Source organism: Reichenbachiella agariperforans, assembly GCF_900142205.1.
In the GTDB taxonomy this organism is placed as follows: domain Bacteria; phylum Bacteroidota; class Bacteroidia; order Cytophagales; family Cyclobacteriaceae; genus Reichenbachiella; species Reichenbachiella agariperforans.
This window is the reverse complement of the sequence record NZ_FRAA01000013.1, coordinates 1-50,628: the sequence shown is the minus strand read 5'-3', so window position 1 is coordinate 50,628 and position 50,628 is coordinate 1. Positions and strand designations below refer to the sequence as shown.

Sequence of the window (50,628 nt, the reverse complement as noted above, 5' to 3'; positions counted from 1 at the left end):
CAATAGTTATGCAGATGTTACTTTTAGCGAAGGCGTTTATAATACAAATGGAGGTAGTGGTGCTTTAGAGTTAGGAGATTTTTCACCGAGTCTAAGTGGAGGAGTGGCTGTGAGTCCTGTAATATCTTCTGTGACACAAAATGATAATGTTGTAGAAGGAAGTGCGAGTTCCTTAGTAGGAGGAGAGAGTGTCGTACGTATATTTTTCAGTTATACGAATACAGCAGATGGATCAGAGACATTAGAGATTGATTTGACAGATGGGAGTAGTGTCTATGATGTGAGTGGCAATGCCGCTGTTGCGGATCAGAGTGGCTTTAACACTGCAAGTCTCAATGACAATACCAGTCCAGCTGTTAGCTCAGTGACCACTGGTGATGACGATGGCGATGGACAGATTGATCGATTGATTGTCGTATTTGATGATCCTATTGATGGCAGTTCGATTGATGTAGACAATACAGGAGGATTTGATGATTTTACCAATTCGGGGGAGTCATACAGTATTGATGCTGTAACGGTAGATAATTCTACTCAGGTTACTCTAACGATCAGTGAGAGTGGTAGTGCTGATACGGACGCTACGCCAGATTTAGACATTGTAGCTTCCCAAATCACAGATGCTGCTGGCAATGTAGTCGCCGCTTCTACAGAAACTTCCGTAGATGGAGCTGCTCCTGTTTTTTCTGCACTATTACCGAGTGCTTCTTCAACTGTTTCGACCTCAGCAGTAGGCTACACGCTTTCGGAAACGATCACTGCAGGTACCGTAACTTTTGAAAGAACAGGAGGGACTGCAGATGGAAGTAGCCCTCATACAGCGAACCTCTCAGGGACTGAGCTTAACGGAGGGACTCGGGCAATTGATTTACTGACCGATTTACCAACATTGGTAGATGGTACGACTTACCGAATAGACTTTGATGGAACTGATGGAACGAATGTAGCTACCACAGTGAGTATTACGGATGTCACTATTGATTTCCCAGATATAGAGATCAGTAGTGCTACATGGAATGATACGGATAACAATGGTGAAATTGATCAAGTAATTGTTGCCTTTAACGTAGAGGTACATATTAGTGATCCTAGTGGAGGAGGAGATGGACTACCTAGTCTTGTGATAGCTGATAATGGCACTCCAATCAACCAGACCAATGCGGACTGGGATGATACAAGTGGACCGGCATTTGATTCGCCCATTACCATTGATCTTGCTACAGAAATCGAAAGAACAGATATCACTAATCTAACGGTAACCTATGATCAAGCAGCGAGTGGATATATTCGGTCACGGTCTGGGAGTATTGAACTTGCTGACGATGATGTAGCACAGAGTTATATAGATAATGCAGCTCCAGTAGTGATTAGTGCGGCATATTTAGATGTCAATGAAGATGGTACGGTTGATAGAGTGGATGCTACTTTCTCTGAAGATATTACAGGTTCGACGTATGAGTCTAATGATTGGAGTTTTGACACGAATGACGAGGGGTTATCTATCACTGGCGGATCTGTGTCAGGTACTGATGTGCAACTGACTGTGTCAGGAGCGACATCCAATAGCACGTCCATTGCTACTACAACTATACGGTATAGTAATTTAAATACCACAGGTAGTGTGACAGATGGTACCAATGCTTCGATTACTGGGACAGCAGTCAATGTGGATGATGCTGCGGCTCCTATGATTATAGCTGCTGAGACAGCAGATGAAGATACTAACGGGTTGATTGATCATCTGTATTTGACATTTTCTGAAGCGGTGGATGGTTCAGAAATCGTACTTGCTGATTTTGGAAATATAGACGGAGGAGGCATATTTGGTATTTATACCAAGTCTGCTATCAAAATTCAAAATGTTAGTTTTGGTGATGCTAATGATGACAATGAATTAGTATCTATAGAACTCACAGAAAATCCAGATGCAAATTCTTCTGCTTGGAATGAATATGATACAGAAGTGTCACCTTCTGTTGTATTAAATGCTACTTCGGTACCTGATGTCACGGGTAACACACTTTCGTCATTACAGACATTTATAGGAACAATTGATGGTGCAGGACCTGGTTTGTTAGAAGCGCTCACTTATGATAGCGATGCGGATGGGAAATCTGATAAAATGGAGCTTAGGTTTTCTGAGTCTATTAGTGATCTCAGTATGATTGATGCGTTTGGAGGATTTTCTGTAACGGATATGCTTGGAACAGATGTAGTCACTGGTTTTGCATCTAGTGTAGCTAATATCGCTACGGATACTGATAACAACGATGAGTTTGTCACGTTGACATGGACGCCTGTCAATACAGGCAGCTCTGGTGTATTTGAGTTAGACTTTACTGCTGGGGGTGATGACGTACAGGATTTGTCAACACAGTCCAATGTATTGGAAGATGTTACAGATTTTGAAGCAATGGATGGTGCTCAACCTATCATCCTTTCTGCCACTTGGAAGGATACGGATGTCAATGGATCTATTGATCAGGTAGAATTGGTGTTTGGTGAATCAGTATCGCTGACTGATGGTAGCACGGATGATTATTTTGTAATCGAAGATGCTAGTAATGTACCACACATGATTGATGCAGCAGTATATACTTTTAGTGGGACTACACTCTCTTTGAATTTTTTATCCGACGAAATAGTGGGAACTGGAATCTCTGGACTGGAGGTTTATTATAATGATGGAGGAACTAGTTCCATTTTGGAAACCAGTGGCAGTTTGAATGAAATGTCAGATGCAGAAGCACCAAAGCAATACATAGATGGGGCTGCTCCGGTTTTTACTGCAGTAGATGACAATGGTGGGGATAATTTATATGGGATTGGAGAAACGGTAATCTTAAATGTGGTGGTCTCAGAAGATGTAACTGTAACTGCCGATCTGACTACTTTGAATTCAGGGTTTTCTAATATCGCTCCTCTGAGTGGTGGTTCTGGAGCGTATAATCTGTCTAGGCTCAGTAATAATATGGATGAAGTGAACAATGCTTCCATTGTGTTTACTGCGAATGATGGTGTCAATGGGGATGTAACTAATACTGATTTTAGTCTTCCACTTACTATCTCTGTGGACAAACAAGCGGCAATTACGGTTAGCACTGTTGAAGGTGATGATTATGTTAATGGTACAGAAGACGATGCGAATATTACGATTCAGGGTACAGCAGTTGGTGTCAATGATGGCGCTTCAGTTACTTTGGAGCTATCTGATGGGACGAATGATTACACACCAGCAGGTGTGGTGGTCGCAAGTGAGGCTTGGAGTCATGCTTTTGATATCACAGGAACTTCACTGACCGAATCAGAAATAACAGTTACAGCAGATGTAACAGATGCTGCTGGTAATGTAGCGACTACTGCGACTCGGAACTTTGTGTATGATGTAACGGCATCCATTGCAATCAATGCGACGCTCGAAGGAGATAACGGAATCAATACAGGGGAAATAGCGGATGTTTTGATTAGAGGGACGAGTACAGGTCTGCCTGTAGGGACAACGATTACGCTGACGGTGAGGGATAAAGACAATGCAAACCCAATTTTACCAGCACCAACAGCAACTGTAGGAATTGGAGGCATTTGGGTGTCAGAAGAAATCGACTTAAGTGCTTATCCAGAAGGAACAGTCAACATACAAGCCAGTGCGACCGACGATGCGGGTAACAGTGCTACCATTAGCTCTACTCAACTTACCATCGACAACCTAGCCAGTATTACGATCAACACTGTAGAATCAGATGATATTGTAAATGGTGCCGAGGATGAGGATGTTTTAGTCACAGGAACTACCTCAGATGTCAATACCGTCGCAGATGATATTACGGTAAAGATTTCTGATGGGTCTACCACAGTAACGGCGTATGCAGATGCTACAGCTGGTTCGGGAGCAGGATGGACTATTTTGGGAGAAGAGCTTAATATTACAACGTTGCTCGAAGGGTTAATTACTGTATCGGTATCGATCACCGATGATGCTGGTAATACCGCTACTGCGAGTAAGCAACTGACCTATGACAAGAGTGCTACTGTTAGTATTGCGACACCTATCGAAGGAGATGGTTACATCAATAATGCCGAATCTGATGATGTCATTGTGAGTGGCTTTACTACGGGAGTAGAAAATGGAAATACAGTAGAGGTATACTTCAATGATACTGGTACGGGCCAAGTTGGACCTATTAATGCGACTGTAGCTAGCAATGCTTGGAGTATAGCCGCTACGGATATTAGTACTTTGGCTGTTGGTACCATTACGATTACGGCAGATGTGAGTGACAATGCAGGAAATGCTGCAACTCAGGCTACTCAAAGTGCTGAACTAGATAAGAGTGTAGCTTTGGCTATTGTGACTTTCGAGGCGAATGTGAGTGCTGCAGAAAGCGGAGCTATTGATGTATCTGGAACAACAGACGCTGAAGTAGGTCAAATCGTAGAAGTGACATTTTCTGATGTAGGGGATGCTAATTCAATTACCAAGAATGCGACTGTCGTGGCTGGAACGCCAAATATTTGGGCTTTAACGGATGTAAATGTCAGTGGATTAAATGATGGGCAAATAGATATCGATGCATCAGTATCTGATGTGTCAGGAAATACGAATACGGCTAATGTTAATTTTGATCTTGATAAAACGGCGACCATTGCCATTACGACTAGTCCGTCTATAGAAGGGGATGCTGTAGTGAATGCTACCGAATCTACCGATGTGGTGGTATCAGGTACGACGACTGAGGTCGAAGATGGAAATACCGTGACGGTTACTTTTTCCGATGGGACTAATAGTTTTGATGAAACAGTCAATGTAAATGCTAATGCTTGGTCGGTTACTGCTAATTTTAGCACGTCAGCGTTGGTAGAAGGGACGATCAACATCACGGCCAATGTCAGTGACGATGCAGGCAATGCAGCATCTGAGGCGAGTACGGCGGTTAGTTATGACAAGACAGCGACTGTGTCGATTAGTACAACTATTTCTACGGACAATTATATTAATTCTTCTGAAGATGGTGCCTTGGTTATTTCAGGAACAACTGGAAATGTCGAGACTGGCCAGACTGTGAGTATTACCTATGATGATGCCAATGTGGGTACTGCTCAGGTGACTTCTAGTGCTGTAGTGATCAGCAATGCATGGACATCTACAGATGCTGATATCAGTGGACTGGACGAAGGAACGATTACCATCAATGTGTCAGTCTCTGATCAAGCAGGGAATAATGCCACTGATGCTCATTCGACTGCTGTTTTGGATCAATCAGGAGATCTCCAAATTTCATCTCCATCGACTGTCGCAGAAAAAACAATCAACAATAGTGAAGTAGCCAGCTTCATGATTAGTGGTACAGCAACAGATATCGAGAATGGTCGTACAGTGACGATTACATTGACTGATGGAACAAATACGATCACGGAGACACCTACTGTGTTATCCGAAGCATGGTCTGCAACAGGGATTGATTTGTCCACTTTGGACGAAGGAGGAGTGGATGTTTCGGTAAGTGTATCAGATGTAGCAGGCAATAGTTATTCGGCTACCACTGCCTTGACTATTGACAAATCTATAAGTCTTGCCATTACCACACCAATAGAAAGTGATGATGTCGTTTCTCTATCAGAGTCTGAAACCGTTGTAGTTTCAGGGACTACCTCAGATGTAGAATCAGGTCGAACCGTAACTGTTACTTTTGATGACGGTACTAACCCAGTAGTGACTGCATTGCCGAATATATCAGGTAGTGCTTGGAGCACAGGTGATGTTGATATATCGGGATTGGACGAAGGAACCATCACAGTAACAGCCTCTGTGAGTGATGTAGCAGGTAATTCTACCAGTGACAATGAGACAGTTACCCTCGATAAATCAGCAAATATAACAGTTGGGACACCTATAGAAATAGATGATGTTGTCAATGGAGCGGAGGATCAAGATGTGGTAGTATCAGGAACAGTTACGGGTATAGAAGATGGACGAACAGTTTCGCTCAGCTTTGATGATACTAATCCAGCAACTACAGCAGTGAGTGCGAGTGCTACGATAGCTTCTGGAGCATGGACGAGTTCTGCTGCGGATATTTCTTCATTGCAAGACGGTACGATTACGATAAGTATTACTGCATCAGATGCTGCGGGCAATAGTTTCACGACTAGTGTTGATGTAGAGTTGGATAATCAAAACCCTTCTGTTTCATTCTCAGATGCACTGTCTGATCCTGAAAATGGAGATCCATTTGATGTCGTTGCTACTTTTAATGAGGCATTGACAGCAGCGCCAGTTATTGGAGACTTTACAGTGACCAATGGAGTAGTTGCCAGTGTGACTGCAGGACCAGGTACGAATAAGTATACTCTATCCATTAATCCTACGGATGCTTTTGATGGCAATGTGTTGATTAGTTTAAATGCTGCTACTGTGACAGATGTAGCAGGCAATACCAATGATGCTTCGGCAGATTATAGTATTGATTTTGACAGTATAGAACCTACAATCCAAAGTGCAAATACAGTGAGTGGGGCAGTATCCATCACGTTAACTTTGAATGAGAATATTTCGATTGACACGAATGAGCCTAGTGAGTTTACTGTCACAGATGAGGCGGGTACATCATATGCCGTTACAGGGGTTTCTGCTTCTAGTGAAAAACTAACATTGACCGTAGCGAGTTATCTCAACTCTATTGGGGATTTGACTGTTGCTTATGCTAAGTCGTCGAGTGTATATGAAGATGTAGCAAGTAATGCATTACAGTCAACAAGTGTAGTGATAGAAAGAGATATGACAGGTGAGGTTACTATAGTGGAGAATTCAACTGGAGTTGTTGGTGACAATGATGACGATGTTGCACTTTATAGATCAACGACTGATCCAAGTGCGTCAGTTCCCTTGACAATTAAGCCATCTATAGTTGGGAGTACAATCACCATTTATAGAGACGCGTCTTTGACTGATGATGTGTATCAAGCAACTGCAGTACCTTCTACAGGTATTTCACCTACGGTTGGAGATTTTATGTCCGAAGACATTACAGACTGGACGGGTTCTGATGACAATGGGGTGTACACGTTCTATATCACAGAGACATCTGTCAATGGTGTTAGTTCTAGAGGTCCTTCTATTGTGTATTCATTGGCTTTTCTTGATGATGTCACTAACTCGGAAGGACAGTCGGTATTTGCTGGAGAGAATAATGTAGGAACAGAGTTATCCGTCGTGCATCCCTCTGGTCAAAACGTTTCTTTTAATGGAAATGGCTTAAGTGGTTTTGAAAGTACTGCAGGTACGGCATCCATAGATTTTATTCCGAGTGTTGCCTCAGGTGGCACACACACGATAGATATCAATTGGGAAAATGTGACATCTGGAGTTGATGCGACATTCGAAGAGGTTCTTGAGTTTACAGTCAACGAAACAATTAACGTTTTTGAGTTAGGTCAATCAACCAATCTTTGTAAAACAGATACTGAAGCAGAATTGCAAGTGATCTTTAACCCATCGGGTATAGATGTAAATGGAACAGATACGGCTAACCCTGATTTTTATGGGCTAGAGGTGTATTATATTAAAGATGGTAGTATTGATACCAGTATAGGTGCTGTAGGGGGAGTCTCATCATCTACTGGTGGTAATATAGCGTCCACATTGTTGTCTTATGATGGGGCTTCTAGTTCAGGAGGGGATAATAGACCAAGTATTGTAGCAGGAACACCTTCATATTCGAATGGAGAATGGAGATTGAATCCTTCTTCTTTCACCAATTCAAGTACCGAGGTAGATACTTTACGGTTTGTATATATAGTATCTGCTGATGACGGTTCATCTCGATCTGTTGCGGCTGAAAAAGATATTTATTTGTATCCAGATCCTACATTGAGTATGGAAGGGGTAGATGCATACTATTGTGAGGATGATGAAAGTGAAATCACTGTTCAAGTAGATGTAGATGTTTATACAGGTAGTCCTGCCAATGGAGTTTCTACGGTAAATAATGGGTTTTGGATCATTAAATATACCGATAGCGGTAGGTCGACAGAATCTACTACCTATAATTATTCTAGTAGAGTGATTAATGGAACTGCTGCTCATTCTAGTACGAACAACCAGACGTTCTTTAAGCCAGTGAATTTGGGAGGGGATGGTTACTATACGTTGTTTTACGAATCGGCAGGAATAACACCTGGAGGATGTACATCTAGTGCGTCGGCTGATTTTGAGGTGCTTTCTACACCAGAGTTGCCTGTTTTGTTGAATGACCTGTCAGGTATTGGAGGATTAGACAGTGATGATGCCTACTATCTACAATATAATGCTGGAGATACGATTTCTGATTTTAGAGCGAAGGTAACGGGAGACAAAGTCGCTTGGTACAACAACCCTGACAAGTCTGGAGAAATAAGTAGTGTCACAGGAACAGATGGGTATACACTCGATTCATTAACGCTATTCAATACCTCTACTCCGAATGGAGGTATTAGCAAGGTGTTTTACTTGACAGAGTATGACTACATTGATATCAACTCATCTGGATTCACAGGCTGTGAGTCTGATGTAAGAAAAATCACAACTGTTGTTCATAACACTACTCCTGCCCCAGCATTGAATTTGTCTGGAGCTGGATCTAGTGGGGCTGCATTGGGCAATAATCAATATGTGTTTGAGTATTGTCAAGATGGTTCATTGAGTATAGACAATATTGTTTTGACAAATGATATATCAGCGACGAGATCTTATTTCTTTCTCATGGATGAAGATCAAACTGATACGATTCGAATCACCACGAATACAATTACACCAGCCTATTTAGGTTTTGATGGTGATGTAGGTAGTGATACATTGGTCTATATTGTTCATGTACAAAATGATAGTACTTACCTAGATAGTAATGCGGAATTTGCTGGTAGCTATAGTGATACGACCAAGGTTGAGTTCTTTTCTTATATAGTTCCGAGCAAGCCAGATACTACAGAGTTTACCAATGGACGGACTGAGTACTATCTATGTAATGGAGATAATTTGGGTACTATAGCTGCTCCAGGCTTAGATGATACCAAATATAACTGGTACACAGATGATGGTACAGGTTCTGGCCCTAGTTCTACATTGATCACGGTAGGGTCATTTAATGACGTGACGGTCAAAGAATCGGAGTTAATTGCTGAAGGAGGTTTTAGTAATACAACAGCTGCTACAGATACTACAGTGTATACTTATTGGGTCACTCAAACTACTAATGTCAATCAAACTTCTGGTTATTCAGGATGTGAAAGTGAGCCAGTGAAAGTAACCATTACAGTATTCCCTGACCCAGCAGCGCCAGTGCTAGTAGCAACAGCCAATGATCAAGATGCGACGGACGATATGGAGTTGAGTGTTTGTGAGGGAGATCTCAATGCCCTCTCGATTTCATTTACCGGGAGCCCAAATGCTGAATTTTTATGGTATTTGTTAGATGGATCTATGAATAAACCTACCAACCCACGATATAGGACGAGTTCGAACACTGTGACGGGTTCACAGTTGGGTATATCAGATGCTACACAAGCCAGTGATGGTAGTATTTATTTCCTTGTTTCGCAACTAATAGATACAGTGAAGGTTGGTTCCGAATTTATCCATGATGGATGTGAGACTTTAGAAGCAGATATGGTCACCGTGAAGATTAATGTGTTTGATGTGCCCAGCAAGCCTGTAGAAGCTTCTTCTGCTATTACTGATTTTTACTATTGTACGGGGACAACTGTATCTGACTTGAGGGTAACTGGAGAGGATATTTCGGGAGAATTATTTTTTTGGTACGAAAATTTATCAGACATAGGTGTAGCTAGTGCTCGTATAGATACCACAGACAATGACGCAACTACGGCTACAATATTAGATGCTGTACCAACGAATGTATTAGGTTTAGATGGTAGTCCGAGTGCTGGGGATTATACCTTTTATGTCACACAGGCACAGGATATTAATAACCCGCACTTTACAGGGTGTGAGAGTGAACCATTGACTATCTCAATACATATTCTGTCAAATCCTGCTGCTCCAGTCTTGAACTTGACATCTGTCGCACTATGCGACAATGGAGCTAGTACTATTGTTCCTAATTTTCAGGTTCTTAATTCCGCGGGAGGAACATACAATTGGATTCAAGAGGATGTAAATAGTATCAATGATGATTTTGATGGAGCGGATGTGTATCGCTCTGAAAAGTCTTTAAGCAATGTCTTTACGCCTTTGTATGCTAATATGAGGGTTGCCAATGTTAATACTGATCAAAATCACTATTTAGTGTCTCAACTGACTAACGAGAATATCAATTCCTCTGGGTTTGCAGGATGCGAAAGCTCTTATACGTCGTTTGAAGTTGTGGTTAATGATATACCAACTACACCAGTAGTCGCGGGTACAGATGCTGATGGTAACTTTTCCTATTGTTCTGGAGAGACTATCACTACACTGGTTATTGAAAATACATCGGATTACAACGGTGCGACATATAGTTGGTATTCAAATACGGGGCTGACGGCTTTAATATCTAGTTCTCAAAGCACAGATGGCTCGGAGATTTTAGCTGATGATCATCCGTCATTCCCTACTATTGATGACAATACAGATGTAGACTTGAATTACTTCATTATCGCTACTGAAGATGGGTGTAAGAGTAGTGAGTATGATACAGACTTGAGGACTGAACTTACCCTAAGTGTCAATCCATTGCCTGCATTAAGTCTCAATATCCCTAACATAGAATCAGGATCAAGAAGTGAGGCAGGAGAGTATTGTGTGAGTACTGATGAGGTAGAGTTAATTGGTGTAATAGGTCTTAACCCTGCAAATTCTGGCGTCTTCTCACTGAGTACGGATAATACAGCTATCACGAATTATAATGATGGTACTGCAGGCTTTTTGCCAGGTGTAGCGCATTTTGCCACTGATGACAATGGTGTCATTGGAGTAGAGGAAGGGGGGAGTTCTACCACACACACTGTAACTTTTACTTATACGGATCCAGGGACAGGGTGTACTAATGATGTTAGTGAAATGGTTGTGGTCAATCCACTTACAGAACTGAGCCTGAGCAGTGTTCAAACGACAGGTTTTGACTCTTCGAGTGAATTTGCTATTTGTGATTCTTTTGGAGATTTTATTGTTGATGGTACCGCGGTAGATATTGGAGGTGATGATGGTAAATTTTTCGTCAATGATATTATTATACCAAATTTATCAGGGAGTATTTCTAAGGCTACATTTGAACCTTCTAGATGGGGGAATCATGATACCGAAGGTATTAAAGTAACTTCGACCGGTGTAAGTGCTGAATATGTTTTGAGATATGAGTATGCAGATCAGCGTGGATGCTCCAATTCTGTAGAAAAAGTAATAACACTTTATGATCAGCCAGAAGTTGAATTTATTGTAGACGGAGGGTGTGTTAATCCTAGTATTGATTTTTCAGCTTCTGTCTCTACGAATTCACGTTATGATGAAGGAGAGTTGTCTTATTATTGGGCTTGGGAGACCGAGGGGGGAGCCGATGTGCCCTTGTATGACGAGTATAATGAAACTGATGAGGGACAAAATGTATCAAAGAAGTTTGAGTTAGTAGGGGTTAGAAATGCACAGTTTGTTGCCAAATTATATGCTGACTACACCAATTTTGTGACGGCTAGTAGTATGGACTATTGTCGATCTGAGTTGAGCACAGCGCAAGTGGATGTTAAAATTAGTCCTACTGTAGCTTTTGTTTGGGAGTCTGTGACTGCTGGACAACCTACGACATTCGTTATTGATGAATTACTTTTAGACAATGCTGATATTGATCGAATAGGTTTGAGGTTTGAATCAGGAGCGGATACTGTTTGGACAGACGCAACATTTAGCAATGAAGCTAATTTTACACCTGTGGAGCATCAATATGATACCCCAGGCAATTATGAAGTGTCTGTTACATTGGCTACTGACGCTAACTGTGCTACGACCTTGACACGTGATGTAAATATCTTGCCAAAGATAAAGGTGACCCCAGATCAGCCATATATTGAGACTTTTGAATCTGGAAATTTTGATCCTGATGAGGATGGTTGGTATGCAGAGACATTGAAGGATAATGCTCTATTAATAAATGATTCGACAGGACTATTGGCATTGAGAGAAAAGAGTTGGGTTTGGAAGTCGGTAGACTTTGATGGGATAATTGGTTCTGATCCACAGAAACCAACTACTTCAGGTCCGTATATTTGGTCTACACTCTATACTCGTGATGACGCATCTGTTGGCTACTTTGGAGCAGAGGACTCATGGTTGTATAGCCCGTCTTTTGATATTTCTGAAATGGAGAAACCTATGGTGTCCTTCAATGTGCTGTATCAGTTTGAGGACTCTAAGGATGGTGTAGCGATACAATATAGTGTAGATGATGGTACTTCATGGAAAGTACTCGGATATAATGATGGTGGAGTCAATGGAATCAAATCTGGACTTGAGTGGTACAATTGGGATAATGTAGGTTCAGACCCTGGGCAACAACAGGAACCACAGAATAACAATACGCTGACTTCTACAGGGTGGTCAGGAGCCGCAGATCAGTTGACTTGGGCATCTGCTAGGCATAGTTTGGATGGTATAGAAGGTGATTTGACCAATGTGCGGTTTAGGTTTGCAATCGCATCTACAGCAGTGACAGGCTCTTCTACAAAGCCTTTTGGATTTGCTTTTGATGACTTTTCGATTCAGGAACGTTCTAAAAATGTGCTTGTAGAGCAGTTTTACAGCATTTCAAATGATGAAGGAGCAGATGATTATAATACAGCAACTGCTAGTTTGGATAGTGAAATATCGGATGTACTTATTAGTGCGGGATTATCCGAAGATCAATTAGGTATTGCTTATCATTTGAGTTTTGATACAGATGTTAAAGATCCTTTTTATGTACTGAATACCTCAGATCCAGGAGCAAGGCGTAGTTGGTATAATGTAGATGCCGTAACATCTTTCCTAGACGGGAATGAAGGGTCTGATGTGTTTGAAAATGGAAATCCGAACCAAAAGAATCTATTGACATGGACTACTAATGATTTGATTTTGAGTTCGTTGGGTAATCCAGGTTTTACTATTGATATTGAAGGGGATGCTTCTGCTTCAGAGAATGAGGTACAAGGAGCTATTACTTTTACAGTGAATACACCAGAAGGAATAGCAGAAGATGAAGAATTGATCGCGTACGTTGCGATTATCGAGCAGAAAGTTGTGAAGTCCATTGGAGGAGTTGAGGAGCATAGGAATGTACTTCGAAAGCTGTTGCCAGATGCTTCCGGACAGTATATTAAGCTTTCTACGAATCTAGGTATGAATGAAGTGCTACCGATAGGGTCGCCGACTGATGCAGATGGAGATGTGTCCACACTGAATGTTCAATGGGATTTGTCAAATATCGCAGATGATGATCAATTAGCAGCGATCGTATTTATACAGAACAGACAGACGAAAGAAGTGTATCAATCTGAAATTGTTAAGGCAGGAAGTTCTGTAGCGGGTGCAGCTTTCGTGAGTGGAAAAGCCTCTGCTAGTAATGGGGTTCTCGGCACTGGAGAGGAAGTTCCTTACCTAGATTTCAATATGTATCCTAACCCTTCAGACCAAGAAATATCTGTTAAATTTACTTCTGAAATGAATGAAGGATTAGAATGGGTGGTTTTTGATCAGACAGGTAGAGTTTTTGAGAAAGGACAAGTTCAATTAGGTGCTGACACCTTTAGATTGAAAACCTCTGATTTTCCATCAGGAATATATTTTCTATCGATCAAGGGAGAGCTACATCAGTTTGATTATAAGAAGTTTATGGTACATCATTGATGATGTCTTAGTTGATTTTTAAAGAGCTCTGTTTGTACTGCGAATAGAGCTCTTTTTGGTTTTAGGCGAACACATGATAGCATTATGATTCCTTATGTTCAATGATAAGTTATGAAACCAAGCAGTTGTAATATAGTTTGGCTATGATAATTTGACTTATCTTTCTTTTATTCAAAAGGTTATGTTTGTGTTTAAGGCCGTTATTTGTTATCTTATACATTCACCTAAATCCTACTGTCATGGTAAAAAACTATCGTGGTGTGCAAATGCTGAAGCCAGTTGCCACCGACACGCAAAGAATATCAGTTAGAGATTACATGTCTACGAGACTCATTACTTTTCATCCAGAGCAATCGATTATGGAGGTTGTCGAGAAGTTACTTGCCAATCGTATTTCGGGGGCTCCAGTAGTCAATAGTATGGGAGAACTCGTAGGGGTTATTTCTGAAGGGGATTGTCTGAAAGAAGTAGTCAAAGGGAAGTATCATAATCTACCAATTTTAGGAGGGAAGGTAGAGGATCATATGGCTACTAATGTTATGCAAATACACCCAGACACAAATGTGTTTGAGGCAGCTAAAATGTTTTTGGAAATGAAAATTAGAAGATTTCCTGTTCAGGATGATCATGGTCGACTGATTGGGCAGATCAGTCAAAAGGATGTGATGAGAGCGGTAAAGAATTTGAAAAGTGAGAACTGGCACTAAAAGCAGTTCTGATTTAATGTTTGTCCTCGTGTTGTTTGATGTTCCATATATCTTCGTGCTCGTTTTTGTGCGATCGAGTGGCTTGAAAGCCAAATATCGATAGGGCAATTAGTGCCCAGCCAAAAGCTAAAATCTCTAATGAATCCATTTCGGTGTTGTTTATAGCCTCTATGTAGACAAAACCATACCAGAAAATGAATTTGTATCTCTAACTAAGCATTTACTTATACCTAATGTCGTTCTAGGTTAGGTATAACAACACTAAACCGTGTACCCATACCTAATGTAGATTCCACACTGATACTCCCATGTAGCTTTTGAATAGCCTCTTTGACGATGTATAATCCGAGACCAGAGCCTTTTGAATCAGGACTTGCACGATAAAACATGTCAAATATTTTTTGCAGATAGGTGGCATCTATACCAATGCCATTGTCTTCTATCTGTACAGTCATCGCTTTCTCGTCTATCATGGCTTCTATGTTGATGAAGCTGTCCGAAAGGCTAGCGTTTTGGTATTTGATAGCGTTTGAAATCAGGTTGTTAAAGATGATTGTAAGTCTTCGTTCGTCGCAGTAGAATTTTTCTTTTGCGTCTATATTGACTAGTTTGAGGAGTGTAGAGCAGCCAGGTAGATAGTTGAGGTGTTTGAAGGATTCGTTGATGATCTCCCCGATATCTACTTCCTTCTTTTCGACATCCAGTCGAGAGTTTCGCGAGTAGTCTATGATATCACTGATGAACTTGTCCAGGTTAACAGTGCTGTCGCGCAGTAGTTTGAGATAGCCTTGAATATCGTATTGTTTGTTTTCCTTTTCTATGATATTGAGTAGACCAAGGATAGAGAGCAGAGGGGCACGTAGATCATGCGAAGTACTGTAGACAAACCGATCCATCTCCTCATTGATTTTTTTAAGCTCCTGATTGGCATCTAGCAGCTCTTCCGAGCTTACATTCATGACACGCTCTATAAGTTCCTGATCTCGCTCAAAATTCGTGTAGGTTTGACTAATGTCATTCAATAAATTATTGAGTCCTGCTGGGATTGGGGTATCGCTGGCGTATTTATTGATCTGTTTTTGGAGTAAATGATGTAAGTGATTTGAATCCATTAATTTTCTCTAAAGGCTGTGAATACCAAACATTGGTTGTGAACTTCACTTTTTGAATTAGGTTGGTTGGGAGATATTTCTCCATGTGAATAAAATCCCATCATGGGTGTTTCGTAGCTGAGAATCGAATTTACAGATTCTATCTCTTCACAAACCCAATCCTTGAGAACATTTCTTCTCCCAGAGCAATTTACCAACAAAAGAAAATCAGCTTTTTGATCGTCTAAAGGCTTTAAACTATGATTTGCGGCTTCTTGTGCCGATGAGAGTAGAGAAGAGATGTTGGTTTTCATCATCCGAATATTATCTCCAATAGAGAAGCCACTCGAAAAGGTAATAGACCCATCAGGATGTAACTCTATGGCTGATCTTACAATTCGTGGATCTGATGCTACTCGTTTGATCCCTAAAGGGAATTGAGAAATAGCTTGGTCTACATCATCAACTACGTGCTCTAAGTATTGTTGGTAGAAGTGGTAGGCACTCTTATGATCTATCTCGTATAATCGGTTGTTTTCTGCCTTTGTGATGGTTTTTTCCGCTCCGAAACTCGTCCATCCTCGTGCGATACTATAACCTACTTGTAGGTTTTCTCCACTGAACCCTATGCCAATTAATTGTCCTTTTTTAGGAGGTCCATTTAGTCCGACAAGAGAAGTGTCGGTATCTTGATAGATACCGGGTAATCCTCCAGTTACAGGAACGTGTTTTGCTAAGTTGATGTGGATACCAGTCATCAAGTCACTACTTTGTAGATTTTTACTGTCTGAGAATACAAGTAGATGGGTAATAAAATCTTTATCCAGATCTGCAGACAAGTGTGTACCTGCATCAAAACTGTCTTTTACTTGATTGATATCTATTTGGACACACTGAATGTCTGTTTTCTCAAAGTAGAGAGCAGATACAATTATTTGTTGATCGACCAATTTTCCATTTAGAATCTCTCCATCACTACCGCAGGTGATGATGTCAGCATTAGGATATTTGGCTCTGAGTTCATCGTAGCGTGTTGGATCTTGGATGAGATCAAAATTACCAATAGCAAATACGAGGTTGGCTGTATCACTTAGGTTTTTGTCCGATATGGATTGCCATTTGTCTTTAGGAGACCATTTGATTTGCTCTACCTGCATGTATTCTTAATAGGTTTAAGTTGTTTGATTCTGTATCAGAATATAGCGCATCAATATAATGAATCTGAATGTTTTGAAGTCTAGAAGTTATGTGTTTTTATGTTTTAGCCAGTGTATAGAATCTTGTAAGACTGTCAAGTGATGATCAATTTCATCTTCATTCAAGGAGGCAAACCCTAAACGACACTTATCTTCTTCGGAATAGGTGTCTACATCTAGGTGTAGATGCTGTTTTAAAGTTGTTTCTTTAAGTGTTTTGACCTTTAGATTATGAAATTTAACCCAGACCGCCATCCCTCCGTCTGGTGTTTCAAAGGAAACTTGATCAGAGAATTTATGCTGGAGTGTTTTGCAAAACAGGTCTCTACGATCTCTATAGATTTTGACTGCTTTTTTGATGGAGCGCTGGATATCACCGTCTTCTATCAGTATAGATAGAGATTTTTCGATGATGGGGTCGCCTCGTCTGTCTATGAGTTTTCTGATTGTTATGCAGCGCGAAATGATGTCCGGATGAGCATACATATACCCCATTCGAATAGAAGGAGCGAGAATTTTGCTAAATGAACCAATATAGATAACCTGCTGTCCTTGATCTATACTAGCGATAGGAAGTATGGGCGAACCTGCGTAGTGATAGTCATAGTCATAATCATCCTCTAATATATAAAACCCGTGGTGCTGTGCCAGTGCGAGTAGTTTGAGTCGATGTTCGATGGGCATAGTGACAGTAGTAGGATAGTGGTGGTGTGGACTGATGTAGATGGCTTTGATTTTTTGTGTTACTATGATAGATTCTATTTGATCTATATCTAGTCCATGCCGTGTTACCTTAACTGGGACGAGTTGTCCGCCTAGATATCGAATGGTCTCGTTGGCGGATTCATAGTTGAGATGCCCGACAATGACCCGATCTCCAGGGGACAGGATGACCGAGCAAGCTAGAAATATTGACATTTGACTCCCGCGAGTGATGATTAGATCATTTGCAGTAGGAGTAAGTGCTCGTGTATCATTGAGGTATTTGGCGAGGTTTTGTCGTAGAGATACATGACCAGCAAAATGACTTCCTGTCAAGACTGATTTACTAAGCTTGCTTTCGGTCAAGAATCGAGCAGTCTTGTAAAGAGCCGTGACTGGAGCGATACGATAGTCGGGTGTGCCATCATTGATTTGGTGCGTTTTGACTGCTAGAGTTGTTGGGGATTTAGGACTGGATGGTCGTATGAACCCTAGGGGTTTAGGTTTTAGGATTGGGAGATTTTTTTTGACGAACGTTCCTTTATAGGGGATGATTTCAATCCAACCTTGAGAGAGTAGTTCGTCATAAGCGAGTTGTACTGTTTTGCGATTGAGTTGTAGTTGTTCTGCTAGTAGTCGGCTGCTGGGGAGTTTGGTGCCAAGCGTGACTCTACCACTGGAGATTTCAGCGGTGATGTCATCTGCAATTTGTAAGTAAACCGCCCGTCGAGTATCTGGTGTGAGTCGAATGATCGTTTTCCAAGGTAGCATATCTGGACCATCTTTTAGTTTGAATCTGGTATACAATGATAATCCACTGTTGTGTTAGTATTGTTCAAGAATTTAAAAATAATGAGATGACACAGTTTCCAAAAGAAGCAAAAAACAAAGTCGTAAGAGGTGCAAAGAGAGCTACTTATGACAAAGAAACTATATATGAAATACTCGACGCAGGCTTTCTATGTCATATTAGTTTTGTGATGAATGGTGAGCCTTTTATGATCCCAACGGCTTATGCTCGGTCAGGGGACAAAATATACATCCACGGTTCGGTCAAGAGCAGAGCAATCAAACAAACCAAGGCGGGAGCACCCATATGTTTTTGTGTGACTCATCTCGATGGGCTGGTGTTGGCACGCTCGGCATTTCATCACTCGGTTAACTACCGATCGGCTATTATTTATGGGCACGCCAATGAGCTAGTCGTTGATGCGGGTAAGAACGAGGCACTGCATTTGATTACAGAAAATTTCCTAAAAGGACGGTGGAATGAGGTGCGTCAGCCGAACCAAAAGGAGCTAGATATCACTTCTGTACTAGAGATCAGTATCGAATCGGCATCTGCCAAAATCAGGACAGGCTCCCCAGTAGATGATGAGGAAGACTATGCACTAGATATATGGGCGGGAACTTTACCTGTAGAAACGCGCTATGCTGCACCCGTGGATGACACAAAGTTGCGTCCAGGGATTGCGACGAGTCCATCGGCCAAGCTTGCATGGGAGGAGTCAAAAGAATAGATTTGTTTCAAACATGAAACTATTATGGCATTGATCAGAGAATTGCTGGGGAAGACTCCAAAACAGGGAAAAGATTGTTGGTTTGCAGAGACTGCAGTAGTGATAGGAGACGTGACGATGGGGGACAACTGTAGTATCTGGTACAATGCTGTCCTACGTGGTGATGTAAACTCTATCACTATTGGTCATAACTCTAATGTTCAGGACAATGCCATGATCCACTGCACTTATCTCAAAGCACCTACTGTCATCGGTAACCATGTCTCTATTGGTCACAATGCCATCGTGCATGGTTGTACACTGGAGGATAATGTACTGATAGGTATGGGAGCAATCGTGATGGATCATGTAGTGGTAGGTACTGGCTCTATTGTGGGAGCAGGTGCAGTCGTGTTAGAAAATACCATCATAGAACCTGGCTCTGTCTATGTGGGTAATCCCGCACGAAAGGTCAAGGATATAGGAGACAAAGGGACGGCCGAGATACAACGCATCGCAGGCAATTACCTGAAATATTCGAGCTGGTATAAGTAGAGGAAATTCAAACCCAAGATTAAAATTAAAAAACATGACAATAGCTAAGCCAACAAATGATGAATATGGAGCTTTCTATCAAGGCTATATCGATCATGTGATCGAAGAAGTAGACATTTTAGAAACACTGAAAAATCAACGTGATGAGTGGGTAAAATGTTATGAGTCCCTGGATGAGGAAAAATGGAACTATGCCTATGCTGAGGGTAAATGGACGATGAAACAGTTGTTACGCCACGTTATCGATACGGAGCGTGTGTTTGGCTATCGAGCGATGTGTATTAGTCGTGGCGATCAGACGCCTTTACCAGGTTTCGAGCAGGATGACTATATAATAGGGGCAGAGGATGATGTCAATACCTCTCAGGATTTACTCACGGAGTTTATCCAAGTTCGAAATGCCAACATGAGTATGATACAGAACCTAACGAAAAATCAGCTCCAAAAAACAGGTACAGCAAGTGGACAGAAAACTTCTAGCCGTGCTATCGTATATATCCTAGCAGGACACATGTCCCACCATATGAACATCATTAAAAATCGATACAATGTTTGAATTCGACCCCAACAAACGCTACGAGAAAACCACCAAGACAAGATCTGTTATTCGTTTTCAGGATTGCGATCCACTCAGACATTTGAATAATGCCAAGTACTTTGACTACTATTTCAATGGTCGAGAAGATCAAGTACCCAAGTTGTATGGACTCCAGAACTCTGAGATTTATCAGGCATTTGATGCGGTATGGGTGGTGTACAATCACCAAATATCATACCTGAGACCCGCAGGGATGGGTGAGTGGGTGCATTTACACTCAAGAGTCATGTGGTATGACGAACGTTCTGTAGTGGTGGAGTACTTCATGACGGATGATGACGAAACCCACCTCAAAAATATCCTATGGAGCAAACTTCGATTTGTGGATAATCATGGCAAGTCTACGCCACACCCACCTAAGTTGATGGAGTTTCTTTCTACCGTGTCATTTGATGACTATCTGGATGGTAAACCACTCGATTTTGATCAGCGTCTACAGGAGGTCAAGGAGGAAGTGAAAAACAAGCAGATTCGCTACTATTAGAAGACGAGTAGGTGGAATTAATATGCATTCAGTACGGTATGCTTCTTTAGCCGTATTTCATATATTTCTACCTAATTACTTTTACATTTCAGTTCACTTACTTGAACTTAGCGGTCATTTTGGATCAAACCCCATATACGGATGAAAATACTGGCAATAGGAAGAAACTATGTAGAGCATATTCAGGAATTAAATAATGAAAAGCCTGACGAACCCGTTGTGTTTTCCAAGCCTGATTCGGCTCTGCTCCGCAACAACGATGCTTTCTATTACCCAGATTTTACCAAGGATATACATCATGAGGTGGAGGTAGTTATTCGTATCTCCAAAGTGGGCAAAAACATCGAAGAGAAATTTGCACACAAGTATTACGATCAGTTCGCGATTGGTATTGATTTCACTGCGCGGGATTTGCAAACCAAACTCAAAAGCAAGGGACTGCCATGGGATATTGCCAAAGGGTTCAATGGCTCAGCGCCGATCTCTGAATTTCGCTCCGTAGAGGGGTATGATCTTAATAATTTGAATTTCGGATTGAAAATAGATGGTAAGAGTGTTCAGCAGGGCAATACCAGTCTGATGATGTTCGATGTAGACTTTATTATCGCTTATGTCTCGCAATTTTTTACTTTGAAAAAAGGAGACCTTATCTTCACGGGAACCCCAAAAGGTGTAGGTCCTGTCCAGATAGGCAATCGTTTGGAGGCATATCTAGAGGACGAAAAAGTGATGGATTTTGAGATTAAGTAGTATTGTTACCCTTCTTTTATTAGCCAGTATTAATGTGTCTGCTCAGTCACCTAAGCGAGGTGATTTTATATTTCCAGTTAGGCCAAAACAAGAGAACTACCTAGCGGGCACTATGGGAGAGTTACGTTCGACGCATTTTCACTCTGGGATAGATATCAAAACCAGCGGAATCACGGGTCTACCGATCTATGCGGCGGCTGATGGCTATGTAGAACGTGTACGTGTGTCTACGAGTGGTTATGGTAATGCACTCTACATCGCACATCCTCATAATAACTCCGTCACGGTATACGCACATCTCGAACGTTTTAGCCCTGAGATCGCTGCCTATGTGAGGGACAAACAGTATGCACTTGAAAGTTTTGATGTCAATTTATTTCCTGACAAGGGACAGTTCGCGTTCAAGCAAGGCGATGAGGTCGCCAAGTCAGGCAACTCCGGGTCTTCCTCTGGGCCGCATCTGCATTTTGAGATCCGAGACAAAGCACACAAAATACTCGATCCATTAGATTTTGGTTTTGACGAGATCGTGGACAACATCGCTCCGACTGTCTCTAAAGTTGCTTTTGTGACCATGGACGATCATGCACGGGTCAACGGCTTATTTGGTCGCTTTGAGTTCAATGTACAGCTGGATAAAGCTGGAAACCCAGTAATCAATGAACCCTTGTCACTGTTTGGGAATATCGGAGTGGAAGTCTATGTCTATGACCAACTCGATGGCGCACGCAACAAAAACGGGGTAAGACATCAGACGCTCACACTAGACAATGAGTTGATTTTTCAGCAAGACATAGCGACCATGGAGTTTCATCTTCAAAGAAATATTTTGGTGCATACCAATTATAAGCGATCCAGTCAGGGGGGTCGACGTTTTAACAAGTACTATGTTGATGCGGGCAATGAACTCACTTTTTACGAGACTAATAATCTAGATGGAGTTATGCGTGTGATGGATTTGAATCCCCATCATCTGGATATACGGTTGGAGGATAGCTATGGCAACCTGAACCAGTACCGATTTACCATTAATGGATCGAGTGATGATCTGAGAACGTATCAGTTAGCTCAGAGTGCTGATAAACCTGCTGCTGACCTACACCGTGGTTTTTTGGAGTTAAAGACGGATTTGACAGACCGTATTTACTGTGAGGCCAAAGTCTATGTGGACTCTACCATGTATCGTCAGCAGATGTCCTACGATGTGCTAGACCAGGCTTATTATATCTGGGACATGCGCTATGGTATGCCTGATTCGGTAGAGATCTGTGATCAGATGCAGTATTTCGATTTTGTAGCGAAACTTCCCAAGCATAGAGCTGCGGAGTACGAAGGAGAAACCTGTACTGTACGTTTTAGCAACCAAGCGTTGTTTGATCAGTTGTTTTTGCGTTATCAATATGTTGATGAAGGAGGGGCGGAGTATTTCCAGTTTGGGAACGAAGATGTGCCATTGCGTAAATATGTGGAGATCGAGCTTAAGCCTAGTTTGCAGTATGATGTCGAAAAATCTGCCGTGTACAGTGTCAGTAGTCGTGGATCTCTGAGCTATATGGGAGGCGAATGGGAGCAGGGAACGGTGACTTTTAGGACAAGAGACTTGGTCAATTATACGGTTGCAACAGATAGTGTAGCTCCTTTGATCAAACCGCTTCGTTCGAAGTATAGTTTACGGTTTTTAGTGACAGACGATATGTCAGGGATAGGGGAGATACGGGCAGAACTGAATGGAAAATGGTTGCTGATGAACTATGATGCCAAACGTAACTTGATTTGGTCGGATGAGAAATCAGTGGTCATAGGAGAACTCAAGCTGGTCGTCACGGACAACTCAGGGAATATCGCTACCTACGAGCGACGATATTGACTCTAGTCAGTCTGGACGTTTTCGAATTGCAAGAGCAGGCTTTGATATGTTCGGATTTGCAGCTAATTTCATGCCTCCGAAACTAAGAACTTAACATGAAAACGAAACTAGGATTGATTGTGGCCGCCATTTTGGTCGTTGCGAATGCATATGGGCAATCTCCCATCGCTAATATACCATTTGAACAATACGGTGATCATGCCTTTATTCAGGTGAAGGTCAATGGATCAGATGATTTAGATTTTATTTTCGATACTGGAGATGGGTTAACTGTCCTGAATATCGAAAGAGCTAAGGAACTAGGGATGGCCTCTGGATCTACAGCGACGACTACCAGTGCCGAAGGGACGATTAGTGGTAAGCTCGTCAAACACAATGAGTTGACAATAGCCGGTGCACCGATACATAATGTACAAGTTTATGAGACAGATCTCACTCATCTTGAAATCAGCATAGGCAAGGACATAGATGGAATCATCGGGTACGATGTGCTCAAAAATTATGTAGTATCGATGGATTATGATGCGATGGAAATTAAACTTTATGATCCATCTTCATACAGCTACCAAGGGTTGGGAAAGAAGTTTAAAATCAATTTAACGTCATTCATTCCACATATTGAAGGAGAGGTGACGCTGCAGAATGGTGAAAAAGTCAAAGGAGAGTTTTTCGTAGACACGGGGGCTAAGGCGACCATAGATTTCAATACGCCATTTGTAGAAGATAATGATCTGGCATCTAAGGTAGGAGACAGCTACATCTATCTCGTAGCAGGTCTCGGAGAGAAAGAGTACGAGCACCATAGAGGAAAAGTGAAGGAATTTGCCTTTGCGGGGTATAGTTTTGAAGATATGCCAGTTGGACTTAGTCACGCCCAGAGTGGGATACAAAACCATAAAAAAGTGGCAGGTATCATGGGAAGTGGTCTATTGAGGAAATTCAACATCGTATATGATTACCATAGTAAGAGCATGTACTGGGAAAAAAATCAACACTTTGAGGAGTCTTTTCCTACCAACTGCTCTGGTATAGAGTTGCAACTGAGCAAGGATAAGTCTCAGGTGCTAGTTCACAAGGTGTTTGACAATAGCCCTGCATCAGCAGCTGATATTGATGCCAATTCGGTCATTATATCTGTGAACGGAGAAGATGCACTAGCATTAGGCTTGGCCGAACTGTCAGATGTGTTCTCTCAGCCAGGAGAGACGGTAACACTGGTGATCGATGGTGAAACCATAACACTAACACTCAAATCACTTCTGTAAAGGAAGTCACGAAGAAACTTCATCAATGGCCTGTAGTATAGCACTGCAGGCCATTTTTATTTCTCCTTTTTCTATCGTGAGTGGAGGTGCGATACGCATGGCATCATCACAGAATAGAAACCAGTCGGTGAGAAAACCTTTTTCGATGAGGTGATCGATGAGTGTTTTGAGGAAGTCAAAGGATTCAAATGCTACTGCTAGCATGAGTCCTTTGCCACGTACTTCTTTGATTTTGTCGTGTATGAGTAGTGACTTGAAAAGCTCACCTTTAGCGTAGGCTTGCTCGATTAGGTTTGATTCTGTGAGGAAATTAACTGTTGCGAGTGCAGCGGCAGCACTCACTGGGTGTCCACCGAAGGTCGAGATGTGTCCCAGTATGGGGTCATGGGTGAGGCTGTGCATGATGTCCTTGGAGGAGATGAATGCACCGATAGGCATACCACCACCGAGTCCTTTGGCAGATAGCAGGATGTCTGGTGCTGCATCTAACTGCTCGAATGCCCAGAATGTGCCACTACGCCCTACACCGCATTGTACCTCGTCATAGATTAGAAGACATCCCATTTCATCACATCGTTTGCGTAGCGCTTTGAAGTAGTCTGGACTAGCGATTCGTACGCCTGCTTCTCCTTGTATAGGTTCGATGATGACCGCTGCGGTGCGCTCATCTATTGTCTCTAGGTAAGCTTCATCTCCAAATACAATATGATAAACCTCAGGCGTGAGCGGCCTGAAAGGGGTTTTGAGGGACTCGTTACCTCCAGCAGCCAATGCGCCAGAAGTCGATCCGTGGTAGGCGTTGATGCAGGATACGATTTTGGGTCTCCCAGTATATCGCTTGGCGAGTTTGAGAGCTCCTTCCGTTGCCTCACTACCGGAGTTGACCAGAAAAACGTTGTTGAGGTGGTCAGGTAGCGTATCGCAGAGTGCCTTGGCTAGTTGAACTTGTGGCGCCTCGACGAATTCACCATAGACCATGAGATGTAGATATTTGTCAGTTTGCTCCCTAATGGCCGATAGGACAGCAGGGTGGCGATGGCCAATACTACTCACGCCAATGCCTGAGATCAGATCCATATAGGACTTCCCATTTTTGTCGTACATGTAGAGACCTTTTGCCTTTTCTATCTCTAATCCTAATGGGAATTCAGAGGTTTGGCCTAGATGTTGCGAGAAGAGTTGTCTGTTGTTCATATGGGAAGGGTTATTGCTGAGGTGTTAATAAATGCCAAAATTAAACCAAATACTGAGTATTTTACGTTGTTAATTTTCATATTTACTATTTACGAAATCCAAAACTAGACAGGATGATATTGAAGGATCATAGAAAAAGTTTGTTGTTATTACTATTCGTATTCCAAGTGTTTGTCTCGCAGGCCATTACTGTGGGCGATACGTTGGCGGTTTTAGAGCCAGCACCTAAGCACTGGAAGGAGACCTATCTCATCAACAACTTACTTAGCAAGAATCACTACCGAAAGATGGAACTGAATGATTCGTTATCGTCGGTCATCTTCAATGATTTTCTAGAGTCGCTCGATTTTAATAAGTCTTATTTTCTGCAAGCAGACATAGATTACTTCAGTAAGTACGAGTATGAACTTGATGATTACATCAAAAAAGGAAATGTCGATGTAGCGTTTCAGATATTCAGAATCTTTAGAGAGCGAGCCAACACACGGATCGATTATGTGGATGACCTCTTGGCGGCTGGATTTGATTATTCAATAGAAGAATCTCTCAATATCGACGATGATGATATAGAGTGGGCGTCTTCTAATGACGAAATCAATGAACGATGGAGAAAGATCATTAAGAGTCAAGCACTGAGTCTCAAACTAGCTGGCAAGACGGACGAGGAGATCGTAGAGTCGCTCACCAAAAGATACAAACGTTACCGCAAAGGGATCAATCAGTATAATTCTGACGATGTTTTTCAGTTCTATATGAATGCATATTCAGGTGCGTATGATCCCCATACCAATTATTTTTCACCAATCTCTTCAGAGAATTTCAACATCTCAATGAGTTTGTCGCTCGAAGGGATAGGAGCTAGGCTGACCCAGAGTATGGACTATACAGTAGTCAACGAAGTGGTCGCTGGGGGTCCTGCCTACAAGAGTAAGTTGCTGCACAAGGATGATAAAATCATCGGCGTGGCACAAGGGGATGAAAATGCTTTTGTAGATGTGATAGGTTGGAGATTGCAGGACGTAGTACATCTGATTAGAGGAAAGAAAGGAACCGTGGTACGTTTGCAAGTCTTGAAATTCGACGAAGCAGCAGGAGCGATTCCTAGGGAAATAAGACTGGTCCGTGACAAAATCAAGCTAGAGGAGCAGTCTGCTAAGTCGGAGATTATGCCGATCTATAATGGATCAAAAATGTATAACCTCGGCGTGATTACGCTACCGAGCTTTTACATCAATTTTGAAGAAGCCCGTCAGGGGATAGAAGATTATAAAAGTACGACACGTGATGTGAAACTGATTATCGAAGACCTCAAAGCACAAAACGTGGATGGGATATTGATCGATCTGCGTTACAATGGTGGAGGGTCGCTCAAAGAAGCCATTGACCTCACAGGGTTATTTATCGATCAAGGACCAGTGGTCCAAGTGAGGAACTCTGATGGTACAGTGGATGTCAAACGTGACGAAGATATACGTGTGCAATATGATGGGCCTTTGGCTGTCATGATCAACCGTTTTTCTGCTTCTGCTTCAGAGATTTTTAGCGGAGCGATCCAGGATTACAAAAGAGGGGTCATCGTAGGAGAGACTTCATTTGGTAAAGGAACGGTGCAGAATCTGATCGACTTAAACCGAATGTTTCCCAATGATACCGAGCAAATGGGGCAGCTGAAATTGACGCTGGCGAAGTTTTATAGAGTGAGCGGTAGTAGTACACAGAATATTGGGGTGACACCTGATATTGGATTCCCGTCTGGGTTCGAAGCGGCCAAGTTTGGGGAGAGTTCAAGACCTAATTCACTGCCTTGGGATCAGATCGCCTCATCATATTATCGTCCTACCAATAGCATATCGCCACAGTTGATCAGACACCTTGAGGATATCTATCAGACGGATTTGAAAACAGATGTGGATTTGCAATATCTCAAGGAGGATGTGAAAAGACTTAAGGAGCAGCAGGATGATGATGTCATGTCGCTCAACTATGATGAACGAAAAGCGGAAATCGACGAAGATGAAGCGCGTAAAACGAATAGAGAAGCACTGGCTGAGTCAGGTGGCTCGATCGGAAAAGAGCTAACGACTGCCGAAGAGGATCAGAAAAAATTGACCGAAGACCCTTATCTAAAAGAAGGACTCAAACTACTGGCAGAAGTAGTGAGTCAGGAAACGAAATAATAGTATACCGAAGAGATCGAAAGGCTGCATTATGAGTTTTAAACACTCATAATGCAGCCTTTCGTGTGTTAGAGCCTTCTCTTAGTGGTGTTGTTTTAGAGGGTAGAGTAGGGGAGAGTTGATTTTTAATCCATTATTTATCCGTGTTCATCGAAAAAAGTAAAATAATTGGAATTTATGCTGAGGTTGAGTGGATAAAATGAATAATTTTGAATTGTATTATTCACTGTTTGAAGATATACTAACCGACGCTTTGAGAAAATATAATTGTACTTTGAGGAGATTGATGTCCCCGATTAATAAAATAGTAGTGTGTTTGACGCTTTTGTTGGGTCTCTCTCATCTCTCCATGGGGCAAGATCCTACCATCTATGTCAGTCCCTTTGATGTAGAAGAGACACTTTCCAAAATTCATGTCAGCCTAGACGCGAACCATCACAAGTATATACATACCAGTATGTTTGAAGCGGATTCTCTTGGGGCGGGAGAATTTAAGGGTAGAGTGCATGTAGTGGATTTTATGATGAAGGATGTGGAGGCACTCATTGCGTGTGAACCCACAGTCGCTTTTGATTTGCCGCTTAAGATATTGGTTTGGTCTGAGGAATCGGATGTGTATTTGGCCTATGTTAATCCATTTATTATCAAACGACGCTACTTTATCAACGGGTGTGATGAGTATCTATCAGCCTACAACAAGGCAATGATCCGCATCGTCAATGATGCCATCAGGACGCAGTAGGCTGGACAGATGTTATGTCCTTAACTGACCATAGTCCTTGTCCTTAGTTGGACACAGTCTCTGTCCTTCGGATCAGTCGGTATTTCTGGGGATAAAAATCAATACTCGACATTCATTATTCCAATCATTCAAATTAACCTCAAAGACTCGAAATTCGTGATTGTTTTTTTTATAAAACAATCACGAATTTCGAACAATGAATCTTGAATAACGAAGTGATTCCTTTTCTTGCCCCTGTCCCAAGAAAATTGTGTAATTGTATTTAAACAAAAAGCTCAGCATTTGCTGAGCTTTTTGTTTTGGTCGGGATGACAGGATTTGAACCTGCGACCCCTCGCCCCCCAGGCGAGTACTCTACCGGACTGAGCCACATCCCGAAATGTGTTGATGGGTTTGTAAATCTAAAACCGATGGAGTGAAATCTACAAACAAAATTGAAAAAGAAAAGCCACTCAAGAGAGTGGCTTTTCAAAGTCGGGATACCAGGATTCGAACCTGGGACCCCCTGGTCCCAAACCAGGTGCGCTACCGGACTGCGCCACATCCCGAATTGTTATTGTCTCCGGTAATTTGACAATTTTTTGTGATCCGCTCAGGACTCGAACCTGAAACCTACTGCTTAGAAGGCAGTTGCTCTATCCAGTTGAGCTAGCAGACCTTAGTTTCTTGCGGAGAGAGGGGGATTCGAACCCCCGGAACGGTTTAACCCGTTCGCATGTTTAGCAAACATGTGGTTTCAGCCACTCACCCACCTCTCCGGGATAAAAAATCATCCTCATTTCCTTGAGGCTTTATCTACCCCTCAAAAACGAGATGCAAATATAGCATAAGATTTAAGAGAACTGCAAAGTCGAAATGAAAAATAGACTAAAAATATTGTGATTATTTTCTAAGCCTTTGATTACGTTTGTTTTAGTGAATCAAATAATTTCAAGGACCTTTTCTGGAGGTCTACCGATCACAGCTTTTCCGTTTTTGATGATGATGGGACGCTCGATTAATTTGGGATTGGCGACCATGATATCAATCCATTCTGGATCACTATGGCGTTGTTTTTTGTACTGTTCTTTGTAGATGCTTTCTCCTTTTCTCAGCAGGTCTTCTGCTTTGATTCCTAGCATAGAGATGATCTCAGATAATTCGGCGTGCGTCGGAGGCGTTTTGAGGTATTCAATGATTTCTAAGTCTTCCTGTCTTTCTTCGAGTATGCTCAGTGTGTTTCTACTCTTTTGACATCTGGGGTTGTGGTATATTTTAGTCATGGTGATTTAGTCTGTCGAGATACATTTGTTTGGCATTGTCTAGTTGGTGTGTGACACTTGTTTTCAGAAGCTTGAGGTTGCGCAGTTGCTCTTTTTTGGAACTACTAAACAGCACGCTCATATAGTGCCTCATCCTTTTGGCAAATTTATAATAATGCAGGGCATATATACCAAATAAAGGAAAAGCGATAAAGCAGAGTGTGGCTTGTTCCCAGTGGAGTGTGAGGTAGTGTCTCAGGATCCAAGTGAGTAGCGTATAGTAGAGCGGAAAGGTGATCATGCCTAGTATCATAGTGATAGAGGCATGGTATTCTCTCTCTTGAGATATTTTGCGCGCCAACCAACTGGGGAGTTGAAAAGGGAGATAATTCCCGGCCAGACCCATGACAAAGAGTGGGCTTGCCAGTATGAGGTAAAGCGACTTGAGAACAGTCATACTCCAGAGTCTGACATAGCTTTTGTCAAAGTTGCTCTTGGATTTAACCTGAGTAGAAAGCTCATCTAATGCTTCTACCTTTTGCTTTAGTTCTTGGTATTGGGTGGGTACGTGGAGATGAAAGAAGCGTATGGCGTGTGCGATTTCTTGATTGATGACAAAGTCTTTATGATCGTTTTTTGCATCTAGCTCTTCTTTTAGTTGTGGTTTGTAAAGCTTCTTGATTTTGTAGAATAGTGCTTCTTGCTCTGCATTTTCTGTATGGATTGTCAGGGTTTCCATCTTGATGCGCAGTTCGTTGGTGAGCTGTTGTACGGTGGCTATTTCGTTCTGCTGATATTCGCTGCGATAGTTTTGGAGGCTGATGGGTTCGCCTATATTGATATGGACTTTACTGCGAAACTGCGTGGGGTGGTTGTAGTAAATCCCGACAGGTAGGATTTTGACTCCTAGCCCAAAAGCTCTGCGTGCCTCTGCTCCGAATCCAATACGTACGCCACCAGTTTTTATTTTACGAAGTTTGAGTTCGTGTATGCTGGTACCTTCTGGGAATATGACGAGCGTATTGTTTTGCTCTAAATAGTCGTAGCATGCGCGAAAGCTGTCTTGGTTGTCTATCTCCTGACCTGCTTTGACGTCTTGCTGACGATAGACGGGGATGACATGGAAGTAGTCGAAGACTCGGTTGACTACCGCATGGACGAAGATGGAGGCATTCGCCAAAAAACCAACCTTTTGCTTGAAAATGATCGCGAGTAGCAGCGGGTCCATCAGTGTATTGGGATGGTTGGACATGATGATCAACGGGCCGTCAGAGATGGATACTGACGGCCTGCTGATGGCTACTTTCTTGTAAAATATGTGAATAGCTATCCTGAGAATGAATCGAAGGATGCGATAGATCAATCTTCTTTGGACTGAAGTTTAGTAAAGAACAGAATCAAAAGTCCAATACCGAAAAATAGTGTCATAAACAGAATAGAATTACGCATTGTACCCGTGAGACTCAGTATGGCTCCATAGGTCAGCGTACCGAGTACGATGGCGATTTTTTCAGTCACATCGTAGAAACTGAAATAGGAAGCCGTGTCTTTGGTGCCCTCAGGGATCAATTTAGAGTAGGTGGATCGGGAGATGGACTGGATACCTCCCATGACGAGTCCAAGTACGGCAGCTAGTCCATAAAAGGACGTTTTATCTTGAATCAAATAGGCCATGATACATATCCCAATCCAGATAATGATGGCGAGCATGATCGATGTTTTGTTACCTTTTAGGATGGATATCCATGCAAATAAATAAGCACCACCGATAGCAACGAGTTGAATGATCAAGATCACGATGATCATCTCGACGGACTCCATACCGATCTCTTTTGCTGCAAAGAGCGGGGCAAGTAGCATGACAGACTGAACCCCCATGCTGTAAAAAAAGAACGAACTGAGATAACGCAGTGCACTGGCACGTTCTTTTAGACTGGTGAATACCTTTTGTAATTCACGAAATCCTGCACTGAGGACTTGCGAAGTTATTTTGTTTTTGGTAGGTCTGTCTTCGAGTCTCGCAAAGGCGATGTGCGCAAAACCGAACCACCAAAGCCCGACTAGTAGGAAAACAAATTGGGTGGCGCTACCTGCTCCATCGAACCCAAAAGTCTCAGGCATCTGCACCAGTACCAAACTCACGATGAGGAGCAGTACACTGCCAATATAACCCATAGAAAACCCTTTGGCGCTCACGGCATCCATTTTGGACTCAGAGGCGATCTCTGGCAAGAAGGCATTGTAGAATACGACCGATGAGGCATAGCCTATGCTCGCTGTAATTGCGAGTAGAATACCGATCTCGATATTGGCACCATCGAAGAAGAACAGTCCCATACAAGCGAGTGATCCTAAATAGGTGAAGAATCGCATGTAGGATTTTTTAGCACCGCGATAGTCAGCGATCCCAGAGAGGACTGGGTAAAGGATAACCGCAATCAAAAATGAAAAGGAAATAGCATAAGAATATAGGACTGAACTGTCTATTTCTATCCCGAAAAATGTTACCAAGTCACCACCGAAGGCTGCCTGCGTGGCATTGGCGTAGTAGATCGGAAATATGGCAGTGGTCACGATAAGGTTGTACACCGAGTTGGCCCAGTCATAGGAGCACCATGCGTTGATGGTTTTTTTGTCATCTAGAATCATGGCGACAAGATATTTAATTTTGGATTCAAACGGGAGTAGTGAATTTTAATTCTAAATTAAAACTAGCCGAATATGGATTTTCTTAATTTGTCGTTAATATTGAGCCTCAAAAACAGCAGCTACAATGAGCAGTCAAACTAGATCTACATTAAAACTCATCGCCATTATTTTGGTGATTTTCATGGTACTCATGCAACTCAACTTGGTCATCATTCCAGCGTTGGCGGTGTATAAGTTTTGGGTGATGGTAGGAGCCTTCATATTGTTATTGGTAGCTTCTTCCTAAAATAGATATCCACTGGTCACGACTGGTAGTGTCGTTTGACGAATTCTACAATCCAGTTTTGCACACTGTCCTTTTGACTTTTTGAAGCACCTCTAAAGGCATGTCCCACCCCTTTGAGTTCGTGAAACTCATGACCGATTTCTAACGCTTCGAATTTTTGACGTAGTGCATCGGATTGGTCATAGGGTACGATCAGATCGCTATCTCCTTGGATGATCAATGTCGGAGGTACTTCTTGAGCGATTCGCCTTAGTGGAGAATAGGTGTTCATGAAGTCTTGTGCACGTATGCTGTCTTTCCGAGGATTAAATCCACAGACTTGCTCGGTCAGGTTGAGAGTTCTTACGATGGTATTTGGGACACTTTCCATGACGGAGTTGAGGCTATCCATCGTTTGGTATTCGTAGAGCAAACCTAGATCAGTAGGGCCATACACGTCGATCACGTAGTGGATCGCTGGGATGCTATCTCCCACCTCAAAATCTTCCATCTGACTATAGGCGGTCATCATGGCGATGTGTGCTCCAGCAGACTCTCCGAATAGACCTATGTTGTTGATGTCAAGCTGGTACTCGTCTGCATGTTGCTTCACCCAGTGTAGCGCATCATAGGCGTCTATAATGCATCGAGGAAAAGGGGATTGGTCTCCATCAGCGAGCGTGTACTCTGGCGTGATGATGGTGTATCCATTCTGGCGTAGATTGTTGATGGCGTCATTATAGCGGTTGACATTGATGGCTTCTTTTCGTCCTGTTACCCATGCCCCTCCGTGAAAGTAGAGGAGAACGGGGCTCTTAGTATAGCTATTTTGGGTAGGTCGGTAGATATCTAGATAGCGTCCTTCTTTGTAGAGGATCTGATATAGTACTTCTCCGTTAAGGATCGGAGGATCATTTGAAACGAAAAATGTCCCTAGCCCTACTGTAATTAGAAGTAGCAGCGCAGTGATGGAGAGGACGATACGTGTGGCTTTTTTCTTAACGATTGTCATAGGATATGCTCTTGCGTATTCAATACGTTTTTAATCAATAAATTGATGTCTGATGCTCGGTCTATGATCATAGCATGCCCTGTGTTTTCTAGTGTGAGTACATCTGGACGTTTAGGACAGGAGATCACTAGATCATCTGTCCCATGTATCATGACTATCTCAGGTCGGAGGGTTGTGTTTTTCCAATTAGCAATTTGATGTACTGCCCATTGTGCAAAAGACCTATCACTGTCTTTTAAGATTTCGAACAGCAATGGTTTGTTTTTTGGCAGGATTCTGAAAATTTTGGCGACATGTTCTGGTTTGGGATTGAAGAATGAAGTAGGTAGGAGCGGGAAAAGTCCAGTTCTACCAACTAGGCGAAAGATGGTATTGAGGTCACGACGTGTCTGTGCGGATGATATTAGAAAGACTTTTTGGGGTTTGAGGAAATTACAAATTTCTGTAGCGATCATCCCTCCGAAACTTACACCGATTAGTACAAAGGGTTCGGACTGATCTATCCGCTCAGCAAGGCGTTTAGCATAAGCACCTAACGTCTCTCTATTCTTTGGTTTAATCCATGATAGATGAATCGTTTCATAGCCAATGTCTAATTTTTGAAAAACGCGTTCATCAGCCCCCAGACCACTGATAGTGTATGCTTTCATGTGTTTTTGGGCTTAATGATTAGACAGTTGCTTCTTTGTAAAACCACATAGACGCAACATCTCTCCGAATATTAGCATCTGGCAGTAGCCCGTTTTCTGGTGCGGTATTGACCTGATTCAAATCCATGCTATATGGGTCTACTGGCATATCTAATGGTGTCTGATGCACATAGTGACTGACCTGTCTAAATAGTTCTGCGGCTAGATACTCTATTTGCGTGACGTTGGTGTTGATTTGATTTAGTAGCGCCTTTGTTTCATGTTGGATTTCGAGACCATGGTGAAAGCGTCTCAGGCACTGTAGATCAAAAGGATCGACGTAGATGTCTGAGAGATCTCCTTTGTCATGGGGTCTCCAAGCGATAAACAAATCTTGAACCTTCTGATTGAGAATGCCCATTTTCCTTCCCAAACTATCTTCACTCGCAAAAAGAGCTTTGAGGACTCTTAGGTTCGTATACCCTTTGTTGGTGAAGATGAGTGTGAAAAAGGACCAGTAGATGGCCCAGTCCCAGAAGATTTTGGTAATCATGATTTGGCTGTTGCCCATGAGCTGATACTTGTCGAGGTAGGTAGGTATCCATTGTTCGAAAATACCAAAGTGTGTTTTTTCATAGACGTCTGCATGGATGAAAATGGATTCTCCAGCTAGGTCTTTGGTGACTAGGTCGGTTATCCAACTGTTGTTCATTGCGATGAAATCCGTACCAGGTGAGTAGAGCGGGTCTAGGAATACACCTGAGTCGCCTGTTACAGCCCAACGATCCTCCGAGTAGATTTTACCACTGTGGTGCGAGTAGTGCTTTAGGAATAGGAAATCCAGAACATCCTCTTGGCGTGAGCCTATTTTCTCAAATGCTTGTGGTTCATTTTTTCGTATCCACTCAAAGGCTTTCTCTTTTGTGTTGAAATCGGTGAAATCATGAAACCGTGGGTCAGCGACTATTCCTACACTGGTGTTGCCAGAGGATAATGGGATGAACCAAAGCCAGTACCCAGTATCCATGAGGTGTACCGTGCCTAGCCGTCTGAGACCAGGTTCGAGGTGATCCGTCCAGTCTGGATTCTTGGACCACTGGTGTACATCTATTTCTCCTTTGATTCTAAACCATGCAGCGTTGATGTTGTGTTCGACAGGTTTTTGGAAATCCATCTGGCGTTTGAGTACCGCACCACGACCAGTGCAATCGATGACCCAACGTGCCTGTGCTGTTTGTGATTCACCGTTGCACAGGTAGGTAACGGTATGTAACTCTTTACCAAATTCGACTTCTTTGACACGAGCACCTGTTTTGAGTTCTGTGCCTCCGAGTTTGCTGCGACGGATGAGTTCGTTTTCGAAACTACCTCTGTCCAACTGGTGACTAGGGATGGGGAGGCGTTTTCTTGGGCCTAGTTCGGCACGTCTTTCGATGTTGTCTTTGTGTTTGGGAGAAAAGAAAAACCTGAGACCGTGCTTGGGGAGTTGTTCAGCATCCAAGTAGTCTTTGAGGTTGAGAACCTCCCGTAGGTAGTAGGTACCGAGTTCTACGGTAGATTCACCGACTTTGTGGGCAGCAGTCGGTGCTTCACTTTTTCTCTGCTCTAGCATGAGGATGTTGATCTCTGGATTTTCTTTTTGTAATTGGAGTGAAAGGGTTAGTCCAGCCAACCCGCCCCCCATGAGTATCACATCGTATCTGTCGTCCATAAATGTATAAGTCGTAGGTGTTGCAATAGTCTAATGATGACTATTTGCCGATAAATTTAGATTAACTAAAATGATCTGAGGCGATAATTTTTATTTTGTCGATTATATTGCAAGAATTTGTTAGCTAGACACAACGTAGAGCTGAACAACAAAACAACCCAGATATCTAAGCTCAATGAAAATTCTACTTGTTATTTTCGCTACTTCGATGTTGATTAGTACACCAGTTCGTATTGATTCGAAGATCGTGTACAAAGCCCTGTCGGGAGATTCTATGGAGCTCGTGACCACTGCTCTGGCTAAGCTGGAAAAAGAATCTGAAAGTGCTGAGGTTCGAGCTTATACAGGTGCATTACTGACAAAAAAGGCATCTTTCGTAAAAGGAGTAGCGGATAAAGTGAAAGCCTTTAAAGAAGGAGCGACCATGCTCGAAGAAGAGATAGAAGCAGATGGAGCTAATATTGAATTTCGATTTTTGCGTCTCGCGGTTCAAGAGAAAAGTCCTGGTATTCTAGGTTATAAGGACAATATGGATGAAGATAAAAAAATGATATTGGAGAATTATTCTGATCTCTCAGCGTCTCTGCGCAGGCAAATCGCGAATTATGCACAAAGTTCAGAATTTATGCCGTCATCAGAACTTCCTAAATAGCAACTAACCTGCATGAAGAAAATTTTAGCAATCAACTACTCCCAGACGGGGCAGCTTGATGAGATTTTAGACAAAATGTTCGAGCCATTTGACGCTATATCCGTAGAGCGAGTCAAAATAGAGATGGTCGAGCCGTATGCTTTTCCATGGACGAGCGAGAGATTTTTTGACGTATTCCCTGAGTCTGTTATGGAGATTCCACGACGTGTAGCCCCTTTTGTGACTTCACAGGAGAATTATGATCTGGTGGTACTGGGGTACCAGCCTTGGTTTTTGTCTCCGTCTATCCCGACGACTTCTCTACTGATGGATGATCATTTTCGAGCGTTGGTCAAGGGTAAACCTGTAGTCACAGTGATCGGAGCGCGTAATATGTGGCTCAACTCGCAGGAAAGCGTGAAGACGATGCTCAAAACTGCGGGGGCACGTCTCGTGGGTAACATTCCGCTGATAGATCGATCAGACAACCTAGCGAGTGTTGTGTCTATCCTACACTGGATGCTCAAAGGAGAGAAGACAAAGCCTTACGGTATATTCCCTAAACCAGGAGTCAACGACGAAGATATCATGTCTGCGGACGAGTTTGGAGAGATGATAAAGCGCACTTGGGACAAGGGAAACTACGAAGATTTGCAGTTAAATCTGCTGTCTCTAGGCAAGGTGAAAGTACCTATCAATATCCTGTTCATCGAACAGCGTGCGAAGAAGTTATTTAGAATTTGGGCTAATATCGTCCAGAAAAAAGGAACGACACCCGAAAAAAGAAGAAAGTGGTTGGTGGTATTTAAGTACTACCTGATCTTTGCTTTGTTTGTGGTTTCTCCAGTTGTATTGGTGATATTTAATTTAATTTTAAGACCACTGACCTTAGGGGCGATTAAAAAGAAAAAAGAGTATTATTGTGGGGTTAACTGACTAGAAGATGCCGGAAGTTTATATTACAAGAACGTCAAGTTTTTTACCAAATGATCTAATCAGCAATGAGGAGATGGAAGATTATTTGGGATACGTCAATGGTGCTAAATCACGTTCTAAAGCCATTGTATTAAGGAATAATAAGATCAAAGGAAGACACTATGCGATCAAGAAGAATGGGGAAGCTACCCATACCAATTCGCAGATGGTATCACTAGCGATCAAGAAACTGTTTGATAAAAGCCCTGAAGAAATCAGGGAGGTTGATTTGTTGACCTGTGGTACATCCACGCCTGATCAGATGATGCCTTCGCATGCTGTAATGGTACACGGCTGGCTACCCGAAATGGAGTCTATCGAGGTGGTATCTCCTTCGGGTGTATGCTGCTCTGGGATGCATGCCTTCAAATACGCATATATGTCTATCAAAGTAGGCGACAAAAAGAAGGCTATTACGACTGGATCGGAGAGACTGTCACGAATATTAAGGTCGGAGCAGTTCGAGGACGAAGTACGTCATTTGGAAGCCCTGGAACAGAACCCGATGGTGGCTTTTCAGAAGGACTTTTTGCGTTGGATGCTCTCTGATGGTGCAGCTACTTTTCTTCTAGAAGACCAGCCAACCCCTGATGGTATAAGCTTAAAGGTTGAGTGGATCGATGGTATATCCTATGCCAACAGAGAGGAGGCCTGTATGTACATGGCGTCTGAAAAAATGGAAGATGGCTCGCTCAAAAGTTACATGGACTATGCGCCAGATGATATCATGAAGGAGTCGATTTTGACTATCAAGCAAGATACTCGTCTGCTGGACAAAAATATCGTGAGTCTGGGTTTCAATCACCTGATCAAAATACTAAAAGAGAAAGGACAAAATGTGGAGGAGGTGGATTACTTTTTGCCACACCTGTCGAGTTTTTTCTTTGAGGACAAAATCGCAGATATCCTAGAGTCTAATGGGATGGGTATTCCTAAGGAAAAGTGGTTTACTAACCTAGATAGCAAAGGCAATGTGGGAGCAGGTTCTATTTACCTAATGGTCGATGAGCTGATGAATAGTGGTAAGCTCAAGAAGGGAGAGAAAATTCTTTTGGCTGTCCCCGAAAGTTCAAGATTCTCTTATGTGTTCTGCTACTTGACTGTTTGCTAATACTACTATAAAACCCAACCTGATGAAGAAAAAAGACATCCCTCAAGACGAAAGTGCCCTCAAGAATGTACTGAGGGAAGTAGTCTATGCCAAAGACGAAGATGGGAAATATACTTCAGCCTTGAGCCAAGGATGGGATGTTAAGAAGGACGCTCTGGACAATGCCTGGGACGATGTAAATGAAAAGATAGAGGAAGCGAAACAGGCAGTGCTGAGCGGAGAGAAAAGTCCCGTTTATTACTTCAAAGAAAAGACGTTGATGGACATGCCGACGATAACTGGCTATACAGGTTTTTGGGCTATCACGATCAAGCGACATTTCAAACCCTCAGTATTCAAAAAACTAAGTGACCATAAGCTGGAGAAATATGCCAAGGCTTTTGACATCACTATCGAAGAATTAAAATCCCCTGACCTATCGTGATCAACGAATTTAACCACATACAATCCGCCCACTGTGAAAACGGTGTGACGACCAGTCTGCTCAAACACCATGGTGTAGATTTTATCAATGAGCCTCTTGCTTTTGGGATAGGGTCGGGATTGTTCTATATCCACATCCCTTTCATGCAGGTGAATGGTGGGCCAGCGATATCGTTTAGGACTATGCCAGGGGCGATTTTTCAGCGAACCGCCAAAGCATTGAATGTCAAAGTGAAACGAAAAAAATTCAGGTCAGAAGAGGCGGCGGATGATTATCTCCGTGCTTTGATTGATAGTGGCGTGCCAGTTGGTTGTCAGGTAGGCGTATTTCATCTGCCTTACTTTCCTAAGGAATATCGATTTCACTTCAATGCACATAACCTCATCATCTATGGTTATGAGAACGGTGAATATCTCGTGAGTGATCCAGTGATGGAAGGAACCAATAGGTTGACAGTCGAGGAACTCAACAAAGTTCGTTTTGCAAAAGGAGCATTGGCGCCTAGTGGGCATGTGTATTATCCAGAGGCGTTTGGAGAGATCAGCGAGGAAAGACTCAAAAAAGCCGTGATCAGCGGCATCAAAAGAAATGTACGGGACATGCTCAGGATACCAGGCAGTATCGCTGGGGTGTCAGGAATCAAATATACCGCAGGAAAAGTGCGTAAGTGGCGCGATAAACTAGGCGTGCGAAAAGCAGGTTTATATCTCGGTCAGATCGTACGAATGCAGGAAGAAATAGGCACAGGAGGAGGAGGCTTTCGTTTCATCTACGGAGCATTCTTAGAGCAGGCGGCTGGGATATTGAACAATGATGAATTAATGCGAATCTCTGAAGATATCACAGCTGCTGGAGATATGTGGCGTAGCACCGCTGTGCAAATGGCAGGTGTGTACAAAGGGCGGATCACCGAGCAAAAGGACTTTGATCAGACAGCTGACATGATGATAGATATCTATCACAAAGAGAAAGCGACTTTTGAGTCGCTCAGCAAAATCAAATTAAAATAATGTCAGAAATCTCACATGTCGATATCTTAGATATGCACAAACGCTATCCAGGAGCGATGGAGGATAGCCTGAGTCAAATCAATATGAAGATTCCGGCAGGAAGGAAGTTTGGCTTGCTGGGACCAAATGGAGCTGGTAAGACAAGTTTGATTTCCATCATGTGTGGTTTTTTAGAACCTTCTTCAGGTTCTGTGACTTATTATACAAAAGATAAGCGTGAGTTGGAAGGGAGAGCATTGAAAAATGTCATTGGGTTTGTCCCTCAAGAATATGCTTTGTATGGCGAGCTATCCCCCCGACAAAATCTAGAATACTTTGGTGCGCTGTATAACATGCGCAAAGGGGAGATTAACAAAAGAAGTGAGGAGTTACTGGTTATTTTAGGACTATCAGAGGTCGCTGATAAACCATGTGGTAGCTTCTCTGGCGGGATGAAACGCCGCGTTAACTTGGCAATAGGGATTATTCATAGTCCGAAAATACTGTTTTTGGATGAACCTACTGTAGGGGTCGATGTACAAAGTAAACATGCTATCATTCGTTTTTTGAATCAACTTAATATAGAAGGGACGACCATTATCTATACTTCCCATCACATGAATGAAGCACAGGAATTTTGTGATGAATTGGCGCTGATAGATCATGGCAAAGTGATGGCGAAGGGAATGACGACTGATTTGTTAGCACAACATGGGACGGATGATTTGCATACGCTGTTTATCAACCTGACTGGAGAGGAGTATCGAAATTAATATGTTTAAATTCACTACGTCTATAAAAAAGGAATTGATCATCCTGTTCAGTGATAAACTAGGGCTGACGGTGATGTTCGTGATGCCGATGCTCTTGGTGTTTATCATTACGATCATACAGGATAGTGCCTACAAGATCGTCAATGAAAGCAAGCTGAGTATGCTGGTCTCCAATCAGGACGAAGGGGGACAAGGAGAGGTGTTATTCGAGTTGATGGATGCTTCTGGATTTTTTATACTATCGCAGGACGATGGGTTGAATAGTGAGGCTCTGGAGCGAGCGCTTATCGATGACAATCAACTGGCAGCATTGTATATACCAGCTGATTTTAGTAGTGCATTGATTAGCAAGGCGAACCAGACCAGCGAGACTATGATGTCTGAATTAGGGGTAATGGAAGCTTCAAAAAAGCGACCCATTAGCGTCCCTGAATTAGAACTTTACATCGATCCAGTACTGCAAGAGAATTTTTCTGAATCGATTTCGCGCATGTTGTCATCATACCTTAATGTGATCGAAAACAAACTGATGATCAGGTCGGTTTACAAGTTAATGGAGCAGGATTTGGATGAGGAGGCTATGATCGACCAGATGCTAGCCAATCAGGTGGAAATCGTGAAGCGTACTGCTTCAACTTCAGACAAAGCCATTATTCCTAATTCTACCCAACACAACGTGCCTGCTTGGACGCTTTTTGCTATGTTTTTTATGGTGGTCTCTCTAGGTTCTAATGTAGTGAAGGAGCGCATCAATGGTAGCTTTATGCGACTGAAGACCATGCCGTCGAGTTTTGTGATGGTGCTAGTAGGGAAAATGTTGGTCTATGTCGTGGTTGCCATGTTGCAGATCGCTGTGATATTCGGAATCAGTATGTTGATTTTCCCATCATTGGATTTGCCAGTATTGGTATTGCCTGACAATGTGAGCGCATTTGTACTGATGTCTTTGTTGTCTAGTTTAGCTGCAGTTAGTTTTTCGCTGATGATAGGGACAATCTCCCAGACGATGGAACAGTGTATTGGGATAGGAGCGGTTTCTGTGATTATCTTCGGTGCGATTGGTGGGATATGGGTTCCTACCTTTGTGATGCCAGGATATATGCAGACGCTGACAGCTATCTCTCCGCTTCATTGGTGTCTGGAGGGATTCTATATTTTATTTTTGAAAGGAGGAAGTTGGAAAGAACTATTTCCTATTATTGTATACATCGTTGCATTTGTGTTGGTATGTCAAGCGATCACATTGAGCAGGTTGCGCATCGAAAAACTGCTCTAAAATTACTATTATGGATAAGGAAACACTGAAGATAGAGATTAAAGAAAAGATCATTCAATACCTCAATTTGATGGATCTTAAACCAGAGGATATCAAGGATGACGAACCGCTATTTGGTCCTGAGCTAGGCTTGGATTCTATTGACTCTATTGAGTTGGTCGTGTTGCTAGAGCGTGAGTATGGAATTAAAATCAACAATCCGAGTGATGGACGCAAAATCCTCGTGGATGTCAATGTCATGGCGGACTACATACTCGCCAATTCTTCTAAAATATGATCAAAGTAGTTGTTACGGGGAGGGGAGCGATCTCAGCTATCGGTAACAACGTAGCTGAAAATCGACAGCGTCTAATCACAGGTCAGACAGGACTGAGTAAGGCTTCCAAATACTTCACGTCTAAATTTACAGAGAGCCATCCTTTTGGGGAGATCAAAATGTCGGATGAAGAGATGCTGTCTAGTTTGGCTGTCCCAGAGATGAAAGGACTGACGCGTACGGATTTGATTGCTTTCAAAGCCTTCGAAGAGGCGATTCAGGAGGCTGGTCTGGATAGCGATACCCTTTCTCATCCTAGGACGGGTTTTATCTCAGGGAGTACAGTAGGAGGAATGGTACTGACCGATCAAGTGTTCGAAGATGGAAGCAATCGAGCGCAGCGTACAGCGTTTTTAGAATCCTATGACTACTGTTCGCATACGCTGAGAATTGTGGAGCAATACCGCATTCATGGATTCACCAATACCATTAACACAGCTTGCTCTTCGTCTGCCAATGCCATCATGATGGGCGCACGCTTGATTCGATCTGGTCGAGCGGATAGGGTAATCGTGGGGGGAGCAGATAGTCTTGCTAAGTTCACGGTCAATGGGTTTAACTCTCTACAAATTCTGTCAGAGGATTTATGTAGGCCATTTGATGCAAATAGAAAAGGGTTGAATCTAGGTGAAGCAGCAGCTTATCTCGTATTGGAGTCTGAGGCATGCGCGAAAGGGAAAAAAATATACGGAACGGTCTCAGGCTATGGCAACAGTAATGACGCCTATCATGCCTCTGCACTCTCTGAAGATGCCGTGGGCGTTATCGCTTGTATGCAGGCAGCGTTAGATCATGCAGGACTGGAGCCTGCTGGTATAGACTATATCAATGCTCACGGAACGGCTACTGAGAACAATGACCTGACCGAGATCACAGGATTGGGTAAATTGTTTGGTGAACATCTACCGCCATTTAGTTCTACTAAGAGTTTTACGGGGCATACTTTAGCAGCTGCCGGAGCGTTAGAGGCAGTCTACAGTTTGATGAGTATGGAGCACGGCGAGTTGTACGCTAGTCTCAACTGTGAGCAGCCGATTTCACCACTGGATGAACTACCTATCGCTGCATATCAAGAGCAACAAGAGATAAACGCGGTTCTGTCTAATTCTTTTGGGTTTGGAGGGAATTGTACATCACTCGTTTTTAAACAGCATCTCTAATGTATATCAAAGCAGCTACTGCCATATCGCCACAGCATACTGTAGACGGACGTTTGTTTACCGAAGGAGTCACCGCTTGGACGGGAAACAAATGCTATGCAGCAGAACCAAGTTACATAGAGATGATCCCAAGAGCACTGCTCCGTCGGATGAATAAAGCCGTACGTATGGGAGTCGGTGCAGGTCTGATGACACTCCAAGGACAAGGAACACAGGACGGGATCGTTCTCGGGACTGCCAATGGTGGGATAGATGATAGTTTTAAGTTTCTCCGTCAGATATTGGAGTACGACGAAGGGACACTGACGCCTACCAATTTTGTGCAAAGTACACCAAATGCGGTTGCAGGTAGCCTTGCCATGATGACCAAAAATACGGGTTACAATATCACGCATGTCAACTACGGTTTGGCATTTGAGGCAGCACTGCTGGATGCGATGATGCTGTTCGAGGAAGGAAAAGTACAGTCTTTGTTGTTAGGAGGTTTAGAAGAGATATCTGATCATAATTTCAACATGGATTTGCAGGCGGGCTGGTTCAAAACTGATGAAGTTAACGATACAGAATTGTTTGCATTCCAGACTGCTGGGACGGTCAAAGGAGAAGGCGCGACGATGTTCGTCATCGATGATGATCCAGAGCACGCGCTGGCGCAAGTACTGGCAGTGGATCAGATGAATTTTGCCACACAGTTGACGTTGCAGGATAGGGTAGCACAGATACTGGCAGAACATGCCGTCTCAAGAGAAGAGGTCGCGCTAATGGTGGGGATGAACGGGGATGCACGTCATGACGGATGGTATCATGAATTTCTGGACGCATTTGATCAGCAAACCGTTTACAGCTTTAAAAATCTCGTGGGGGAGTACCCTACAGCCACGGCTTTTGCAGTTTGGTTGGCGACTGAGCTGTTTGCACGTGAAGAAGTGCCTCAGGAGATGGTTCTCCGCGGTAGTCATACGCCACCGAAGTTCTTGCTGATCTACAACCACTACAAGGCCAAACAACACAGTCTGATGCTCCTGCGTAACCCTAGGGTTTAGTACGGTTTTATGGGGCACAGTTGGAGTTAAAACTATGCACTTTAGTGCATCTCGCTTTAGCTTCTACACACCTCAGTGAGATACTAGTATTTAGATTTTAGTATCTAGATTAAAACTTATTCTTTTTTTGTCTAAAACCAGTCTGTCCGACAGGCAGGTCTAGTGTCTAGCGATCTAAGGTCTTGATTCAGTATGTAGAGAATTTCATTCTCCCCTAAACCTGTGATGCTTTCAGCCTAGAGTTGGTTGAACCGACTCTTTTTGAGGATTCCCTCGAATGTTTCTCGATTTCTATGTTTTCACAGGAGGATATCATAATTTTCTGTTGTAACTCATATTAAACCAGATAATTTAAACTACCAGCCTTATGAAAAAGCTATTAGTTCTTTTTGCCATTCTTTGTCTTTTTGTATCAACCGGTTCAGCACAGGATAGGGTCACTTTGACCAATGGAGATGCTATTGTGGGAGATGTCAAATCCATGAAGCATGCTGTTCTTGTTATCGAGACGGATTATTCTGATTCGGATTTTACGATTGACTGGAAAGACGTTCAAGACCTCACGACCAGCGGTACGTATATCATTGGCTTAGCAGGGGGTAAGAAGGTAGATGGCACGATTACCATCGTGAATCAAACCGTCACGATCACTGATGCTGATGGTGGCCAGATAGAGAATATGTCTCACCTCAAGGTTATTTATTTGAATGCTATCGATAAGGGTTTTTGGGACAAGGTGAATGCCTCTATCGATGGTGGTTTCACCCATTCGAAAGCGAGCAACAACAATCAATTTACGCTCCGAGGCACTGCCGCCTATATGTCTACCAAAATTAACCCAGACCTGTATGCCAATTTTGTCCAGAGTGCCATAGATGCCAATGATTCCGTTCGAGTCAATTCCAAAAGGCGAAACTATGGTGGAAACTTTCGTATGTTCTTTTCCAAATCATGGTTTGCTATTACTGGAGCGGATTTCTTGACCTCTGATGAGCAAGGGCTTGATCTTCGATCTACCTATTCTCTGGGTGTAGGGTATTTTCCCATTAGTACCTATCGCATGCTTTTGAATGTGTCCACAGGTATAGCGCTAAATAACGAAATATTAAGTGATGATGTCATGGGAGAGGACAATACCAGTACGGAGGGGTTTGTATCTATGGAGTACAATGCTTTTGGACTAGACGACATCAGTATTGTTAGTTCGGTCAAGTATTACCCTAGTCTTTCAGACGGAGGACGAAACCGATTGAATGCCAGTATTGATCTGAAGCTAGACCTGCCTAAGGATTTTTATATCGGTCTAGGCTACACAGTTAACTACGACAGTGAACCTACTGGTGAAGATATTCCAGGGACAGACTATGTTGTTCAGACTACCGTAGGTTGGAGTTTGTAGGGGATGAGTTCAGTATATAGTTCAAGAATATTTTTTTAACATTATTTAATAATTACTTAGGTAGTATTTATTTTTGTCGTTTATTTGACGTTTCGAATACCATCTACATCTTATTTATCTCTACGATTCGCATAGTTATGTTGAATGGACGAGGAGATTTTATTCTAAAATGGAAATCTAAATGTTTATAATGAACCAACCAACTATCAAAGGGATTGCAATTATTTGCCTATACCTATTTCATGTCACAATAGTAATTGGACAAGAAGAAGATTTACTTGGAATTTCAAATGTTGTCCCACCTAACCCTACGGTGTCAGCTCTTAACAAGTATGGTGATTTTCAAGTAACAGAGTCGAGTGGTGTACCAAACATTGCTATTCCTCTTTACGAAATAAAAAGTACTCAGCTTTCGTTGCCCATATCAATTAGTTATAATTCGAGTGGGAATAGAGTTGAGGATAAGGGCTCTTGGGTTGGACTGGGGTGGTCTTTAAATGCGGGAGGTGTTATTTCTCGTACAGTTGTAGGGACTTCAGATGATGGGGTTGGAGGTTTTATCCCATTTGGTTCTTGGTTTCAAGATATAGGGAATTTTCAATTCAAGGATTCTGATTATAACAATATGAGTTCAAGCGCGAGTAACTCTTTTGATTCAGAACCAGATATCTACCACTATAATTTTAATGGTTATTCGGGTAAGTTTTTTATCGACCTTAATGGAGAGGTCAATGTAATAGCATACGAACCAATTTCTATAATACGAACTGAGACAGGTTTTGAAGCTACAACACCGTTAGGTATTAAGTATGTGTTTGATGAGGAAGAAATTTCTACGAATATATATAAGGGGGAGAGAGACTATGTGTCATCTTGGTATTTGACTTCTATTACTTCTGCTGATCAAAATGATGTTATAACAATTGCCTATGACAATGTACATGAACTGAAATATGATATTAATATAGCTAGATCGTACGGTTATAAATCATCATACAGACATGATGTAAATCATTTAGACCCTGGGAAGTCGTTTGTCCCGATGAGTAATGGAAACGGGTTTAATAAATCCGTAAGCCAAGTTAAAATTCTTCAAGCGAAGAAAATATCTAGTATATCTTTTTCTGTCGGGACGGTACATTTTTCCATGGTTGAAAACGGCACGAGTGTGCCACGGTTGGAATCAATTCAGATAAAAGACACCCATGGGAGGGAGATTCGTAATGTGACGTTTGATAATTCAGAATATTTTTCTTGCTCAGGAAAAAAATGTGAAAGATGGAAGCTATCTAGTCTTATTAGCAATGGTGATGTTTACAATTTTGAATACGATCAGACAGTTTTTCCTAAGTTGGACAGTTATGATAAGGATCACTGGGGGTATTTCAATAATGCAGGCAATAGATTTTCTGATGTTCCAAAATTTATTACTCATGGGAAACAAGTTTTAAATTCATTTGGGGCTGATAGGTCAGTTGACCCAGTTGCGGCACAAGCAGGGATACTTAAGAAGATTGTTTATCCAACTGGTGGATGGACAGAGTTTGAATTTGAAAGCAATAGATACTATTACTTTGATGAACCAGGGGCAAATCTGTATAAAATGAATTTATCTAAAGAGTTCGAGTTAAGAGCTTCTGGTGATAATCACATGGATTTAGAGCATTTTAGTTTTAGTAATGAAGATTTTTTACCGATTTCTCGACCCGACTTATTAGTGGATGGGACGGTAGTCAAAGGGGAAACCTATTCAGTTAGTGATTTTGTGTGGCCATCTACGATCAGATTGGATGTAGAGATTGGTACTATTCCTAGCGAGTCATATCCAGACCAACCAAGTTCTTATCATGACATTCTTCCATCAGCGAGCTTAACCGATGCTTTTAGACTAGATAATGGGGATATTCAAATTAAATATGATGTTTCTAAGCAGCCTGAATTTCATGAGGGAGTATTTAAAACCTCTTATTCTGCAGAATTTGCATTGGCCAATGGAGGGGCTGGAATTGAACGAACATTAAAGCTTAAAACAGGAGTTAGGGCAGGTAATTATGTAAAGGCCAAGCTTACTTTGATTCCTGATTTTAAGGCGGATTACCCGCTAGTTGGAGATGGACATATGTTTACAGGAGGGCTAAGAATAAGTTCAATATCAAGCTATGATCAAACAGGAAAAAAGCAGTCTGAAAAGTCTTTTTCATATTTGAATAAAGAGGGAAAATCTAGCGCAAAACTATTGAGGGGAGGATGGCATCATTATGAGAAATATAATGCGTATCGATCCGAATATGCTATTGGAAAAAATGAGGCAGGTTGTGTTCCTGGAGGTGATAACGATGAGGCCAGATATCCATTTAGGTTGTTATTGCATAATAATCCCCCTTCAGGTATTCATGGCAGTGCTAGTGTTATGTATCAGGAGGTCTCCAAAACGGAGGAGTCTAGTAATGAAGGTGAAGTCAATGGGCGTACTAAAACATTGTTTAGTTGGGTTCCAGACAATGATGTCGGTATATTTTACCCACACCCACCTATTTTAGATAGGAGCCACTTACGAGGTATGCCTAAAACCATTTGGTACTATGAAACAATAAATGATAGTACTGAAAACTTGATACGTCAAGAAGATTATATTTACTCGAATAGCCCTTTGTTTTCTAGTATGTATGGATTGAAAGTGGTTCCTGATCGTGAGTATCATTACAACGGTGAGACGACTACAACGAACCCTGATGATAGTATGTTTTGTTCAGGGTATTATTTTCTGAATGTCAACAAATTTAAATGGTTTAAGTATCAGTTAACGACATCTCATAAGTACTTAGCAGAAAAGCATGTTTATAATTATTTAAATCAAGATACACTTGTCCAAACTTCTCGATATGAGTATACGGATGAAGATGAGAAATTACAGTTTTTAAAAAGAGAGATTACAGAATACCCAGATAGAAAGCTCAAAAAGGAATTTACCTTCCCTTTTGAGTTGGTTAATAATTCACATCATCAATACTTTTCTAGGATCTCTGATATGGTTAATAGTAACATAGTTTCTTTACCTCTTGAACAACGTTTATTTAATCATACGGGTGATAGCTGGCAACTTGTAAAGTCTGATATGCTAGAGTATACGTCAAACCATGTAACTAAGAACTGGAAACTTGAAGTTGAAAACCCTATTTCCGAAATTGATTTTTTGACAATTGAAAATAGTGACTCTATAAATCCTGGGTATTCTATTAAGCCAGAAGTGAGTTTGTTTTATAACGGTGGGAAACTTACGGAATACTTAACTGGTGCAGAAGAGGTAAATTCTTTTATCTGGGGTTATAATGATACTTACCCAATTGCGAAAGTGGAAAATGGCTTTTCAGGAGATGTGCCATTGCAATTGATTGAAGAGCTTAAAGAACTTTCTGATCAAGACAATGATAGATGTGAGAAAGGAGAGGGGTGTAATGAAGATAAACTGCGAATTAAACTTGATAAATTACGCGAACTCAATTCTCTGGGTGGGGCTTTTATTACCACTTATACATATGATCCTTTAGTAGGTGTCACGTCTATTACTGATCCATCGGGGGTAACTAAACACTTTGTGTATGATTTTAATAACAGACTTCAGTATGTGATTGATGAAGACGGTAACTACCTTGATGGGTATGAGTATTTCCAATTGAAGTCTATCTCTAACCAACCTTAAAATGCTAATTCAAATTAAATTTACTTATAAGTACCTTGTCTTTTTACTCTTTGTTTTATTAAGTGAGTATTCTTTTGCGCAGAAATTGCCTCTCCCTCCAATTGATGATGGGTGTCCAGTGGCTTATACTGTCGGTGGTGGGGGAATATATTGTTCTGGCTCTGGAAAGAATGTTACCTTGAGTGATTCAGAACAAGGAGTTACTTATCAGTTAAGACGTAATGGAACTGATTTAGGTAATGTAAAAAATGGAACAGGAAGTTCGTTGATGTGGAGTGGTTTGGCAACAATAGGCACTTATACAGTTAGAGCTACTATGGGTGCCTGTAGTAAAATAATGAATGGAGAGGTTGATATTGTTTCTAGTCAACTTTCAGTTTATACAGTAGGGGGAGGAGGAGGTTATTGTTCTGGTGGATCGGGAAAGACTATTACCTTGAGTGATTCGCAAAGTGGAGTGAGTTATACGTTATATAATGGCGGGAGTGCTTTACCAAGCTTGACAGGTACGGGAGGGGCTTTGAGCTGGCCGAACCAAAAACTTATAGGTACATATACAATAGTAGCGACTAATGGTAGTGGCTGTAGTAAGACGATGAGTGGTAGTAAAAGTATATCAATCATTAGTCTCCCTTCAGTTTATACAGTAGGTGG

Annotated in this window: 36 protein-coding genes and 4 tRNA genes; 25 read left to right on the top strand and 15 right to left on the bottom strand. The window is 42.1% G+C overall.

All coding sequences use genetic code 11. The features are described 5' to 3' along the window. Positions 1-109 precede the first annotated feature (109 nt). Both BUB99_RS19595 and BUB99_RS19590 read left to right on the top strand, forming a co-directional pair. The gene (locus BUB99_RS19595; RefSeq protein WP_221407538.1) at positions 110-13,843 is read left to right on the top strand and encodes a T9SS type A sorting domain-containing protein; all 13,734 of its coding nucleotides are present in this window, start codon (positions 110-112) and stop codon (positions 13,841-13,843) included. Positions 13,844-14,082: 239 nt separating this feature from the next. Then, positions 14,083-14,550: a CBS domain-containing protein gene (locus BUB99_RS19590; RefSeq protein WP_073125575.1), complete on the top strand. Its 468-nt coding sequence runs from the start codon at positions 14,083-14,085 to the stop codon at positions 14,548-14,550. Positions 14,551-14,563: 13 nt separating this feature from the next. Here BUB99_RS19590 and BUB99_RS20710 read toward each other — a convergent pair whose 3' ends face one another. The 4 genes from BUB99_RS20710 to pdxR form a co-directional block, all read right to left on the bottom strand. Further along, entirely contained in the window at positions 14,564-14,698 is a 135-nt protein-coding gene (locus BUB99_RS20710; RefSeq protein ID WP_255416106.1) for a hypothetical protein, read from the bottom strand. Positions 14,699-14,780: 82 nt separating this feature from the next. Beyond that, positions 14,781-15,662, bottom strand: a complete 882-nt coding sequence (locus BUB99_RS19585) for a sensor histidine kinase (RefSeq protein ID WP_073125573.1) — start codon at positions 15,660-15,662, stop codon at positions 14,781-14,783. After that, the gene (locus tag BUB99_RS19580; RefSeq protein ID WP_073125570.1) at positions 15,662-16,798 is read right to left on the bottom strand and encodes an FIST signal transduction protein; all 1,137 of its coding nucleotides are present in this window, start codon (positions 16,796-16,798) and stop codon (positions 15,662-15,664) included. The genes BUB99_RS19585 and BUB99_RS19580 overlap by 1 nt, the downstream gene beginning before the upstream one ends. Before the next feature lie 87 nt (positions 16,799-16,885). Further along, complete coding sequence (gene pdxR, locus BUB99_RS19575) at positions 16,886-18,310, bottom strand: MocR-like pyridoxine biosynthesis transcription factor PdxR (RefSeq protein WP_073125583.1); 1,425 nt, start codon at positions 18,308-18,310, stop codon at positions 16,886-16,888. 86 nt (positions 18,311-18,396) lie between these two features. Between pdxR and BUB99_RS19570 the strand changes: the two genes are divergently transcribed. From BUB99_RS19570 to BUB99_RS19540, 7 genes are all read left to right on the top strand, one after another. Next, positions 18,397-19,059, top strand: a complete 663-nt coding sequence (locus BUB99_RS19570; protein WP_073125567.1) for a pyridoxamine 5'-phosphate oxidase family protein — start codon at positions 18,397-18,399, stop codon at positions 19,057-19,059. A gap of 24 nt (positions 19,060-19,083) precedes the next feature. After that, positions 19,084-19,593 carry a gamma carbonic anhydrase family protein gene (locus BUB99_RS19565; protein ID WP_073125564.1) on the top strand — a complete coding sequence of 170 codons (510 nt, stop codon included), beginning with the start codon at positions 19,084-19,086 and terminating at the stop codon, positions 19,591-19,593. Between the two features lie 34 nt (positions 19,594-19,627). Beyond that, positions 19,628-20,149: a DinB family protein gene (locus tag BUB99_RS19560; protein WP_073125561.1), complete on the top strand. Its 522-nt coding sequence runs from the start codon at positions 19,628-19,630 to the stop codon at positions 20,147-20,149. Further along, the gene (locus BUB99_RS19555; protein WP_073125559.1) at positions 20,142-20,675 is read left to right on the top strand and encodes an acyl-CoA thioesterase; all 534 of its coding nucleotides are present in this window, start codon (positions 20,142-20,144) and stop codon (positions 20,673-20,675) included. Before BUB99_RS19560 ends, BUB99_RS19555 begins: the two co-directional genes overlap by 8 nt. 141 nt (positions 20,676-20,816) lie before the next feature. Beyond that, the gene (locus BUB99_RS19550; RefSeq protein WP_073125557.1) at positions 20,817-21,425 is read left to right on the top strand and encodes a fumarylacetoacetate hydrolase family protein; all 609 of its coding nucleotides are present in this window, start codon (positions 20,817-20,819) and stop codon (positions 21,423-21,425) included. Then, the gene (locus BUB99_RS19545; protein ID WP_170863858.1) at positions 21,412-23,292 is read left to right on the top strand and encodes a M23 family metallopeptidase; all 1,881 of its coding nucleotides are present in this window, start codon (positions 21,412-21,414) and stop codon (positions 23,290-23,292) included. Before BUB99_RS19550 ends, BUB99_RS19545 begins: the two co-directional genes overlap by 14 nt. Positions 23,293-23,387: 95 nt before the next feature. After that, positions 23,388-24,557, top strand: a complete 1,170-nt coding sequence (locus tag BUB99_RS19540) for an aspartyl protease family protein (RefSeq protein WP_073125554.1) — start codon at positions 23,388-23,390, stop codon at positions 24,555-24,557. A 6-nt stretch (positions 24,558-24,563) separates the two neighbouring features. Here BUB99_RS19540 and BUB99_RS19535 read toward each other — a convergent pair whose 3' ends face one another. Beyond that, complete coding sequence (locus BUB99_RS19535) at positions 24,564-25,751, bottom strand: aspartate aminotransferase family protein (protein ID WP_073125551.1); 1,188 nt, start codon at positions 25,749-25,751, stop codon at positions 24,564-24,566. Positions 25,752-25,864: 113 nt separating this feature from the next. Here BUB99_RS19535 and BUB99_RS19530 point away from each other — a divergent pair, with 113 nt between their 5' ends. Further along, the gene (locus BUB99_RS19530; RefSeq protein WP_084190682.1) at positions 25,865-27,928 is read left to right on the top strand and encodes a carboxy terminal-processing peptidase; all 2,064 of its coding nucleotides are present in this window, start codon (positions 25,865-25,867) and stop codon (positions 27,926-27,928) included. A 316-nt stretch (positions 27,929-28,244) separates the two neighbouring features. Beyond that, entirely contained in the window at positions 28,245-28,670 is a 426-nt protein-coding gene (locus tag BUB99_RS19525) for a DUF302 domain-containing protein (RefSeq protein WP_158584215.1), read from the top strand. Positions 28,671-28,970: 300 nt separating this feature from the next. On the opposite strand, the gene BUB99_RS19520 is transcribed toward BUB99_RS19525, so the two are convergent. The 7 genes from BUB99_RS19520 to BUB99_RS19490 form a co-directional block, all read right to left on the bottom strand. Continuing rightward, positions 28,971-29,047, bottom strand: a tRNA-Pro gene (locus BUB99_RS19520). Positions 29,048-29,144: 97 nt separating this feature from the next. Then, positions 29,145-29,218 (bottom strand) — tRNA-Pro (locus BUB99_RS19515). Positions 29,219-29,254: 36 nt separating this feature from the next. Further along, positions 29,255-29,328 (bottom strand) — tRNA-Arg (locus BUB99_RS19510). Positions 29,329-29,339: 11 nt separating this feature from the next. Next, a tRNA-Ser gene (locus tag BUB99_RS19505) sits at positions 29,340-29,428 on the bottom strand. 162 nt (positions 29,429-29,590) lie between these two features. Continuing rightward, complete coding sequence (arsC, locus tag BUB99_RS19500; RefSeq protein WP_073125546.1) at positions 29,591-29,932, bottom strand: arsenate reductase (glutaredoxin); 342 nt, start codon at positions 29,930-29,932, stop codon at positions 29,591-29,593. After that, positions 29,925-31,274: a 1-acyl-sn-glycerol-3-phosphate acyltransferase gene (locus BUB99_RS19495; RefSeq protein ID WP_073125544.1), complete on the bottom strand. Its 1,350-nt coding sequence runs from the start codon at positions 31,272-31,274 to the stop codon at positions 29,925-29,927. Before BUB99_RS19495 ends, arsC begins: the two co-directional genes overlap by 8 nt. After that, entirely contained in the window at positions 31,271-32,560 is a 1,290-nt protein-coding gene (locus tag BUB99_RS19490; RefSeq protein ID WP_073125541.1) for an MFS transporter, read from the bottom strand. The genes BUB99_RS19495 and BUB99_RS19490 overlap by 4 nt, the downstream gene beginning before the upstream one ends. A gap of 124 nt (positions 32,561-32,684) precedes the next feature. Here BUB99_RS19490 and BUB99_RS20500 point away from each other — a divergent pair, with 124 nt between their 5' ends. Further along, the gene (locus BUB99_RS20500; RefSeq protein WP_158584213.1) at positions 32,685-32,846 is read left to right on the top strand and encodes a hypothetical protein; all 162 of its coding nucleotides are present in this window, start codon (positions 32,685-32,687) and stop codon (positions 32,844-32,846) included. 16 nt (positions 32,847-32,862) lie between these two features. Here BUB99_RS20500 and BUB99_RS19485 read toward each other — a convergent pair whose 3' ends face one another. The 3 genes from BUB99_RS19485 to BUB99_RS19475 are packed head-to-tail and all read right to left on the bottom strand — an operon-like array spanning position 32,863 to position 36,177. Continuing rightward, complete coding sequence (locus BUB99_RS19485) at positions 32,863-33,837, bottom strand: alpha/beta hydrolase (RefSeq protein WP_073125538.1); 975 nt, start codon at positions 33,835-33,837, stop codon at positions 32,863-32,865. Continuing rightward, on the bottom strand, positions 33,834-34,487 hold the full coding sequence (locus BUB99_RS19480; protein WP_073125535.1) for an alpha/beta hydrolase: 654 nt from the start codon (positions 34,485-34,487) through the stop codon (positions 33,834-33,836). The genes BUB99_RS19485 and BUB99_RS19480 overlap by 4 nt, the downstream gene beginning before the upstream one ends. A gap of 19 nt (positions 34,488-34,506) precedes the next feature. Further along, positions 34,507-36,177 (bottom strand): NAD(P)/FAD-dependent oxidoreductase, encoded by a 1,671-nt coding sequence (locus BUB99_RS19475; protein WP_073125533.1) that lies wholly within the window; start codon positions 36,175-36,177, stop codon positions 34,507-34,509. Positions 36,178-36,352: 175 nt separating this feature from the next. Here BUB99_RS19475 and BUB99_RS19470 point away from each other — a divergent pair, with 175 nt between their 5' ends. From BUB99_RS19470 to BUB99_RS19410, 13 genes are all read left to right on the top strand, one after another. Then, on the top strand, positions 36,353-36,829 hold the full coding sequence (locus tag BUB99_RS19470) for a hypothetical protein (protein ID WP_073125530.1): 477 nt from the start codon (positions 36,353-36,355) through the stop codon (positions 36,827-36,829). A gap of 12 nt (positions 36,830-36,841) precedes the next feature. Beyond that, positions 36,842-37,744 carry a hypothetical protein gene (locus tag BUB99_RS19465; RefSeq protein WP_073125528.1) on the top strand — a complete coding sequence of 301 codons (903 nt, stop codon included), beginning with the start codon at positions 36,842-36,844 and terminating at the stop codon, positions 37,742-37,744. A 7-nt stretch (positions 37,745-37,751) separates the two neighbouring features. Next, the gene (locus BUB99_RS19460; RefSeq protein ID WP_073125525.1) at positions 37,752-38,894 is read left to right on the top strand and encodes a beta-ketoacyl-ACP synthase III; all 1,143 of its coding nucleotides are present in this window, start codon (positions 37,752-37,754) and stop codon (positions 38,892-38,894) included. Between the two features lie 22 nt (positions 38,895-38,916). Continuing rightward, positions 38,917-39,318: a hypothetical protein gene (locus BUB99_RS19455; RefSeq protein ID WP_073125522.1), complete on the top strand. Its 402-nt coding sequence runs from the start codon at positions 38,917-38,919 to the stop codon at positions 39,316-39,318. Then, a complete protein-coding gene (locus tag BUB99_RS19450; RefSeq protein ID WP_170863857.1) occupies positions 39,315-40,328 on the top strand; it encodes a BtrH N-terminal domain-containing protein in 1,014 nt (337 codons plus the stop codon). The genes BUB99_RS19455 and BUB99_RS19450 overlap by 4 nt, the downstream gene beginning before the upstream one ends. After that, the gene (locus tag BUB99_RS19445) at positions 40,328-41,080 is read left to right on the top strand and encodes an ABC transporter ATP-binding protein (RefSeq protein WP_073125518.1); all 753 of its coding nucleotides are present in this window, start codon (positions 40,328-40,330) and stop codon (positions 41,078-41,080) included. The genes BUB99_RS19450 and BUB99_RS19445 overlap by 1 nt, the downstream gene beginning before the upstream one ends. A gap of 1 nt (position 41,081) precedes the next feature. After that, positions 41,082-42,356: an ABC transporter permease gene (locus tag BUB99_RS19440; protein WP_073125515.1), complete on the top strand. Its 1,275-nt coding sequence runs from the start codon at positions 41,082-41,084 to the stop codon at positions 42,354-42,356. A 10-nt stretch (positions 42,357-42,366) separates the two neighbouring features. Further along, a complete protein-coding gene (locus tag BUB99_RS19435; RefSeq protein WP_073125512.1) occupies positions 42,367-42,633 on the top strand; it encodes a phosphopantetheine-binding protein in 267 nt (88 codons plus the stop codon). Continuing rightward, positions 42,630-43,832 (top strand): beta-ketoacyl-[acyl-carrier-protein] synthase family protein, encoded by a 1,203-nt coding sequence (locus tag BUB99_RS19430; RefSeq protein WP_073125510.1) that lies wholly within the window; start codon positions 42,630-42,632, stop codon positions 43,830-43,832. Before BUB99_RS19435 ends, BUB99_RS19430 begins: the two co-directional genes overlap by 4 nt. Next, positions 43,832-44,875 (top strand): beta-ketoacyl synthase chain length factor, encoded by a 1,044-nt coding sequence (locus BUB99_RS19425; RefSeq protein ID WP_073125507.1) that lies wholly within the window; start codon positions 43,832-43,834, stop codon positions 44,873-44,875. The genes BUB99_RS19430 and BUB99_RS19425 overlap by 1 nt, the downstream gene beginning before the upstream one ends. Before the next feature lie 367 nt (positions 44,876-45,242). Next, complete coding sequence (locus BUB99_RS19420) at positions 45,243-46,274, top strand: DUF481 domain-containing protein (RefSeq protein ID WP_084190680.1); 1,032 nt, start codon at positions 45,243-45,245, stop codon at positions 46,272-46,274. A 190-nt stretch (positions 46,275-46,464) separates the two neighbouring features. After that, the gene (locus BUB99_RS19415) at positions 46,465-49,974 is read left to right on the top strand and encodes a hypothetical protein (RefSeq protein ID WP_139281117.1); all 3,510 of its coding nucleotides are present in this window, start codon (positions 46,465-46,467) and stop codon (positions 49,972-49,974) included. Between the two features lies 1 nt (position 49,975). Then, positions 49,976-50,628, top strand: a 653-nt coding sequence (locus BUB99_RS19410; protein ID WP_139281116.1) for a hypothetical protein, incomplete at its 3' end; no start/stop codon positions are given.

Coding starts and splice junctions, on each gene's coding strand:
- BUB99_RS19490 (WP_073125541.1), bottom strand. CDS start 32,560: ATGATTCTAGATGACAAAAAAACCATCAACGCATGGTGCTCCTATGAC.
- BUB99_RS19560 (WP_073125561.1), top strand. CDS start 19,628: ATGACAATAGCTAAGCCAACAAATGATGAATATGGAGCTTTCTATCAA.
- BUB99_RS19445 (WP_073125518.1), top strand. CDS start 40,328: ATGTCAGAAATCTCACATGTCGATATCTTAGATATGCACAAACGCTAT.
- BUB99_RS19570 (WP_073125567.1), top strand. CDS start 18,397: ATGACACAGTTTCCAAAAGAAGCAAAAAACAAAGTCGTAAGAGGTGCA.
- BUB99_RS19460 (WP_073125525.1), top strand. CDS start 37,752: ATGCCGGAAGTTTATATTACAAGAACGTCAAGTTTTTTACCAAATGAT.
- BUB99_RS19475 (WP_073125533.1), bottom strand. CDS start 36,177: ATGGACGACAGATACGATGTGATACTCATGGGGGGCGGGTTGGCTGGA.
- BUB99_RS19535 (WP_073125551.1), bottom strand. CDS start 25,751: ATGAACAACAGACAACTCTTCTCGCAACATCTAGGCCAAACCTCTGAA.
- BUB99_RS19530 (WP_084190682.1), top strand. CDS start 25,865: ATGATATTGAAGGATCATAGAAAAAGTTTGTTGTTATTACTATTCGTA.
- BUB99_RS20500 (WP_158584213.1), top strand. CDS start 32,685: ATGAGCAGTCAAACTAGATCTACATTAAAACTCATCGCCATTATTTTG.
- BUB99_RS20710 (WP_255416106.1), bottom strand. CDS start 14,698: ATGGATTCATTAGAGATTTTAGCTTTTGGCTGGGCACTAATTGCCCTA.
- BUB99_RS19540 (WP_073125554.1), top strand. CDS start 23,388: ATGAAAACGAAACTAGGATTGATTGTGGCCGCCATTTTGGTCGTTGCG.
- BUB99_RS19485 (WP_073125538.1), bottom strand. CDS start 33,837: ATGACAATCGTTAAGAAAAAAGCCACACGTATCGTCCTCTCCATCACT.
- BUB99_RS19420 (WP_084190680.1), top strand. CDS start 45,243: ATGAAAAAGCTATTAGTTCTTTTTGCCATTCTTTGTCTTTTTGTATCA.
- BUB99_RS19555 (WP_073125559.1), top strand. CDS start 20,142: ATGTTTGAATTCGACCCCAACAAACGCTACGAGAAAACCACCAAGACA.
- BUB99_RS19425 (WP_073125507.1), top strand. CDS start 43,832: ATGTATATCAAAGCAGCTACTGCCATATCGCCACAGCATACTGTAGAC.
- BUB99_RS19440 (WP_073125515.1), top strand. CDS start 41,082: ATGTTTAAATTCACTACGTCTATAAAAAAGGAATTGATCATCCTGTTC.
- arsC (WP_073125546.1), bottom strand. CDS start 29,932: ATGACTAAAATATACCACAACCCCAGATGTCAAAAGAGTAGAAACACA.
- BUB99_RS19585 (WP_073125573.1), bottom strand. CDS start 15,662: ATGGATTCAAATCACTTACATCATTTACTCCAAAAACAGATCAATAAA.
- BUB99_RS19550 (WP_073125557.1), top strand. CDS start 20,817: ATGAAAATACTGGCAATAGGAAGAAACTATGTAGAGCATATTCAGGAA.
- BUB99_RS19565 (WP_073125564.1), top strand. CDS start 19,084: ATGGCATTGATCAGAGAATTGCTGGGGAAGACTCCAAAACAGGGAAAA.
- BUB99_RS19465 (WP_073125528.1), top strand. CDS start 36,842: ATGAAGAAAATTTTAGCAATCAACTACTCCCAGACGGGGCAGCTTGAT.
- pdxR (WP_073125583.1), bottom strand. CDS start 18,310: ATGCTACCTTGGAAAACGATCATTCGACTCACACCAGATACTCGACGG.
- BUB99_RS19415 (WP_139281117.1), top strand. CDS start 46,465: ATGAACCAACCAACTATCAAAGGGATTGCAATTATTTGCCTATACCTA.
- BUB99_RS19435 (WP_073125512.1), top strand. CDS start 42,367: ATGGATAAGGAAACACTGAAGATAGAGATTAAAGAAAAGATCATTCAA.
- BUB99_RS19590 (WP_073125575.1), top strand. CDS start 14,083: ATGGTAAAAAACTATCGTGGTGTGCAAATGCTGAAGCCAGTTGCCACC.
- BUB99_RS19580 (WP_073125570.1), bottom strand. CDS start 16,798: ATGCAGGTAGAGCAAATCAAATGGTCTCCTAAAGACAAATGGCAATCC.
- BUB99_RS19470 (WP_073125530.1), top strand. CDS start 36,353: ATGAAAATTCTACTTGTTATTTTCGCTACTTCGATGTTGATTAGTACA.
- BUB99_RS19455 (WP_073125522.1), top strand. CDS start 38,917: ATGAAGAAAAAAGACATCCCTCAAGACGAAAGTGCCCTCAAGAATGTA.
- BUB99_RS19480 (WP_073125535.1), bottom strand. CDS start 34,487: ATGAAAGCATACACTATCAGTGGTCTGGGGGCTGATGAACGCGTTTTT.
- BUB99_RS19430 (WP_073125510.1), top strand. CDS start 42,630: ATGATCAAAGTAGTTGTTACGGGGAGGGGAGCGATCTCAGCTATCGGT.